This window comes from Glycomyces tarimensis, from assembly GCF_054776215.1.
In genome coordinates, this window is record NZ_BAAHCB010000001.1 from 380,033 (window position 1) to 436,639 (window position 56,607).

Consider the following 56,607-nt stretch of genomic DNA (forward strand, 5'->3'; position numbering starts at 1 on the left):
CGCGTGTGCAACGACCTGCGAGCTACATGGTCGCGCCCGTGACGCCCATGGACACCGCTCCGGAGATCCACATGATGATCCAGAGCGCGAACCAGCTGCAGACGATGATGCCGAGCACCAGGCCGGTGATGGCCATGCCCTTGCCGCCGGCCTGGCCGGCGTTCGCCTTCTTGAGCCCGATGCCGCCCATGATCGCGGCCAGGATGGCGCAGACGAAGTTCACGAACGGGATGCAGAAGAGCGCTGCTCCGACGATGCCGAGCACCATCGAGGCGATCGCGAGGCCCTTGGGCAGCTGCTGCGGCGGCATGCCGCCGTACTGCGGGGCCATCGCGGGCGCCATGCCGGGCTGAGCGTACGGCTGCTGGGGCTGGCCGTAGCCGGGCTGCTGAGCCGCGTAACCGGGTTGCTGGGGGCTGTAGCCTCCGCTCTGGGGGCCGGGGGGCTGGGATCCGGGCTGGTTGCCGTACGGGTCGTACTGGAAACCGCCCTGGCCGGACTGGTCCGGAGGCGGAGGATATGACATCGCAGCAACACTCTCTGTTCGGGCGGTTGAGATAGGCGTTCACCATATACAACCCCTGCCACACCATTGAGGCAAGGGATGCTCGGGAAGGGGTCGGGTGGCCCCGGTCAGTTCGAATTCATCCATTCGGAGTTGACGTCGGACCAGATGAACACGGCGAGGGTCGCCACGACAATCGCCACGATGCCGAGGATGAGCCCCCACAGCGCCGCGTTCTTGTTGGTGGCCTCGCCCTTGTTGGCGCGTGAGAAGCCCAAGGCGCCGAAGATGACGGCGAGGATGCCGAGGATCCAGCCGATGCAGGGGATGAACAGGCCGCCCACGACACCGATGATGCCGAGGACGAGGCCGGAGGTGCCCATGCCGTTCTTGGGAGGCTGGGCAGGCTGCTGGCCGTGACCGGGAGGCGGGGGCGGCGGCATGTTGCCGGGCGGGTTGTTGGGATCGTTCGGGTTCGGCGGGACGGTCATGTTCTATGAACCTCCAGGAAGTCGGAAGATTGTGCTCGCGTTCACCATATCCGAGAGGTGCGACCTGCCGTGAACCGATTGCCGATCCACCGTCGAATTCACCAGACCGCTCAAGCGCTGCGGGGAATCGGCTTGCCACGCAATGCCATTCGTGCTCGACCCGCAGCTATGGAGTGTCCGGATCGGTCACTCCAGCGTCCAGACGCAGTCCCGCTTCGATTTATCCGACTTCCCACAGCCCGTCGCCGATGCGATAGGGCTCTCCGCTTCTTCGGGCGCTTCCTCCTCTGAGTCGTCGGGATCGTCAACGGCTCCACCCTGCGCGTCCGATCCGGTTTCGGTCGCTGCCACGACAGCCGATTCGGTCGGGACCACCGACGACGCGATTGCGAGACCCGATCCCGCAATTGCCGGCTTCCGGTTGCGGCTTTTCCGCCATTGGCTTTGGAAAGGACGGTCACGCCGAAGACCATCGCCAGAACGCAGGCGATCCAACCGAGGCAGGCGACATACGGAATCCAACTCGTCGCGGCACCGACGATGCCGAGTATCGGGGCGGTGGCACCCGAACCGTTCTGCGGTACGGGAGCGTTCGGCATGCTCCCGTACCGCTGGGGCGGGTATAGGCGATTGCCGAAGCGGTCGAATTCATCCGCAAAGGGGCCCGAAGGAATGCGATCCGACCACTGGCGGCGCCGTCGCGAACTAGCGACTCAGGATGCTGCCGCGCAAGATGATCAGTTCGGGTTCGCGGACGGCGGCGAGGTCGGTGCGCGGGTCGGTGCCGTAGACGACGACGTCGCCGAGGTCGGCGCTCAGGCCGAGCCACTCGCGGGCGGCCCACGAGGCCGCAGCGAGGACCTCGGCGGCGGGCATCCCGGCCTTGGTGTGCAGCAGGTGCATCTCCTCGGCGGCCAGGCCGTGGTCGATGCCGCCGCCCGCGTCGGTGCCGAGATAGACCGGCACGCCGGCCTCCCAGGCGGCGCGCACGACGTCGGCGAAGCCCGCCTTGAGTCGCCGCATGTGGTCGGCGTAGGTCGGGAACTTGGCGTCGGCGCCCGCGGCGATGTCGTCGAAGGTCTCGATGTTGATCATCGTCGGCACCAGGGCGGTGCCTTGAGCCGCCATGCGGTCGAGCAGCTCGGCCGAGAGCCCGGTGCCGTGCTCGATGGAGTCCGCCCCGGCCTCGACGACACAGGCGACGGCCTCCTCGGAGAAGGTGTGCACGGCGACCTTCGCGCCCTCGGCTTGGGCGGCGTGGATGGCGGCGGTCAGAATCTCGGGTTCGAAGCTCGGCGCGAGATCGCCCTTGCCGCGGTCGATCCAGTCGCCGACGAGCTTGACCCAGCCGTCACCGAACTTCGCCTGCCGGGCCAGCTCGGCCACGGCCTCCTCGGGTTCGCATTCGATCCCGATGCCGCGCAGGTAGCGCCTGGAGGCGGCGACGTGGTGCCCGGCGCGGACGAGGCGCGGGAGGTCCTTCTCGCCGACGAGCTCGGGATAGGGGTAGGGCGAGCCGGCGTCGCGGATGGCCAGCACGCCGGCGTCGCGGTCGGTGCGGGCCAGCGAGCGGGCCTCGTCGAGCGATTCGATCGGCGCGGCGCCGCGCCGGATGCCGATGTGGCAGTGGGCGTCGACCAGGCCGGGCAGCGCGTAGCCGCTCGTCGCGACGGTCTCGGCGCCCGCGACCGGTTCGAAGGTGATCTTGTCGCCCTCGACGTAGAGGTCGCGGACGGTGTCGTCGGGCAGCCAGACCACCCGCAGGTGAAGGGCGCCCATGATCACTTCTTCTTTTTCTGCTGCTTCATGAACTGGTCGATGTCGATGTCGGGCAGATCGGCCTGGTTCATCTGCGAGAGGTCCGGCATCTCGCCGGGCGCGCCGGAGGGCAGCTGCGGCATCCCGCCGGGACGGCCGCCGCCGCGGCGCACGACCTTCTTCTTGCCCTTCTTGCCTTTGCGCTTGCCGTAGGGCGACTTGGTGGCCTTGCCGCCGCCGCCCCCGGGCAGGCCCATCGCGCCGGTCATCTGACGCATCATCTTCTGGGCGTCCTTGAAGCGGGTGAGCAGCTGGTTGACCTCGGAGACGGTCACGCCCGAGCCGTTGGCGATGCGCAGGCGGCGCGAGCCGTTGATGACCTTGGAGTTGCGCCGCTCCTCGGGCGTCATCGACCGGATGATCGCGGTGGTGCGGTCGATCTGCTTGTCGTCGATCGACTCGATCTGGTCCTTCATCTGGCCCATGCCCGGCATCATCTTGAGGATGTTGCCGATCGGCCCCATCTTGCGGATGGCCTGCATCTGGTCGAGGAAGTCCTCGAGGGTGAAGTCCTCGCCTTCGAGGAGCTTCTGGGTCATCTCCTCTTTCTGCTCGGTCTCGAACGCGGCCTCGGCCTGTTCGATGAGCGTGAGCATGTCGCCCATGCCGAGGATGCGCGAGGCCATCCGGTCGGGGTGGAAGACGTCGAAGTCCTCGAGCTTCTCGCCGGTGGAGGCGAACAGGATCGGCTGACCGGTGACGTGCCGGACCGAGAGCGCGGCGCCGCCGCGGGCGTCGCCGTCGAGTTTGGAGAGGACCACGCCGGTGATGCCGACGCCGTCGCGGAACGCCTCGGCGGTGGTGACGGCGTCCTGGCCGATCATGGCGTCGATGACGAAGACGACCTCGTCGGGCTTCGTGGCGTCGCGGATGTCGCGGGCCTGCGCCATCATCTCCTCGTCGATGCCGAGGCGGCCGGCGGTGTCGATGATCACCACGTCGCGGCCGGCCTTCTTGGCCTCGTCGATGGAGTCGGCGGCGACCTTGATCGGGTCGCCGACGCCCGAGCCGGGCTCGGGCGCGTAGACCGCGACGCCGGCGCGCTCGGCGATGATCTCCAGCTGGCCGACGGCGTTGGGCCGCTGGAGGTCGGCGGCGACGAGCAGCGGCGAGTGGCCCTCGCCCTTGAGGTGCTTGGCGAGCTTCCCGGCGAGGGTCGTCTTACCGGCGCCCTGGAGGCCGGCGAGCATGATGACGGTGGGGGGCTGCTTGGCGTAGTTCAGCCGGCGCGTCTCGCCGCCGAGGATGCCCACGAGCTCCTCGTTGACGATCTTGATGATCTGCTGCGTGGGGTTGAGGGCCTTGGAGACCTCGCTCCCCTTGCACCGCTCCTTGACCTGAGCGATGAAGGTCCTGACCACAGGGAGGGCGACGTCGGCCTCGAGCAGCGCCAGGCGGATCTCGCGGGCGGTGGCGTCGATGTCGGCTTCGGTCAGACGGCCTTTGCCGCGGATGGACTCGAAGATTCCCGACAAACGTTCTGACAAGGCGTCGAACACGGGCGAACCTCTCGGTGGTGTTTGAGCAGGGTACTCATACGAGCTTAACGGTCATACCCGGAAAGGCGAAAAGGGCGGCCGCTCAGCCGTGAAGCCGAGCGGCCGCCCGCAGGAGAGACGATGCGGGTCCCTAGGCCTCGATCTTCTCGGGCGTGTCCGCCTCGGAGATCGGAGCGGTGGTGATGGCCTCGCCGTTGACGGGCAGGTCGTAGCCGGCCTCGCCGTGCTGGGCCGCGTCGATGCCCGCGAGCTCCTCGTCCTCGCTGATCCGAACGCCCATGGTGGCCTTCAGGATCAGGCCGATGACGAGCGCCACGACGAACGAGTAGGCGACCACGGCCATGACCGCGAGGGTCTGGTTGGCCAGGAAGCCGAAGTCGCCGCCGTAGAAGACGCCGCTGGTGCCGTCGGTGATGTCGCCGAAGGCGAACAGGCCGACCGCGATGGAGCCCCAGATGCCGGCGACCATGTGCAGGCCGACCACGTCGAGCGAGTCGTCGTAGCCGAGCTTGTGCTTCAGGCCGATGGCCAGCGGGCAGATGAGGCCGGCGACGGCGCCGACGGCGATCGCGCCGAGCGGCGTGACCAGGCCCGCGGCCGGGGTGATGGCGACCAGGCCGGCGATGACGCCGGAGCAGGCGCCGAGCACCGACGGCTTGATGCCCCGGATGCGGTCGACGACGAGCCAGGCGAGAATCGCGGCGGCGGTGGCGACCTGCGTGTTCAGCAGGGCGATGCCGGCGATCGCGTCGGAGACGAAGGCCGAGCCGGCGTTGAAGCCGAACCAGCCGAACCACAGCAGGGCGGTGCCGATCACGACCAGGGGCAGGTTGTGCGGCGCGAAGTTGCCGTCCTTCCAGCCGACGCGGCGGCCGACGACCAGGGCCAGGGCCAGGGCGGCGGCACCGGCGTTCGCGTGGACCGCGGTGCCTCCGGCGAAGTCGAGCACACCGAGCTCGCCGATCCAGCCGTCGCCCCACACCCAGTAGGCGACGGGGGCGTAGACCAGGACCACCCAAACGGTGGCGAAGACGACCCAAGCGGAGAACTTCATGCGGTCGGCGACCGCGCCGGCGATGAGCGCCACGGTGATGATGGCGAACATCATGCCGAACGCCGACATGGCACCGGTCGAGACGCCGGCGTCGTCGACGCCGAGCTCGGTGACGTAGCGCAGACCGAACGCGGAGCTGACGTCCATGCTGAAGAACTGGTTGCCGGAGCCGTCGCCCAGAGCGATCGACTCACCGACCAGGACCCACACGATGCTGGTGGTGCCGATCGCGACCAGGCACTTCATCATCATGTTGATGACGCTCTTGGCCCGCGTCAGGCCGCCGTAGAACAGGGCAAGGCCGGGCGTCATGAGCAGAACAAGGGCGGCTGAGATCAGGATCCAGGCGTTATTGCCGGTATCGAGCTCGGGCATGGCCGCCTCCTCTCTCCAGAGATTGGGTATGTTGCGGGCTTCAGGTCTTCCGGCGTTTCGAGGGGAGCGGCGCTGCTCGGGGGTAGGTGTCACGCGCCGACCGAAGGGCCGTCATGGCCCGGCGAGCCTCCTCGAAGCGAGGCGGCGAGCGGCCGGCGCGTGATGCTCCTACCTACCGGAGTCATGTCAGCTTCACCGTGACGTGTTACGCGACCCGAGCCTCCGTGTTAAGAAGTTGTCGCGAAAGATTTCCAACGTGTGAACTCCTGCTCACGGCGGTTGCGGAGGCCGCTACGGCAGGCGCGGCAGTGGCGAACGGGGCTTGAGTGACGGTTTCCCGGCTCGCCCCTTGCGCGCCGGACGGCGGGCGATCCACTTCCGCGCCATGACCTCGTCGTTACCGAATCGTGTCCCTGGAGAGACGCTGTGCGGGCACCGTTACCCACGTTGCTGACGATGCCAACTACGCTGGCACAAGTGCATCGGGCGCGTCCGGCCCCGGGTCGCAGCCGAGCGCCACGGCGGCGGCCTCCCCCACATCCCGGTGCGGCGTGGCGAACAACCGCAGACTAGAAGGTGACCGACCGCAATGAGCGCTGAGCCGAAGAAGGCAGCCAGCATATGGGATGTGGCCAAACTGGCCGGCGTCTCGCATCAGACCGTCTCACGGGTCGTCAACGGCTCGCCCCGGGTCGCCGCCGACACCCGCGACCGGGTGCTGGCCGCGATCACCGAACTGGGCTACCGGCCGAACCGCCTGGCTCGGACCCTCGCCGGAGGCGCCGCCCAGTCGCTGACCGTCCTCACCGCGGACACCTCCCTGTACGGCAGCGAGGCGTCCCTGAGGGGCATCGAGAAGGCCGCCCGCGCCGCGGGCTGGAGCGTCTCCATCTCGGTGCTCGACCCCGCCGAAACCCACTCCGACGCCGACATCGTCGCCCGTCTACCCAGGGCCGGCGAGCCGACGATCGTCATCGCGCACGACGAGCCGGGCATGCGTGCCCGCCGCACGCTGCTGGCCGCGCAACCGCAGGCGATGGTCGCCGTCGGCGAGTACACCGGCAAGGAGTTCGACGAGCCGTGGCTCATCGGCCTCGACGACGGCTCGGTCGCCGGCGAGGCCACCCGGTATTTGCTCGAACTCGGACACGAGACCGTCCACCACCTCGCGATCCCCACGGCGGTCGGGACCGAGGCCGACCGCAAGTCGCACCGGGCCGAGGGCTGGGAGGACGCCCTCCGGCAGGCCGACAGGCGCGTCCCGCCGATGGTGGTGTCGGGATGGACGATCCCGGAGGCCTTCGAGGCGGTGCGGCCGCTGGTGGCCGACGAGTCGGTCACCGCGATCCTGTGCGGCAACGACGACCTCGCCCTCGCCGCGCTCCGCGCCGCGCACCTGCACGGGCGCAGCGTCCCGGGCGACCTCAGCATCATCGGCTTCGACAACGCGCCGTTCGCGGCGTACACCACGCCGGCGCTCACGACCGTGAACCAGGACTTCGAGACCGTCGGCAAGGGCGCGTTCGAGCTGCTGCGGCACCGCCTCGACAGCTCGATTCCCAAACCCGCGCCGGCGTGGCAGGCCCCGGAGCTCATCATTCGCGAGACCTCGGGGCCGCCGCCGCGTTAGGGGCGCTCCCCGGTCGGTCGAATGGCCCGACACCGGCCCGCACGGCCGGTGTTCCCGGGCGCCCGGATGCGAGACTCTGGTCATGATCCAAGGATTCAAAGAGTTCCTGATGCGTGGCAACGTGGTCGAGCTGGCGGTCGCGGTGGTGATGGGCGTGGCCATGACCGACCTGGTCGCCTCGTTCGGCGATGCGTTCCTGCACCCGCTCATCGCGCTGGTCACCGGCGGCGCGGAGATCGGCGGCGGCTTCACGGTCAACGACGTCGTGTTCCCCTACGGCGCCTTCCTCAACGGGCTGTTCGTGTTCTTCCTGACGGCCTTGGCGGTGTACTTCGTGATCGTGCTGCCGTTCAACAAGCTCCGCGAACGGATCATGACGCGTGAAGAAGAGGCGAAAGTGGAGCGCGAGGAGCAGATCGTGCTCCTGGAGCAGATCCGCGACGCGCTGCGAACGGATCGAAGCGCATAGCCGCGACGCGCTGCGAGCGGCTTGGGACGCACGGCCGCGACGGTCTGACCGAACCGCGCCGTCGGTGGAATCGGGGCCGGTTCTCGGTGGCGCGGACCGGCGATCGGGTAACTGTGGACTGACGCTCTTGCGGCGGTCGCACCCGCGTGGGAACGTGAGCTGCAGTTGCATCACCGACCGCAGAGGAGCGGTGCACATGCCGATCTCGATTCCCCTCGGAGCGCCCATATGGGTCGACTCGAACACCCCTGATATGGCCTCCGAACTCGCCTTCTACACGAGATTGTTCGGTTGGACGACGTTCGACAGCGGCGAGGAGTACGGGCACTACACCGAGTTCTGCCTGGGCACCAGCGTCGCCAACGCCCGCGCCGTGGCGGGTATGGCCCCGAACCAGTCCGACCAGCGGGACAAGCCCGCGAGCTGGGGCGTCGCGTTCCGCGTCCAGGACTGCGTCACGACCGCCGTGGAGGCCGAGAAGCTCGGCGCGAACGCGATCACGCGCCCGATGCGCGTCGGCGACGATCTGGTGTACGCCAGCATGCGCGACCCCGACGGCGGCGTGTTCGGCCTGTTCGAACCGCTGAACGACGTCGCGGGCTTCATGGCGTACGGGGAGCCGGGCGCCGTGGCGTGGTGCGAATACGTCTTCGACGGCGTTCCCGCCGAGGCGATGCAGTTCTACGCCGAGCTGCTGGACTGGTCGCTGGTCGTTCCCACCGAGCCGATCGGCGGCTTCCAAGCTTCGCCGCGAGCGGAAGACCCGGACGATCCGGCGCCCTATGTCGATCTGCGGGTCCGCGGGGCGGGGAGCGGCTTCGGCGGCTGCCATGCCGCGTCGGGCCCCGAGACCGAGTTGCCGCCGCAGTGGGTGGTGTGCTTCGGCGTCGAGTCGGTCGACCGCGCCACGGCCCGTGCGGTGGACCTGGGAGCCTCGGTGGTGCTGCCGCCGGGCGATGACGCCGACCGGCGCAGCGCGACGCTGACCTCACCGACCGGCGCGCTGTTCGGCATGATCTCGGAGGTCTGAGGGCCGGGTCGCCGGCCCGGCCGCCTACCGCTTTCGAAGGCGTGAACGGAATCCGCCCTGTTCCGCCGAAACCGGTGGAAGCCCTGCGAACGTCGTACCCGCATGCCACGGTGGCGTTGTCCAGCGAACCATAACCGCGAAGGAGTGGTGCACATGCCGACATCGATCGCGCTCGGAGCCCCGATCTGGGCCGACGCCATGACCTCCGAGCTCGAAAAGGACGTCGAGTTCTACAAACGGCTCTTCGGATGGGAGGCCCGCGACTTCGGCGAAGAATCCTTCAACTACCACGATTTCCGCAAGGACGGCCGCGAAGTGATGGGTCTGTGGCCCGCCCCGCCCGACCAGAGCCCGAGCCGGACGCTGACGCTCTACTTTCACGTCGCCGACTGCGACAGGTCGACCGCGCGCGCCGCGGAACTGGGCGGCGCCGTGATCACCGAGCCCTCCGACGTGGCCGGCTCGCTCCGGTACTCCGAGATCGACGACCCCCGCGGAGCCCGGTTCGGTCTGATACAGCCGTACGAGGACGACACGGGCTTCAAGGCCTTCGGCGAGGACAACGCCGTCGCCTGGGTCGAGTACGGCTACGACGGCGTCCCGGCCGACGCCATGCGGTTCTACGAAGACCTGCTGGGCTGGACGGTGACCACCCCGCCGTGGGAGAGCCCGGACAATCCGCGTCCGTACGCGGCCCTGCGCCCCGCCGGCGGCGAGAGCGAGTTCGGCGGCTGTCACGGCGACGAGGTCGATCCGGAACGGCCGGCCGAGTGGCACCCGCTGATCAGGGTGTCCGACATCGACCTGGTCTGGACTGCCGCGGCCTCGCTGGGCGGCTCGACGATCGGGCGGCCGATGGAGGCTCCTGGTTCGCGGATCGGGGCCATCACCGCGCCTTCGGGCACGATCCTCTCGATCGTGCAGTACATGGACTTCAGCGTCTAGTAAGCGGCAAGGAGACCGCCGCCATGACGGCCAGCGTCATGGCGACCATCGCCGCGGCCGGGGCGAGCGTCGCGAAGGGCGCGCGTTCGAGATAGGGCATCGATCGCGCCAGGCTCGCGCCCCACTCCGGTGAGTCGGCCCCGGCGCCGAGCCCGAGGAAACCGAGCGAGGCGATCCCGAGCGCCATGCCGGGCAACCGCAGACCCGCGTGCGCCGCCAGCGGGCCGACCGTCAGCGGCAGCACGTGCTTCCTCAGCATCCACAGCGGGCCGGCACCGAGCGCCCGCCGCGCCTCCACGTGCCCGGCCGCGCGGGCCTGCGCCACGAGCTCGGCCGCGTGCGCCGCGAGCGGGGGCCAGGAGACGGCGGTGACCGCCAGGACCGCCCCGAACTGGCCGCGCCCGAGCGCCACCACCACGAGGATGCCCGCGATGGCGATCGGGAACGAGTTCACCGCCTCGGCGAGCGGGTGGGCCAGGCGCGGAGTGAAGCCGAGCGCGAGCGCGACGAGATAGGCGAGCGCGCACGCCGCGAGCGCCGCCCCCACGGTCCACAGTGTCCCGTGTCCGAGCCTGGCGAGGACGTCGCGCCCGAGCGAGTCGGTTCCGAGCGGCTGCGACCACGAGGGCCCGGCGAGGCGTTCGGCGGTGGCGACGCCGTCGGCCGCGCGGGCGAGCCCGAAGGCCACGGCGACGAGGAGCGGCCCGGCGGTGGCGGCGATCCAGGCGAGCCCGCGGCCCCGGCTGCCCGTGGCGGGCGGGGCGAGCGGTGCGGCCTCGGCCTTCGCGGGTGCGCCGAGGCGTCGCGACGCGATATGGGCGAGGACGCCGCCGGTGAAGCCGAGTCCGATGAGGATCGCCATGCAGGCCTGGAGGGTCGGCAGGTCTTGCGCGTCGGCGGCGGCCAGCGCGGCTCGTCCGAGCCCGGGGATCGCGAAGATCGTCTCCACGGCTACGGCGCTGCCGGTGGTGCTGACGGCGACGATGGCGATCTGCGGGAGCAGCGGCGGAACGGCGCGTTTGAGCAGGCCGCGGACGATGCGCGAGCGGCGGTAGCCCGAGGCACGCCACTGGCGCACCCAGTCCTCTCCGGCGGTGGCGCCGATGGCGTCGCGGCCGAGCCGCGCCAGGACGGCGCCGCCGGGCAGCCCCATTGCGAGCGCGGGCAGCACCAGGTGGGCGGGCGTGTCGAAGCCGTAGACGGGCAGCAGGCCGGCCCAGGCGGCGAGGACGGCGATGCCGAGGGTCGCGATGAGGAAGTCGGGCAGGGCGACGAGCGCGGCGACGGCGACGCCGCGGGCGCGGCCGGGGCGGCCGTCCGCGGCGCGGCGCAGCGCCGGAGCGCAGGCGCTCGCGACGACGGCGAAGGCGACGATGAGTGCCGCGCCCATGACGGTCAGGGAGACTCCGAGCGCCGGGACGACGGTCTCGGCGACGGGCCGTCCGTCGACCCATGACGTGCCGAGGTCGCCGCGGGCGAGGCCGGTGAGCCAGTCGCGCAGCAGTGGCCACGGGCCGGCGTCGAGGCCGAGGTCGGCGCGGACGGCGGCGAGGACCTCGGGAGTGGATTCGCGTCCGGGGTAGCGGGCGCGCAGGACGGTCAGGGCGGGGTCGCGTTCGGCGATCCAGGGGAGGAAGCCGATCGCGGTGACGACGGCGAGGAGCGCGGCCGCCCGCGCCGCGACCGCTTTGAGGTGCACGCTAGTCGACGGTGGTCGCCGCGGTGATGATCGCGAGTTCGCGCGGGTCGGCGGCGACGTTGGCGACGCGGTCGGAGACGCCGATGACGAGGCGCTCGTGGGCGACGGGGACGACGGCGGCGGTGGCCAGGACGGCGGCCTCGGCGTCGAGCACCGCGCCTTGGCGGTCGGCCGCCGTGGCGATCGCCGCGACCGCCTCGTCCACGGCCGGGTCCTGGAGTCGGGAGACGTTGAAGCCGCCGCCGCTGGTGAAGTCGCTCTCCAGGTAGGTGTAGGCGTCGCCGGAGTCCTGGACGACCGAGCGGGACATGAGGAACGCGTCGAAGGCGCCGGCGAGCATGTCGGGCTCGATGTCGTTGTAGTCGCGCACCTCGGTCTCGACGGCGAAGCCGGCCGCTTCGAGCTGGGCGGCGATGACGGTGAGCGTCTCGGGCAGTTCGGCCCGGTTGGCGTAGGTGGCGAGGGTCAGCGTCTCGCCGGCGGGTTCGGTCGCCTCGGGCAGGGTGTGCTCGCGGTGGTCGGCGGCCCAGGCGAGGGCGGGCCCGAACAGGCCCTCGGGGGCGTCGGCGCGGCCTTCGTAGATGTCGTCGACGATCGGGGCGGGGTCGATCGCGGCGGCGACGGCGGCACGCAGGCCGGGGTCGGCGAGCGGGCCGTCGGCGGTGTTGAGGTAGCAGCTGACGGTCCTGGCGGTGGGGGCGTCTTGGAGCCGCTCGGGGTCGAGGGTCTCGATCTGGGCGTAGGGGACGGCCTCGATGACGTCGGCTTCGCCGGAGCGGAGAGCGGCGACGCGGGTGGCGGCGTCGGGAACGTAGTCGGCGGCGAAGCCGTCCATGGCGGCCCGCTCGCCCCAGTAGTCGTCGTGGCGTTCCATGACGGCGCCGGTGGCGGTGGCCTCGGCGATGGTGAACGGGCCGGTGGCGTGGCCGATGGGGTCGACGGCGTCGCCGGCGAAGGCGGCGGGGGCGAGGATGGCGAGCTGGGGGCTGGAGAGGCGTTGGGGCAGTAGGGGATCGGCTTCGGCGGTGGTGACGTGAACGGTGAGGTCGCCGGCGGTCTCGGCGGCGAGGCCGAGGCCGTCGATGACGCGCGGGACGGCGGCGGCTTCGGCCGCGGCGTTGAGGGACCGGGCGGCGGCTTCGGCGTCGAGGACGGTGCCGTCGTGGAAGACGACGTCGTCGCGGAGCGTGAACTCCCAAGTGGTGTCGTCGATCCGGGTCCATGCGGCGGCGAGGCGCGGTCCGGGGGTGCCGTCGGCGTCGAGGCCGACGAGGGTCTCGGTGACGGCCCAGCGGGTGAGGAGGAAGGCGTCGTCGGAGTGGGGCGAGAGGCCGGCGGCCGGGGCGAGGGCCATGGCGATGGTGAGGCGTTCGGAGGCGGCCGAGTCCGGGGAGAAGCAGCCCGCGCCGGCGAGGAGGCCGCCGAGCGCGAGGGGCGCGGTGGTGCCGAGGAGGGTGCGGCGATTCAAGGGCATGGAGTGACCTTCATCTCTTATCGCATATTCTTTCTTATTGCAAACTGCATGCAATAATGGCACGCATGTCGAGTACCGCAAGCCTGCGTGGCAATAGAGGTGTGAACGGTTACGTTGTCCGCCAGGCACAGCCCGAGGATCTCGCGCAGGCGCGATCGGTCATGCTCGACACCGTGTACCGCGACTTCGGGCACGGCTACCTGCCGCAATGGCACTCCGACATCATCGACATGGAGTCGTTCTACCTGGCGCCCGAGGACAATGTGCTGTTCGTGGCCGAGCGGGACGGCGCGGTCATGGCGACCGCCGGCGTACGGGGCCAGACGCCGACCTCCCCGCCGCACCCGATCGAGGTCGCCTCGCGCTTCGAGGTCGGGCACACGGCGAGCCTGTACCGCGTCTACGTGCGGCCCGAGCACCGCAGGCGCGGCCTGGCGGGCGCACTCGTGGACGCCTGCCTGGACTTCGCGGCCTCGCGCGATCGGTACACGGCCGTCTACCTGCACACCGACGCGCGCACGCCCGGAGCGGTGGAGTTCTGGCAGACGCGGGGGAAGATCGTCTACGACGAGCGCGCCGCCGACGAGGACGCGCGGCACGATGAGCGCGCGGTCGCGTTCGAGACCGTGCATTTCGAGCTGGTCTTGGACCGCTAAGGACGCAGGCGCCGTCCGATCCGCAGGCGGTTCCCGTCGGGATCGCGCAGTTCCACTTCGCGCGTCCCCCATGCGGTGTCCTCGGCGGCGGCGCCGAACTCGGCGGCGACGGCGTCCACGTCCCGCACGAAGAGATACACCGACCCCTCCCTAGGGGCGTCGCCCTCGTGCTCGGAGAGGAAGAGCCGCATCTGGCCGCGGGCGATCTCCATGAACGCCGGGAACCCCGGCTCGAAGCGGTGGACCCACTGCTCGGTGAAGCCCATGCGCTCGTACCACGGCAGCGCGGCCGCGGCGTCCTTGACCTTGAGGAGGGGGACGATCTGTTCGTTCATCCGCTCATGATCGCAGCGGGGACCGACACCGGCGCCCGTGATCGGGCATCCTCCGAGCGCACACGGCCGAGGGGCCGTCCCGGCGGCTGGGGCGGCCCCTCGGCGCTCAATCGAGTCCTGGGCTGGAGACGGTCCTTATTCGCGTGCGGCGATCGCCTTGTCCGGGTGGTCGCTGAAGACCGCGTCGACGCCGAGCTCGTAGAACAGCTCGTACTCGGCCTTGTAGCGACCCCACTTGCCGGCCTTGTGGCCCTTGCGCAGGTCCGCGGGCAGGAAGGTGTTCTCGCTGCGGAACGTCCACACGTGCACCTGGAGGCCGCGGTCGTGGGCGCGGTCGACGACGTCGGTCGGCTCGAGCAGGTAGCCCTCGGCGTCGCGCGGGATGATCCGGTCCTTGTTCAGGCTGATCGTGTCCAGCGTGTCGGCGTACAGGTCCAGGTCGGCGTCGGAGATCTCGCCGGAGCCGCCGATGTTGAGCCCGACCGGGTTGTCGATGCGCTCGTCGATCTCGACCAGGCTCGGGTACTCGAAGGACTGCACCCACACCGGCGAGTCCTCCTCGTCGAGTCCGCGCTCCTCGAGCAGATCGGCCAGGGCGTCCTCGATGCTCAGCCCCATCGCCTTGTAGTAGCCGGGGTGCTTCATCTCGGGGTAGGTCACGACCTCGCGGTCGAGGGTCGCGACGTAGTCGAGGACCTCGTCGTAGGTGACGAGCTGGAACTTCCCGTCCCACTTGGCGCTGCGCGGGCGCAGCTCCGGGATGCGCTCTTCGGCGCGGAGGGTCTTGAGTTCGGCGAGGGTGAAGTCGTCGGCGAACCAGTCGGTGACGGGCCGGCCGTCGATCGTCTTGGTGGTCTTGCGGTCGGCGAACTCGGGGTGTTCGGCCACGTCGGTCGTGCCGCTGAGCATCGGCTCGTGGCGGGCCAGCAGTTCGCCGTCGGCGGTGAGGACCAGGTCGGGCTCGATGACGTCGACCCCGAGGTCGACGGCGAGCTCGTACGCCTCCAGCGTGTGCTCGGGGAGGTAGCCGCTGGCGCCGCGGTGGGCGATGACGATCGGCTCGTCGGACGGCTCGTGGCGGGGCTTGGCGGCGGCGGGAGCGGAGGCCGCCGCGATCACCGCGGCGGCGGCGGTGATCGCGGTGAAACCGCGAAGGAGTGCGCCCTTTCGGGACATTCGCTGCATCCTCTTCGGTCGGGGACTGGGGATCACCAGTACACCGGCCGAGGCGGTCGGGCAGCCTTCCCGGCTGTGAACGTCGACTGAACGCTCGTGGAAATCGGCCCGTCAGTCCCCCGCTTCGTCGAGGCGGTCGTGCCAGGCGCTCATTTGGCGGTGAGCAGTTGCGAGGCGGCCAGGTCGCGGTAGAGCTCGTCGTGCTCGACGAGTTCGGCGTGCGAGCCGACCGCGCGCACCCGCCCGGCGTCGAGCACGACGATCTGGTCGGCGCTGGTGACGGTCGAGAGCCGGTGCGCGACGACGAGCACGTTGGTGCGCTCGGCGGCGTCGAGCATGACCTGTTTGAGCGCCGCCTCGTTGGTGGCGTCGAGCTGCGAGGTGGCCTCGTCGAGCAGCAGCAGCCTCGGCTTGCGCAGCAGCGCCCGCGCGATGGCCACGCGCTGCCGCTCGCCGCCGGAGATCGTCATGCCCCGGTAGCCGATCGGCGAATCGAGCCCGTCGGGGAGGCGCCCGACGAGGTCGGTGAGGCGGGCGAGCTTGACGACGTCTTCGATCTCGTGCTCGGTGGCGTCGGGCGCGGCCATGACGAGGTTCTCGCGCAGCGTCCCGTGCAGGACCGGCGCGTCCTGCTCGACGTAGCCGATCATGCGGCGCAGGGTCGCCAGCGGCCATTCGGAGACCTCGCGGCCGTCGACCGTGACCAAGCCGCTGGTGGCCGGGTAGAAGCGTTCGATGAGCGAGAACACCGTCGTCTTCCCCGCGCCGGAGGGGCCGACGAGCGCGGTCAGGCCCGTGCCGCTCGAGGCGAAGGTGACGCCGTGGTGGACGTACGGCAGATCGTCGGCGTAGCGGAAGGTGACGTCCTGGAACGCCACCCGAGCCGGGCCGGAGCCGGTCTCGATCACGGTGCCGTTCGTCGGCGCCTCGGCGTCGAGCTCGGCGACGTCCTCGATGCGCTTGACGGCGGCCAGGCCGGTCTGGAGCTGCGAGAGCGAGGCGACCAGGCCGTTGACCGGTCCCATGAGGTAGAACAGCAGCAGCAGGAAACCGATGAGCGTGCCGACGTCCATCGCTCCCGAGGCGACGCGGGCGCCGCCGACGCCGAGGACCATGAGGAAGGCGATGTTGATCGGCAGCCATGCGGCGACGCCGGCCAGCCCTTCCCACAGGGACGCGCGGACGCCCTTGTCGCGGGCGCTCGTGGCGGCCTGTTCGAGGCGCGCGATCTCGTACTCCTCGGCGCTGGACGCCTTGACGGTGCGGAAGGCGCTGAAGATGCGCTCCAGCAGCGAGCCCATGTCACCCAGGGCCTTCTGTGAGTCCACTGTGGCGCTCTGGATGCGCGGCATGATGAACATCATCGTGACGGTCACGAGTACCACCATGGCCATGGTGGTGCCGAACAGGATCAGGTCGAGCCAGGCCATGAGGGCGATGCCGCCGATGAGCATGAACGAGTCGGTGACGCCGCCGATGACGGTGGTGCTGGCGACGGTGCGCAGGAGGTTGGTGTCGGAGGTGAGTCGCGAGACCAGGTCGCCGGGGCGCAGTCGGTCGACCTCGGAGACCTGGAGTCGGACCAGCGTGCCGATGAGGCGCTTGCGCACGCTCAGGACGACATCCTGGCCGGCGATCTGCATGAGGTAGGGGCCGAAGGCGCTGAGGACGCCGCCGACGATGACGACGCCGGCCAGGAGCAGCAGCGGATCGCGCAGGGACGTGTCGTCCGAGAGCGCCTCGATGATGTCCATGGCGATGAGGGGCTGGATCAGGCCGGTGATCCCGCCCAGGAATGAGAGCGCGCCGCCGATGAGGAGCAGGCGCAGGTGCTGGCGGGCGTAGGTCCACAATCGCGAGATCGGGGCCTTCACCGGAGCGTCGGCGGCCGCGGTGGCGTCGGCCGCCGGTGCGGTCGCGGCCATGGTGCCGGTTTCAGACATGGGTGTTCCTCCGCTGGGTGTGGGCGGTTGCCATTGACGCTACCCGCGCCGTGCGACTCTCGCGTCCCACCAAGGTCGTAGAACGGCGTCCGCCTGGGGGCGTAAGACCGGGCGGGCCGGCTCGCCCGCTCTGGGGCTCGGTCCTGCCAGGGGGCCGCCATGACGAAGAGCCCGAAGGAGTCGTTGTCGAAAGGTGACTCCACCGATCACATCCGTGCGGTCAGGGAGCGCCCGCGGTCGGCACGGGCACGCCAGGCGATCATCCTGAAAGGAACGGCGTCGATGCCGCGCGGCGGAACGCGGATCATCGCCGTGCAGGGGCGGGTCACGTCGACCGCGCCCGATACTAGGCGAGTCGGATCGCCAGGCGGCTGTGCCGCTTGGGCACCACGAACCGGCCCTCGGCGCCGGGCCCCGCGTCGGACCGGTATGCCTCGATCTGAAGACGGCGTCCGCTGCGGGCCTCGCGGTCCCATGCGACGACCTGCCGCGCTATGCGCTGCGCCAGCTCCAAGCCGCCGGTCCCGTGCCCGCACACGCCGACCTCGATACCGCTCACATCGACGGCGCGCCGGCACGCCAGGTACGCGAACGCTCGGCCGTGGACGACCGCCGGATTGGCCCAGCGCAGGATGAGCCGGAGCTTCCCGTGATCCCCGAACGGCGCGCTCATGCGCCCGTAGCCGCTGAACGCGCAGGCCAGCCACAGCGACAACTGGGCCGTGTCCTCGCCCGGTGCGATGCGGACGCCCGTCCAGACGGTGGCGCCGCGCTGGTCGAGCACGCCGCGCGCCGCTTCGGCCTCGACCTCCGGATCGGCGTGGAAGGTGATGATGCGGCCCTCGGAGAGCTCGACGACCTGGCTCTCGTGCCGGCCGAGACCGCGCATGGGCATGAACCCGCAGGTGATGATGGACCGGCTGTGCATGACGCCTCCGGAGAGCTCGAAGGCGATCGAGTGCTCTGAGCTGCGAATCTGGAGCGGCGCGACGAGCCTGCCGCCCTGGGAGAGCTGGTCCCACCAGGCTAGCGGCAGGTCCCAGGTGGCGACGGTGACGATGACGCGGTCGTACGGCGCGCCGTCGGCCCAGCCGAGTTCACCGTCGCCGCGGACGACGCGGACTCGCTCGCACCCGACGGCCTCCAAGGCCGCGCGCGCCCGCTTGACGGTGTCGTCGTCGAGGTCGACGGTCGTCACCGAGCCACCCGGTCCGACAAGGGAGTCGAGCAGTGCCGCGTTGTACCCGGTGCCGGCCCCGATCTCGAGGACGCGGTGGCCCGGACGCACATCGAGCTGCTCGAGCATCTCGGCCACGATGGCGGGCTGCGAGGCGGAGCTGACGGGGTCGCCCTCGTGGTTGCGCTTGGTGACGAACACATCGTCGGAGTAGGCGGCCCGCAGCGGGGCCTCGGGCACGAACAGGTGCCTGGGCACGTCGAGCATCGCCTCACGCACCGGCGCGGAGCGGAGCGATCCGCGCTCGTGGAGCCGCTCGACGAGGCGGGCGCGACGCCGGCGCGCCTCCTCACCTGCGGTGTCCGTGCGATGACTCACGCTCTCAAGCGTACGTCCACCTTGGCGTGAACGCCTCCTCCAGATCGGTTCCCGGCGTGGCAGCGGCGTTCGTCGAGCATGGAGTGAGGGACCTGCCGCGGGGCACGCGGACGGCCCTCAGCGAAGGCCGGGCGGCCGGCTTTCGAGGAGCTTGCGGATCGGGCCGAGCACGACGCCGAGCGGGAGGTATTTGGCGGCGTTGTCGCGCAGCACCGCCGCGAAGCCGACGTTGTTGAACATCAGCGGCGCGAGCTGGCGGGAGTTGTCCTGTGCGGCCTCGACGCGGGGGCGCTGGGCCCGCTCGTAGCCGGCGAGGGCGTCGGCGACTCCGCCCGGTTCGCAGCGGGCGAGTCGGACGGCCAGGACCCACGCGGACTCCATGGCCATGCCGGCGCCGATGCCGGCGGTGGGCAGGAAGCCGGCGGCGGCGTCCCCGAGCAGACCGACGCGACCCGAGGACCATGTGGCGCAGCGGCAGTCGGTGAGCGGCCAGTAGTAGGACTCGCGCCCGTCGACGGCCTCGGCGAGGACGCGCGACATGCGCTCGCCCGCTTCGGGGATCTCGGTGCGCAGCCACGCGACGAACGCGTCGAGGCCGGTGCCCGAGTCGTCCCGCGAACCGCAGATGATGGTGCCGATCCGGTCCTTGACGGGATAGGTGCCGACGAGGGAGCCGACGCCCCAGAGCTCCTCGCCGAGGTCGGTGTCCTCGTCGGGGCCGGTCCAGACGACCCATCCGCCCCAGCCGGTGTCGTAGGCCTTGACCTGCTCGGGGGCGAGCACGAGGTCGCGGGTGCCGGAGTGCAGGCCGTCGGTGGCGATGACGGCGTCGAACTCGACCGTTTCGGCCTCGTCCTCGTCGCCGATCGAGGCGATGACCGCCTCGTCGCGCTCCTCGATGCCGGTGACGGTGAGCCGGTGGCTGACGGTCCCGCCGGGCGAGGCGAGGACCGCCATGAGTTCGCCGCGGCTGATGCCGCGGTAGTCGCCGTAGGTCTTGAGCAACTCGCCCATCGTGTACTCGCGCATGACCGAGCCGCGCCGGTCGCGGATCCGGTAGCGGTCCATGGACACGCTGCGGGCGACGTACTCGTCGGTGACCTCGAGCGCGGCGAGGACGGGATCGACGAGCGGCATGAGCGCGAGCATGTAGCCGCTGGGCGCGTCGGGACCGGCCCGTTCGATGAGGACGGGGTTGAGCCCTTGGCGGCGCAGCAGCTGGGCGAGCGTCAGTCCGGCGATGCCCGCGCCGACGATGAGCACTCGCAGGCGGTCGGCTCGCGAGGCCTCGACCTGCTCTTGTAGCGGAACCTGGCGCAGCACGGCTTCTCCCATTCCTTGGACCACTCGGTCCACTCGAATCTACCACGGTAGTGGACCGGCCGGTCCAAGGCATTGTTATCCTTGGCCGCATGGCGACACGTGGGACGGGCGTGCTGCCGCCCGAGCGGCGGCGGGCGCTGCTGGAGACGGCCGCGGCGGAGTTCGCCGAGGCCGGCTATGAGCGCGCCTCACTGAACCGCATCATCCGCGCCAGGGGCATGAGCAAGAGCTCGTTCTACCACTACTTCGACTCGAAGGAGGACCTGTTCACCGCCGTGGTCGCCGACATCGGAGCGGCACTGGTCGAGGCGCTCGGTCTGCCCGCCCCCGGCGACCTCGCCGAGGGCGACTTCTGGGCCCGCGTCGAGGAGCTCACCGCCCGGCTCGCCGGCGCGGCGAGAGAACGGCCGGGCTTCGCGACGCTGCCGAAACTGTTCTACCTCCCCGACGCCCCGCCCTCGCTCGCGAAGACCAGGGCCCTCATCGACGCCTGGATCGACGAGGCGCTCGAAGTCGGCCGCTCGGCGGGGGCGGTCGGCGGCGACCTCCCCGTCTCGTTGCAGCGCAGTATGGTCAGAGCGATGCTGTGGACGATGGACGAATGGTCGGTCGCCAATATGGACCTATTGAGCGGGGACGAACTCGAACGCCTCGCCGAGGCGGCATTCGCGGCGGTCAAGCGTCTGCTGTCCCCGAGCGGCTGATTCGCACGGCCAGAACCCTTAGACTCCAAAGGTATGGCGATTCGATGGACAGCGGCGTTCTTTGATTTTCCGCCCGAGGCCTTCGAGTCCGGTGTCGAGTTCTGGCTCAGGATCACCGACGCGACCCTCTCCCCCTTCGGCGGCCCTGAAGGCGAGTTCGCGATGATGATCCCGACCAGCGGCGACCCGTGCCTCGGAGTGCAGCGTCTCCAGTCGGGCGCGGTCGGCAACCACCTCGACCTCTACGTCGACGACATACGCGCCGAGGCCGAGCGGGCGTCGGCGCTCGGCGCGACGGTCAAGTCCGAAAAGGACGACATCGTGGTGCTCCTCTCCCCCGGCGGCTTGCCGTTCTGCATGCTCGACCACCACGGCCAATCCCAAGTCCCCGGGCCCGTCGAATGGCCCGGCGGGCAGCGGAGCATCGCGGACCAGATCTGCGTCGACGTGCCGGCGGCCCGCTTCGACCGCGAACACGACTTCTGGTCGACCCTCACCGGCCGGCCCCTCCTGCCGACGAAGCGCTCGGAGTTCAGGCGCCTCCAACGGCCCGAGGGCGCGCCGCTGGAGATCCTCGTCCAGAGCGTGGACGAGGGCGATCCGGACGCGTCGACACGAGCCCACATCGATCTGGCCTGCTCCGACATGGACGCCGAGACCGTGCGCCACGTCGAAAGCGGCGCCGTGCGGCTGGATCGCTTCGAGCACTGGCAGGTCATGCGCGACCCGACCGGCCTCGTGTACTGCATCACGGACCGAAAGCCGCGCTGACGCCCCGCGCGGCGAGGGGGAACCGCACCTCCGAGTCGTTCCGCGCGTCAGGCCTTGGTGGCGGCATAGACGGTGTTCGAGGCCCTGCCGTTGGTGAAGGGATTGTCGAACCAGACCCGCTTCGCGGTCACGTCGGTGAAGACCTGATCGAGCGTGGCGGTGAACTCGTCCTCGGGCGGGTCGTCCGACCAGATGGCGAAGGTGCCGCCGGGACGGAGGTGCGCGGACATGGCCCGCAGGCCATCGGGAGTGTAGAAGGCGGCGTGCGGGGAGTGCAGGACGCGCCGGGGCGAGTGGTCGATGTCGAGCAGGACCGCGTCGTAGGCGCGCCCGGGGTCGGCCGGGTCGAAGCCTTTGGCGCTCATCGCGGTCGCGAAGAAGTCGGCCTCGACCAGCTCCACGCGGTCGTCGTCGGCCAGGCCCTCGGTGTCGGGGAGCAGGTCCCTCCGATGCCAGTCGATGACCGCGTCGGAGTACTCGATGACGGTGAGCGTCTCGACGCGCGGGTCCTCAAGGGCCGCCAGGGCGGTGTAGCCCAACCCGAGGCCGCCCACGACCACGTCGAGGCGCTCGCCCGGGGTCCGCGCGAGGCCGATGTGCGCCAGCTCCATCTCGGCGACGGTGAACAGACTCGACATGAGGAACTCCTCGCCGAGCTTCACCTCGTACACCTCGGTCTCCACGGCCGGGTCGTACCTGCGGCGCAGGCTGATCTCGCCCATGGGAGTCTCCCGCCAGCCGAGCTCCTCGATTCGCGTCATCATCGCCCCATCGAACCATCCGCGCGGCGCCCGGCGTCGGCGGACTCACTCCGGAACGGTCGCTGCCGTCAACAGGTGGTTGCTCGCGCCGAGCAGTGACGGCTCGGCTTCGATGACGCGAAGGCCCTCGAGGAGGCGTTCACGGATCTCGGCGTGGTCGATGATCGCCTCGAGCTGCGGAATGTAGCCCGGGAAGCCCTGCACCGCGTACTGGTCCGGAACGCCCAGGCCCGCGTCGGCGAACTCGCCCGCGACCTCCCCGGGATGGTGCAGGTAGGCCGTGGTGAAGATGCCGTCGTCGAAATAGCGCAGGTCGCCTTCTTCGAGGACGCGCAGGCTCTCCTCGGCCGGGAGGCTGCGGGCCGTGCCGTCGGCGTTCCACAGCAGCCAGTCGCACCAGCCCGCGGTGCGGTTGATCGTCACCGCTGCCACCAGGCCGCCGCGGCGCGCCACGCGGCGCGCCTCGCGCAGGGCCGTGACGCGATGCTCCCGGTCGGTCAGGTGGTACAGCGGGCCCATGAGCAAGACCGCGTCGAAGGAGTCGCTCTCGCAGGGCAGCTCACGGGCGTCGCCGACCTTCGCCGCGACACCGGGCAGCCGGGCGGCCACGGCGACCTGGCTGGCGACGGGGTCGACCAGGGTCACCTTGTGGCCGTCGGCGGCCAGCCACTCCGAGTGGACGCCGGTGGCACCGCCGACGTCGAGGACGTCGAGGTTCGGTCCGGGAAGCAGGCGCCGCAGCAACTGCTGCATGCGCGTGAACTCGAGCCGGCCGCGCGCGTTCGCACGCAAACGCTCGCGCTCGCCGCCACGGTCGTAGTACGCCTCGATCTCCCGCTCGATCTCCCACCGGCTCATGGGGACGATCGTCCCTCACCGGCGGAGCGAGCGCCATCGGTTTTCCCCTAGGTAGCGGCCACGCGCACGCCGAGGGCGACCAGAACGGCGCCGGTGACCCCGTTGATCCACGCCCGGACCACAGGGCGCGTCAGGAATCGGCGCAGCAGCCCCACGAGGTTGGCGAGTACGACGAACCACACGGCGGTCAACGCCGTCCCGACCGCCGCCAGCTCCCCCACGTGGGACCAGTGCGCGCCGCCGCCGATGAACTGCGGCAGCAGCGCCGTGAAGAACACGAGGGCCTTGGGATTGAGCAGATTGCACAGCAGCCCCGAGCGGAACGCCTCCCAGCGGCTCATCCGCTGGTCCAGCTCGATCTTGCCCACCGGCCGCGAGCGGTCCCTGAACGCCGCGGCGATCGACTTGACGCCCAGATAGGCGAGATAAAGCGCGCCGGCGATCTTGACGACGGTGAACGCGAACACCGATGCCGCCAGCAGCGCCGCCAAGCCCGCGGCGGTCGCCACGACCCAGACGCCGACGCCGAGCGCGACGCCCAGCGCCGTCCACACCCCGCTCGCGCGGCCACTGAGCATGGCGTTGCGGGTGACCATCGCGAAGTCCGGCCCTGGCACGATCACGGCCACCAGGATCGCTGTGGCGAACACCATGATCGCGGTCATCGACGGCTCCTCTCAGCACGCGAGCCCCATTCTTCCACCGCGGCCCGGCGCCGTCACACTGGCGTTCCACACCGTGAGAGCCGTATGATCCCTCTCATGCGTTCGGTATCCCCGCCCGCCGCCTAAGGCGGGCCTCAGCCATCTCCGACGCGTCGGGCCGCGGCCCGACGCGCACGGCGGTCATGCCCGCAGACGAGATCATTCGTTCCGAATCTCTCTGCTGGAGAACGCATCGTGTCCCATTCCACCGAAGCCGCCGCGCGTCCGCGCGTGGACCCGAGTGCCGCTCGACGCGGCCTCGTCTTCCTGACCATCACCGCCCTGACGTGGGGCACCACCGGCACCGCGGCCGACCTCGTCTACCGCTCGAGCGAGCTGGGCCCTGTGGCCGTGTCGTTCTGGCGCCACCTCGGCGGGCTCGTCCTCCTGCTCGCCGTCACGGGATTGCCGCGCACCGGCCGCGCACCGCGCCGGGCCGCTCGCCCGCTGCGCGGGCGCCTCGCCCTGTTGATCGGCGTCGGCGTCTCGATGGCGCTCTTCCAGACCGCGTATTTCGCGTCGGTCGAGATCACCGGGGTCGCCGTGGCCACCGTCGTCACACTCGGGTCCTGCCCGATCGTCACCGCGGTCGGCGGGAGGGTCTTCCTCGGCGAGCGCATCGGTCGCGGCGGCATTGCCGCCGTCGCCGGGGCCGGGGCCGGGCTCGTCGTCCTCGTCGGCGGCAACGCCGAGGGCGTCGTCGATCCGTTCGGGGTCGCGCTCGGACTGCTGTCGGCCGTCGGATACGCGGGCGTCACGCTGTTGGGGCGGCTCACCGGCCGAACTGGCGACGGCGAGGACCCTTTCACGCTCACCATGTGGTCCTTCGGGATCGGCGCGGCCGTCCTGCTGCCGCTGGCATGGTTCGAGGGCCTCGTCCCCCACGGCGGGGACGTGTGGCGGGTCGCGGCGCTCATGGCCTACCTCGCGGCGTTCACGACCGCGCTGGCCTACCCGTGCTATTTCGCGGGGGCCGCGCGGGTGCGGGCGGCGACGGCGTCGGTGATGATGCTGATCGAGCCGGTCACGGCCGCGCTGCTCGCGGTGTTCCTGCTCGGTGAGCCGATGACGGCGGCGACCCTGACCGGGACGCTGGTCCTGCTCGCCTCGATCGGCGGCCTCGCGGCGGCCGAGTCGCGCCGACCCGCCCCGATCTAACGGGAGCGCGGTCCGACGAGCAGCACGACCGGGATCAGGAGCACGGCTCCGATCCACAGGACACTGCTCGGGGCGACCGCGTCGACGGCCAGTCCCCCGGCGAAGGAGCCGAGCGCGATCGACAGGTTGAACATCATGGTGTTCAGGCTGGTGGCGACCTCGGTCTCGCCGGGGGCGGCCTTCATGTACCAGGTCTGCACGGCCGGGGAGACCATCCCGTAGCCGATGCCCCACAGCACCAGGACGGCCGCGGCCGAGAGCGCGCCGCCGACGGTGAGGGCCAGCAGCGCCATTGCCAGCGACATCGCGGCGGCGAGCGTGATCAGGGTCGCGCGCAGGTGCCTGCCGATCAGGGCCCCGGAGGCGAAGGTCGCGGCGAGCGCGGCGAAGCCGTAGACCATGAGCAGGCCGCTGACGCGGTTCTCGGCGACGCCGTGCTCGGTCAGGATCGGGCTGATGTAGGTGTAGGCGACGAAGTGGCCCGAGACGATGAGGAACGTCAGCGCCATGCCGCGCCGGACGCGGGCGTTGGCGCGCAGCATGCGCGGCAGGGCCGCGAAGCGGATCCGCGCGTTCGACGGCAGGCTCGGCACCAGGAGCGCGATCGCGGCCATCGAGACGAGGGCGAGGACGCCGAAGGCGGCCAGCGCGGCCCGCCAGCCGAGCCGGTCGCCGAGGAAGGTCCCGGCCGGGACGCCGAGGACGGTGGCGGCGCCGATGCCGCCGTAGATCGCGGCGGTGGCGCGCGGCACGGCCGCGGCGGGCACAAGCCGGACGGCGATGCCGCCGGCGATGGCCCAGAACGCGCCGATGGTGACGCCGACGAGGACCCGGGCGGCGAGCATGAGGGCGAAGCCGCCGGCGATCGCGGCGACGAAGTCGGCGACGGCGACGAGCACGGCCAGGCCGAGCAGCACGAGGCGGCGGTCGAGGCGGCCGGCGAGGACGACGCTGAGCGGCGCGGTGGCGGCGGCCACGAGCCCGGGGACGGTGACCATGAGCCCGGCGGTGCCGGGGCTGACGTCCAGGTCCGCGCCGACCGAGGTGAGCAGGCCGACGGGCAGCAATTCGGAGGAGATGACGACGAAGACGCCGAAGGCGACCGCGGCCACCGACAGCCATTGTCGGCGTGTCGGCCGCGTCGCGGCGGGGGACGGGGCGGAGTGCTCCCGTTCGAGGGTGGTCACGGCACGGCCTTTCAGCGCTCGGTTCTCGGCACGACCCGGCTGGGTCTTCATATGCCGGAACCGGTCCACCACTCGGTCCGTGCGGCGGCGACGCGGATGGGGTCTGCGCAGGGGCCGCAGGTGCCTCGATCGAGGCGTTCGGCCGGGGCAAGGGTCGCTTACCCCTCGGCGGTGCGCAGTGCCGTCACCCGGTCCGGACGCCGAGGCGCCCGGGGCGTGGCCACCGGCCCAAGGTTAGCACCGCGCCGAGGCGCGGGACATGTCGCGAACGTCTCACCGCCGGCGAGGAAGTGGGACGCCGCCGAGTCGGTCCCCGCAGCTTGCACCGCCGTGGCAGACTCGGTCTGCGCTCGGCGCACACCCCCGACGGAAGGAAAGAGCGAGCACATGTCGACAGAAGGCGGTACCAAGGCGATCCTCGCGGCCCTGGGCGCGAACACCGGCATCGCGATCAGCAAGTTCATCGCGGCGGGGATCACCGGCTCCGCGTCGATGCTGGCCGAGGGCGTCCACTCGGTGGCAGACGCGTCCAATCAGGTGCTGCTGCTGGTCGGCGGCAGGCGGGCCCGCAGGGAGGCGAGCCCGGCGCACCCGTTCGGGTACGGGCGCGAGCGCTACATCTACGCGTTCATCGTCTCGATCGTGCTGTTCAGCATCGGCGGGCTCTACGCCCTGTACGAGGGCTACCACAAGCTCTCCGACCCGCACGAACTCACCTCGCCGATGGTCGCGATCGGCGTGCTCGTGGTGGCGATCGTCCTGGAGTGGTTCTCGCTGCGCACGGCCATCAGGGAGTCGAACGCCGTCCGCGGCGAGCAGTCGTGGGTGAGGTTCGTGCGGGGCGCCAAGTCCCCCGAGCTGCCGGTGATCCTGCTGGAGGACATCGGCGCGCTCGTCGGGCTCATCGCGGCCCTGCTCGGCGTCGGCCTCGCCGTCATCACCGGCGAGCCGATCTTCGACGCCCTCGGCACCATGGTCATCGGCGTCCTGCTCGTAGTCATCGCGGTCGTGCTCGCCATCGAGACCAAGAGCCTGCTCATCGGCGAGTCCGCGACGCGGGCGAACATCGGCGCGATCGAGGCGGCGATCCTCGACGGCGGCCACATCACCGACATCATCCACCTCAAGACCCTCCACGTCGGCCCCGACGAGCTGCTCGTGGCCGCCAAGATCGGCATCGAGGACTCAGAGACCGGCGAGGAGATCGCCGCCGAGATCAACGCCGCGGAGGAGCGCGTCCGCGCGGCCGTGCCGATCGCCGCCGCCATCTACCTGGAGCCGGACCTGCGCCGGGCGCCGGTCGCGTAAACAGGGGGAACCGCCATGGCGAAGCTGGTATTGGACCTGCACGACATCTACAACCGAGGCTCCGAGATCGACCGCGCGCTGCGGGAGGTCATCGACGAGGCGATCGCCAAGAAGATCGACACCGTCGAGATCATCCCCGGCAAGGGCTCGGGCCAGCTCAAGAAGAAGGTGCTGCGCTTCCTCGACCAGAAGGAGATCAAGGCGCTGTACCACCGTGTCGACAAGGACTCCAAGAACTTCGGGCGCCTGTTCGTCTACTTCAGACACGGCTCCCGCAAGAAGAAGTGACGCGCCGTTCGGTGCCGCTCCCCGCGGCGGCACCGAACGCGGCCTCGCTCAGACGCGCTCGTCGGCGTCCGCCCCGAGCAACTCGAGCAGCCGCAGCACCGGCACCCGGTAACTGTGGCCGATCCTCAAGACCTCCACCGGGAAGCGCCCCTCCTTCGCCAAGCGGTAAGCCACCGTCCTGCCGATACCCAAGACCTGCGCGGCCGTCTCCACGTTCGTCATCACCCCGAGCGCCTTGACGCGCTCGACGGTCCAGACCTCGTCGATGCCGACACTCGAAGGCTCCACCTTCACATTCGGTGCCATGCTGTTCCTTTCCTTCGGCGAACCGCCGTCAGGGACCAGTCGACCCGAACCGTCACGGGATGTCCATAGCGAGCGCTCGTATTCACCCGCTCGCGTGTCATCCCCGCCCCCGCCCCGGTCGACCCGCCCCGAAAGATAGGCTAGCCTTACCTTCATGTCTGAAGATGCCGGGCTCAGCGGACGCGCCCTAGAACTCGCCTACTACGGCGAGACCGTCGTGCACGGAGCCGACATCGAGCTGCGCGGCGGCCAGGTCACCGCCCTCCTCGGCCCCAACGGCAGCGGCAAGTCCACCCTGCTGCGCGCCCTCGCCCGACTCCACCACCCCCAGGCCGGCGAGGTCGCCTTCCCCGACGGCACCACCGCCGCCCACCTCCACCCCAAGGAATTCGCCCGGCGCGTCTCCCTGCTCGCCCAGTCCAGGCCGATCCCCGGCGGCATCCGCGTCGTCGACGTCGTCGGCTACGGCCGCCACCCCTACCGCGGCCGCTGGCGATCCGGCGACGAGAACGGCCCCGCGGCAGTCAAGCGCGCCATGGACATCTGCGGCGTCGCCCACATGGCCCACCGCGGCGTCGAGGCCCTCTCCGGCGGCGAACGCCAGCGCGTCTGGCTCGCCTCCTGCCTCGCCCAGGACACCGGCGTGCTCCTGCTCGACGAGCCCACCACCTATCTCGACCTGCGCTACCAGGTCGAGATCCTCGACCTCATCCGCGACCTCGCCGACGAGCACGGCACCGCCGTCGGCGTCGTCCTCCACGACCTCGACCAGGCCGCCGCCGTCGCCGACCGCGCCGTCCTGCTCCAGGACGGCCGCGTCAAGGCCTCCGGCACCCCCGCCGAAGTCCTCACCGCCGAGAACCTCACCCCCGCCTACGGCATCGACATCGAAGTCGACACCGATCCCGCAACCGGCCTGCTCACCACCCGACCCATCGGCAAACACAGCCGACGGTTCGCGGGCAGCGCCGCCGAATAACGAAGGAACCCGATGCGACTCTCCCGAACCGTGCGCGCCGCCGTGCCCGCAACACTGGCCGCCGCCCTCCTCACCACCACCGCCTGCGGCACCACCGAGGCCTCCGGCGCCTCCGACGAGGCCTCCGCCGAAACCGGCCCCGTCTCGACCGTCGACTTCAGGGGCGAGACCGTCGAACTCGACGCCCCCGCCGAACGCGTCGTCGTCCTCGAATGGGCCGAAGTCGAGATCACCGCCGACCTCGGCGTCATGCCCGTCGGCGTCGCCGACATCGACGGCTACGACACCTGGGCCGGCGCCGCCGTGCCCCTCGACGACTCCGTCACCGACGTCGGCCTGCGCCACGAGCCCTCCGTCGACGCCATCGCCGGGCTCCAGCCCGACCTGGTCATCGCCGAGATCGACTCCGAGGCGATCATCCCGCAGCTCGAAGAGTTCACGACCGTGCTCGTCACCGAGGGCTCGAACGAGACCGACAACATCGCCCGCATGAAGAGCGACGTCAACATGATCGCCGAGCTGCTCGGCAAGAACGACGAGGCCGAGGCGATCCTCGCCGACTTCGACGCCAAGGTCGCCGACGTCGCCGCCGCCATCGAAGCCGCCGGCACCGGCGACATCCCCTACCTGTTCGCCGACGGCTGGGACGACGGCTCCACCGTCTCCATCCGGCCCTTCGGTACCCCCTCCCTCCCCGGTGCGCTCGCCGAGGCCGTCGGCCTGACCAACGCCTGGACCGGCGAGACCGACGGCGCCTGGGGCCTGGGCAGCACCGACGTCGAAGGCATGGCCGAGTTCACCGACACCGAGCTCAGGTTCGTCTACAACAACTCCCTGGGCGACGACATCTTCACCGAGACCCTCGTGGGCAACCCCATCTGGGACGACCTCAAGTTCGTCGAGGACGGCTCGATGTACCAGCTGCCCGAGGGCGCCTGGACCTTCGGCGGCCCCGCCTCCAGCGAGATCCTCCTCGACTTCTACGCCGAGGTCTACACCAGTTGAGCCGCACCCTGACCCCGCCGGCGCGACCGGGAGCCCCGGCCGCGAGCACCACCCGCCTCCTTCCCACGGCGACGACGTTCACCGTCACCACCGGGGCACTGGTCGCGCTGGCGGTTCTCCACCTCACCCAGGGCACCTCCGGAGTCGACACCGGCGACCTGCTCGACCTCGTCGTCGGCACCGCCGATCCGGGCGTGTGGAACGTCCTGTCCGGAGCCAGGCTGCCGCGCCTGGCCGCCGCGGTCCTCGTCGGCATCGCCCTGGGCGCCTCCGGGAGCCTCCTCCAGTCGGTCGCGCGCAACCCCCTCGCCAGCCCCGACACGCTCGCGGTCAACGCCGGAGCCTACCTCGCCGTCACCGCCTTCGCCGCGTTCGGCATCAGCATGCCGCTCCTGTCCGACATCGGCGTCGCCTTCGCCGGCGCCGTCGCCACCGCCGGCCTCGTCCTCGCGCTCGCCTCCGGCGGCGCGGCATCCACCACCCGGCTCATCCTCGCCGGATCCGCCACCGCGATGGCCGCCAACTCGCTCGTCACCCTCATGCTGCTGCTGTTCGAGCAGGAGACGATGGGCCTGTTCGCCTGGGGCGCCGGCAGCCTCAATCTGACCGACTTCGCGCCGATCCTCCAGGCCGCGCCGCTGGTGCTGCTCGCCATCGCCGCCGCGATCGCGATCGGGTCCCGCCTGGACCTGCTGCGCCTCGGCGACGACACCGCCGCCGGTCTCGGCGTGCACGTGCGCCGCACGCGCCTCACCGCGATCGTCTGCTCCCTGCTCCTGGCCGCCTGCGCCGTCGCCGTCGCCGGCCCGATCGGCTTCGTCGGCCTCGCCGCGCCCGTCGCCGCCCGGCTCATCGCCCAGCGCGTGCCTGACCTGCTCCCCCACCGCGTCCTGGTGCCGTTCAGCGCCCTGTGCGGCGCCATCGTCATCGTCGGCGCCGACCTCGGCGTGCGGGCGCTCCTCGGTGCCGAACGCAGCCTCGTCATCCCCGTCGGCGTCACCACCACCGTCCTCGGCGCGACCGTCATGATCTGGCTGGCCCGCCGGGCCGTCAGCGGCGGCGACGACCGGCCCGCCGTCCTCCACGGGGCCGCGAACCGCGGCCGGCTCGCCTTCGGTCTCATCGTCGCCGGCCTCGCCACCGCCGTCGCGGCGGCGATCTTCACCGGGATGCTCGCCGGGGACACCATGCTCCTCGGCGGCGACATCTGGAACTGGATCACCGGCACGACCGGCTCGACGTACACCTGGATCATCGAGCAGCGTTATCCGCGCGTGCTCGCCGCCGTCCTCGGCGGTGCCGCGCTCGCCGCGGCCGGCGCCGTCACGCAAGGCGTGTGCCGCAACCCGCTGGCCGAGCCCGGCATCCTCGGCGTCACCGCCGGGGCCGGCGTCGGCGCCGTCGCGCTCATCACGCTCGTGCCCGCGGCCGGCCCCTGGGCGGTCACCGGCATCGCGGCCGTCGGCGGCCTCGTCGCCTTCGGGATCGTCTACGCGCTCGCCTGGCGCGGCGGGCTCGACACCGGCAGGCTCGTGCTCATCGGCATCGCCACGTGGTCGCTCGGCATGGCCGTGATCACGCTCATCATCCTGTCCTCCGACCCGTGGAACACCCCGAAGGCGCTCACGTGGCTGTCGGGCACCACCTACGGTCGCACCGCGGACCGGCTGTGGCCGCTCGTCGCGGCGCTCGCGCTGTTCCTGCCGCTCATCGCGGCGCACCGCCGGGAGATCGACCTGCTGGCCCTCGACGACGACACCCCGCGGGTGCTCGGCGTCAGGCTCGAACGCACCCGTCTGCTGCTGCTCGCCGCGGCGGCGGTGCTGACGGCGGCGGCCGTCGCCGTCGTCGGCGTCATCGGCTTCGTCGGCCTGGTCGCGCCGCACCTGGCGCGCGGCCTGGTCGGATCGCGGCACACCAGAGCGGTGCCGGTCGCGATCCTGCTCGGGACGCTGCTGGTGAGCATCGCCGACACGGTGGGGCGCACGGTGATCGCACCGGCGCAGATCCCAGCCGGGCTCATGTGCGCGCTCATCGGGACGCCGTACTTCATCTGGCTGCTGTGGCGCGGAAGGGCACGCCCGGTCGCCTGACCACCACGCGCCGCAAGGAGACGGAAGCGGCGAATGTGCACTCGCGTTTTATCATGGACCCGGACTTGCCCCTCCTTGTCATTTGGAGCCGATCGATGGCCTATTCCCAACCGCCCCATTACAGCTTCGGCGATTCCGGAGATCACCAGAGCCAGCAGCCGCCCCAGCAGTCGAGCGTGCCCCCGTACTCGCCGCAGCAGGCTCCGCCGTCCCAGCAGTTCCCGACGCAGCCTCCGCCGCCGCCGACGCAACCGATGGGGGTGCCACCGCTGCCCGGCCCTCCGCCGCGCAAGTCAGCCGCCATGCCGGCCCTGATCATCGCGGTCACGGTGTTCTTCGTGGGCTCGGGGTTGTTCCTGTTGCTGTGGCTCCAGGCGAAGGGCGACGCCGAGGACGCACAGGCGCTCGCCGACGACCGGGCCGACGCCGCCGACGAGGTGGAGGCCGATCTGGCCGCCGCCGAGGAGCGGATCACCGAACTCGAAGGCCAGGTGGAGACGCTGGAAGCGGAAGCGGGCGATGTCGAGGCCATGCAGGCGTGCGTCGACGCCATGGAGGCGTTCTACGACACCGAGCCGGAATCCGCGGAGGAGGAAGAGGCGATCGCGGTGCTCAACGACGCCTGCTCCGAGTGGATTTACTGAGCCGACACGAAAGAAGCCCCGGCCTTTTGGCCGGGGCTTCTTTCGATTGGCAGCGGGAGGCGGATGTGAACCGCCGACCTCCAGCGCCGACGAACGCTATCGCTGGCGGCGGCGGTTCGACCGCGACCTGCACTTGACGCGATGGAAGATCCGCCTGGCTCGTCACCCGAACCTGATCGTTCCAGCAGCGGAGCGACATCAACTCGGCGACTCGTTCCACAAGGAATAGTTTCCGAGTCGGATGCGCACCACACCCGGCAAGCCTAAGCACAAGTCCAAGAACTCGTTTCAGGCGTCGGGCAGTGGCGTAAATGGGTCGCGGCGAGGGTGGTTGCGGTATCGACTGATGCGGGAATGGTGTACCCATAGGGCATGGTTCTTCCTGCTGAAGTGGTCGCGCCCGTGATGGTCGAAGTCGGCCAGGGGCATCGCCTGGCGGTGCGCCGCCGCGGGCACGGCGGTGTGCCGCTGCTGCTCGTCCACGGATTCCCGTGCACCAGCAGGATCTGGTCGCACAATCTGATTCCCTTGGCCGAAGCGGGATTCGACGTGGTCGCAGCGGACCTCCGCGGCTACGGCGACTCCGATTTCGCGCCCGACGAGTGCTACGACTTCAACGCGTTCAACACCGACCTGACCGGGCTGTTCGACGCACTCGGATGGGAGCGGGCCGTAGTGGCCGGGCACGACCTGGGCGCGATGATCGCCATCGACATGGCGACCCGCCACCCCGGCCTGGTCGACCGCCTGGTCATCCTCGACGACTCCATGCCCGAGCTCGACGACGCGTTCACCGCCGCCGGCATCCCGGTCGGACGGCCCAAGCCCGCCGTGTACGACTACCAACGCCGCCAAGGGCTCCACGCCGATGCCCTGGTCGCCGAACTGGACACGCCCGAGCGGCGCCGACGGTACATCGCCGAGTTCTTCGGCCACCGCATGTGGTGCCCGCCCGACGCGTTCGGCGAGGACGACCTGGCATACCTGACCGAGCCCTACGGGAACGCCGACCGGTTGCGCGCGGCCTTCGCCGACTACGAGGTCGTCATGGGCACCAGGAAGCTCTCCGCTCCGGAGATGACCGACCGCCCGGTCCCCCACCGAACCCTGATCCTCGTCGGCGCCGAGCAGGTGACCCTCGGCGACCACCTCGAAGAGAAGTGCGCCATCGCCTTCCCGGCAGCGGTCGGGCCGTTCTGGATCAAGGGCGCCGGACACTTCATGCCCTGGGAACGGCCCGAAATCGTCAACCGCGCCGTGATCTCCTTCTGCGGCGACCTCCTGGCCGCCTGAGCCGACCCCGCGCCACGACGCCGCTCACGCCTCGGTGAGCCGCCGGCAGATGATGCGGTAGCGAGTTCGACGATCCCTCGGTGCTGCTGATGCGAAGACCCACGACCTTCCCCGGCCGAGTTCGAGGAAGCCGTCGTCATCAATCGGCGGAGCCACGTCGACGGGAGGAATGTGGCGCGGTACGAACACGGTCGATCATGAGCTCGCGAGTATGCCCTTCACGCGGGGTGCCGGGGATTCATGGTTCGTCCGAGCAACGAACGAGCAACAGGTATGGAAAAACCCGGCCCCCTCTTTCGAGGAAACCGGGTTTCTACCTGGTGTTTCGTAGTAGCGGGAGGCGGATTTGAACCACCGACCTCCAGGTTATGAGCCTGGCGAGCTACCGAGCTGCTCTATCCCGCGTCGATGAATTAAGCGTACATCATGCCGGAATGGGGCTGCAAGGGAGGGTTCGGTGAGTGGGGTCACTACGCATGTGTGCGCGCCCGTGCGCAAACCGTGCGCACGCGTGGACCAGACGCCGCACGCGAGTGCGAAACGCCGCTCCGAGGCCTCAGAACCCGAGCCGTTCGAGCATCTTCGGGTCCCGCTGCCAGTCCTTGGCGACCCGCACGTGCAGGTCGAGGTAGACGCGGCTGTCGATGAGCTGGGCGATGCCCTTGCGGGCCTTGGTGCCGACGCGCTTGAGGCGATCGCCGCCCTTGCCGATGATGATGCCCTTCTGGCTGGCGCGCTCGACGTAGATCTCGGCCCAGATCTTCTTGCGCGGCCCGCCCTCGGACTCCTCGTCCTCGATGTCCTCGATGACGACGGCGATGGAGTGGGGCAGCTCGTCGCGGACGCCTTCGAGGGCGGCCTCGCGGATGAGCTCGGCGATCATGACCCGCTCGGGCTCCTCGGTGAGCATCCCGTCCGGGTACAGCTGCGGCGAAGTGGGCAGGTGCCCGGAGAGCACCTTGACGAGCTCGTCGAGGTTCTCGCCGGTCTTGGCCGAGACGGGTACGACGTCGGCGAAGTCGGCCAGTTCGGCGACGTTCGTCAGGTGCCGCACGAGCGCGTCCTTGCTCACCAGGTCGATCTTGGTGACCACGGCGACGACCTTGGCCCGCAGGGCCTTGATCTCGCCGGCGATGTACCGGTCGCCGGGGCCGGGCTTCTCGTTGGCCGGCAGGCACAGTCCGATGACGTCGACTTCGGACCAGGTCTGGCGCACCAGGTCGTTGAGCCGCTCGCCGAGGAGGGTGCGCGGCCGGTGGAGACCAGGGGTGTCGACGAGGATGAGCTGGGATTCGGGCCGGTGCAGGATGGCGCGCACGACGTGGCGCGTGGTCTGCGGGCGGTTCGAGGTGATCGCGATCTTCTGTCCCATGATCGCGTTCGTGAGCGTCGACTTGCCCGCGTTGGGACGGCCGATGAAGCAGGCGAATCCGGCGTGGAAGTTGTCGTCAGACAAGGCGGGTCACCTCTTTGCGGATGACCGAGTAGACGACCACGCCCTCGGCGAGGTCGCGGGCGGCCCGGAGGCCCTCCTCGTCGGACTCGGCGCCGAAGACCACCGCCGCTTCGAGGGTGTCGGCCCCGGCGGCGAACGCCTGGGCCACGGCCGCTTGGAGCGCGCTCAGGCGCAGCGACGGGAGCTCGACGGCCGCCGAGGCGTAGGTGCGGCCGATGCCGTCTCGGACAGCGGCGCCGGAGGGCTGCTGGACTCGTCCTGCCGCCCCCCGGGCGAGCGTGACGAGCTTCGCGTCCTCGGCGTCGAGTGCTTCGACGGTCAGGTCAGACATTGATCTTGTGCCTCTCATCGTTCGTGGATGCCGCTCCGGGCTCGGCGGTGTCGTCGGCCTCGGGCAGGCGGGAGACGCGCACCGTCTCGATGCGGTTGCGGCGGCCAACGGTACCCTCCGCGGTGAGTTCCAGCCCGGCCAGGACGGCCCGGTCACCGGCGAGCGGCACCTTCCCCAGCTCGTGGGCGAGCAGTCCGGCGACGGTGTCGACGTCGACCTCGATCGCGTCGATGTCGAACAGCTCGGCGAGGTCGTCCACGGACAGCCGGGCGGTGACGCGCGCGGAGCGGTCGTCGAGCCAGGCGACGGGCGGCAGTTCGTTGTCGTACTCGTCGGTGATCTCGCCGACGATCTCCTCGAGGATGTCCTCGATGGTGACCAGGCCGGCGGTGCCGCCGTACTCGTCGACGACCATGGCGATGTGGATGCGTGCGGTCTGCATCTCCCGCAGCAGGTCGTCGACCGGCTTGGAGTCGGGCACGAACGAGACCGAGCGCATCACCTCGGCCACGGGCGGGTTGACGCCTTCGAGGCGGGCGAGGTCCTTGAGGTAGGCGACGCCGCGGACGTCGTCGAGGTCCTCGCCGACGACGGGGATGCGCGAGAAGCCCGAGCGCAGGGCGACCTGCTTGGCCTCCTCTGCCGAGACGTCGGCCGGCACCCACACCATCGCGGTGCGCGGCACCATGACCTCGCGGGCGACGGTGTCGCCGAGCGCGAAGACCGACTCGATCATGTCGCGCTCGTCGTGGTCGACCGTGCCGGAGGCTTCGGCGGCGTCGACCATCTCGCGGATCTCGACCTGCGAGGTGGCGAACGGGCCCTCGCGGAAGCCCTTCCCCGGCGTGACCGCGTTGGCCACCAGGATGAGCAGCCGGGCGAGCGGCCCGAGCGCGGTGCCGAGGAGGTAGACCGGGCCGGCGCAGGCCAGCGCGATCGGGTAGGCGTGCTGGCGGCCGAGGGTGCGCGGCCCGACTCCCATGGCGACGAACGAGACGATCGTCATGATCGCGGCGGCGACGCCGACGGCGAACCACGAGGAGTCCCAGTTGTTGAACGCGAACACCGCCACGAGCGCTATCGCGGTGGCCTCCGAGGCGACGCGCAGCAGGATGAGCAGGTTCAGGTGTCTGGGGAGGTCCTCGGTGATGCGCACGAGGGCCGCGGCGCCACGCCGGTGCTGCTCGGCGAGTTCGGCCGAGCGGGCCGGCGAGACGGTGGTGAGCGCCGCGTCGAGCATGGCGGCGAGGCCGGCGACGAAGACGAGTGCGATCGCTGTGGCCAGCAGCGTGTAGGCGAAGCCCATCGGGTCCTAACTCTCCGCGCTCTGCGCCGCTCGTCGTTTGACGCGCCAGGCTTCGAGCAACCGGTTCTGCAGGCCGAACATCTCCTTGGCCTGCTCGGGTTCGGCGTGGTCGTAGCCGAGGATGTGGAGCACCCCGTGGACGGTGAGCATGTGCAGCTCGTCCCGGGTGGAGTGCCCGGCCTCCTCGGCCTGGGACTCGGCGACGTCGGGCGAGAGCACGAGGTCGCCGAGGATCGGGGTGGTCGGCTCGGTGGAGTCGGGCCGGCTGGGCATGGCGTCGTCCATCGGGAAGGAGAGGACGTCGGTGGGCCCGGTGCCGCCCATCCAGCGCCGATTGAGCTCGGTCATGTGCTCGAGGTCGACGATGAGGACCGAGAGCTCGGCGAGCGGGTTGACGCCCATCTCGGTGAGCGCGAAGGCGGCGACGGCGGTGATGCCCGCCTCGTCGACCTCGCTGCCGGACTCATTGATGATCTCGATGCCCACTGTTTCCCCGATGCCTGTTGTCCCTGGGGTCGCCCTTCTTGGCGTCCCACTTCTCGTAGGCGGTCACGATATCGCTGACCAGCTGGTGCCTGACGACGTCCTTGGCCGAGAGCTGGGCGAAGTACACGTCTTCGACGCCTTCGAGGATCTCGCGCACGACCCGCAGGCCCGAAGTGGTCGAGCCGGGCAGGTCGACCTGGGTGACGTCGCCGGTGACGACGATCTGGGAGCCGAAGCCGAGCCGCGTGAGGAACATCTTCATCTGCTCGGGCGTGGTGTTCTGCGCCTCATCGAGAATGATAAATGCATCATTAAGTGTACGACCCCTCATGTACGCCAGGGGCGCGACCTCGATGGTGCCGGACTCCATGAGCTTGGGGATGGAGCCGGGGTCGAGCATGTCGTGCAGCGCGTCGTAGAGCGGGCGCAGGTACGGGTCGATCTTCTCGCCGAGGGTGCCGGGCAGGAAGCCGAGCTTCTCGCCGGCCTCGACGGCGGGCCTGGTCAGGATGATCCGGTTGACCTCCTTGGCCTGGAGGGCCTGGACGGCCTTGGCCATGGCCAGGTAGGTCTTGCCGGTGCCGGCCGGGCCGATCCCGAAGACGATGGTGTGCTCGTCGATGGCCTCGACGTAGCGCTTCTGGCCGAGCGTCTTGGGCCGGATCGTCTTGCCGCGGCGGGAGACGATGTTGTGCGTCAGCACGTCCACCGGCCGCTCGGACGGGGCGGCCTCGATCATGTTCTCGGTGCGCCTGATGATGTCGGGATCGACGCTCTCGCCGTTCTCGATCAACGCGAGGAGCTCCTTCACGAGTCGTTCGGCGGCGTGTGCCTTGCCGTTGACGCCGGTGATGGTGATGGTGTCGCCGCGGACGTGCAGATCAACGCCCGGATTCAGGCGCTCGATGTAGCGGAGGTTCTCGTCCGCGTTGCCGAGCAGGGCCATGAGCGCCCGCTGGTCGGCGACGGTGATCGTCGAGGTGATCTGGCCGGTTTGCGTGGAGCGGTCGGTCATAGGCTTCGCCCTTCCGGGCTGTTCGCCACCTGCTTCCCATACTTGGCGATGCTGTCGAGCCGAGTCTCGGCTCTGGAGTTGAACGGCGGCCGTGCACCGGCCGCGTGGTGGTCCCTCAATGGTAGATCCAGCTCGGGACAAAGGACAACGAGTAATCCATTACCCGGGGTGATTTCAATCGGAGAGCATCGGCCCGAGCGGTTTGCCGCCGAACACGTGGAGATGCACGTGGAAGACCTCTTGGCCCGAGTTCGGCCCGGAGTTGACGAGCAGGCGCCAGCCGGAGTCGGCGACGCCCTCCTCGTCGGCGACGTCGGCGGCGACGGCGAGGACCTCGGCGGCCAGTTCGGGGTCGGCGCGGACCATGTCGGCGACGGTGGCGTGATGGTCGAGGGGGATGACCAGGACGTGTGTCGGGGCCTTGGGGTTGATGTCGCGGAAGGCGAGGACCCGCTCGGTCCGGCGGACCTGCTTGGCGGGGATGTCGCCCGCGACGATCTTGCAGAACAGGCAGTCGTTGTCGCTCATACCGCCGATCCTAGTGGCCGCCGAAGGCGGACCGGTCATTCGAACCGGACATCGGCCCAGGAGGTGCTGGCGGTGTTCTCTGCGACCTGGTCGGTCAGTTCGGTGTCGAGGATGGTGACCTGGAAGCGCACTGATCGTATCGAACCCGCAGTGGACCGGCAGTCCGCCGAACGGGTGGCTACCAGCGGCCGAGGCGTGCCTGGAGGACCGCGAGCGCGGCGGGTCCGGCGGTGGAGGTGCGCAGGACGGTCCGGCCCAAGCGGATCGGCTCGCCGAACTCGGCGAGCGCGGCGAGCTCGTCGGGGCTGATGGAGCCCTCGGGGCCGATGACGACCGCGATCTCCCCGTTCTCGGCGAGCTCCGCCTTCGAGAGCGGGAGCGTCGCCTCCTCGTGCAGGACGAGGACTTGCGTCGCCGCTCTCAGGCGGGCGAGGAGCTGCTTGGTGGTGTGGAGTTCGGCCACGCGCGCGAGGTGGGCGCGGCGGGCCTGCTTGGTGGCCTCGCGGGCGGTGGCGACCCATTTGCCGCGGGCCTTGTCGCCGCGCGGGCCCTTCCACTGGGTGATCGAGCGGGAGGCGGCCCAGGGGACGATCTCGTCGACGCCGATCTCGGTGAGCATCTGGACGGCCCGCTCGCCGCGGTCGCCTTTGGGCAGGGCCTGGACGACGGTGAGTCTCGGCTCGGGGTCGGGGACGGTGTGCCGCTCGAGGATCTCCAGGGCGAGGCTGCCGCGTTCGGCACCGGCGACGCGGGCGCGGGCCAGGTGGCCGGCGCCGTCGGAGAGCGTCAGCGTCTCACCGGGCCGGATGCGCTGGACGTCGGCGGCGTGGTGTCCTTCGGGGCCGTCGAGGACGAGGCCGGCGCCCTCGGGGAGGGCGTCGACGAGGAAGACCGAATCCACTGCGGGAGTCTATGCGTGACCGTTGAACGCGTCACGCATTCGGGAGAAAAAACCCGACCCTGATTTAACCTCCCTGATCTCCTCGTCGCGGAGCGTGGCGAGCTTCTTGAGCAGTTCTTCCTGCTCGGTGTCGATCTTGGTGGGCGTGCGCACGTCGAGTTCGACGTACAGGTCGCCGCGGGCGCCGCCGCCGCGGAGTCTCGGGACGCCCTGGCCGCGCACCTTCTTCACGGTGCCCGGCTGGGTGCCCGGGACGACCTCGACCTCGACCTGGTCGTCGAGGGTGTGGACGTTGAGCTTGGTGCCGAGGGCCGCCTGCGTCATCGGGACGCGGACGCGGCAGTGCAGGTCGGAGCCTTCGCGGGTGAAGACCTCGTGGGGCTTCTCGTGGACCTCGACGTAGAGGTCGCCGGCGGGGCCGCCGCCGGGGCCGACCTCGCCTTCGCCGGAGAGGCGGATGCGCATGCCGTCTTCGACGCCGGCGGGCACCTTGACGGTGATGCGGCGCCGGGAGCGGACGCGGCCTTCGCCGCCGCACTTGCGGCACGGGTCGGTGATGATGGTGCCGTAGCCGGAGCACGCCGAGCAGGGGCGGGCGGTGCGGACCTGGCCGAGGATCGTGCGCTGCACGACCTGGACCTCGCCGGTGCCGCCGCAGGTGGTGCACGTCTGGGGTTCGGCGGTGCCCTCGGTGCAGCTGCCGTCGCACTCGTCGCACAGGATCGCGGTGTCGACGGTCAGGGTGGACTCGGTGCCGAAGGCGACCTCTTCGAGGTCGAGGTCGAGGCGCAGGAGCGCGTCGTTGCCGGGGCGGGTGCGCGAGCGGGGCCCGCGGCGCCCGAAGCCGCCCATGGAGCCGCCGAAGAAGGCGTCCATGATGTCCTCGAAGCCCATGAACGGCGCGCCCTGCCCGCCGCCGGCCATCCGGTCGTACGGGTCGCCGCCGGCGTCGACGATGGCGCGCTTCTGCGGGTCCATGAGGACCTCGAACGCGGCGTTGATCTCTTGGAGCCGCTCGCCGGCGTCCGGTTCCTCGCTGACGTCGGGGTGGTACTTGCGCGCCAGTTTCCGGTACGCCTTCTTGAGGTCGTCCTCGGAGGCGTTCTTGTCGACACCGAGGATGCCGTAGTAGTCCTTAGCCACGTGCGCTCTCATAGTCCCTTGTCAGCGGTTCTGTTCCAAAATCTCTGATACGTAGCGTGCCACGGCCCGCACGGCCGCGATCGTGCCCGGGTAGTCCATGCGGGTGGGGCCCAGGACGCCCATGTGGCCGACGACGGCTCCTGGACCGTACCCGGCGGTGACCACTGCGGTCTCGCGGAAGTCGTCGATCTCGTTCTCGTCGCCGATGCGCACGGTCAGCAGCGGACCGGAGTCGGCCCGGCCGAGCAGCTGCATGAGGACCACTTCCTCTTCCAGCGCTTCGAGGATGGATCGCAGCGAGCCGGCGAAGTAGGCCGTGTGGCGGGTGAGGTTCGCCGCGCCGGCGACCGCGATGCGCTCGTCGGTGCGGGAGACGACGGTGTCCAGCAGCACGCGCGCCAGGGAGGAGGCCGAGCTCTTGAGTTCGGGCCTGGCCAGTTCGGACAGGTCGGCGATGATCCTCGGGGCGTCGGTGAGCGGTTTGCCTTGCAGCTGTTCGTTGATGAGCCGGCGCAGCTCGAGCACGTCGTCTTCGGCGAGTTCGGTGGGCAGTTCCAGTTGGCGCTGCTCGACCCGCCCGGTGTCGGTGATCATGACGAGCATGACCCGCTGGGGGGCGAGTGCGACGAGCTCGAGGTGGCGGACCGTGGACCGGTTCAGGCTCGGGTACTGGACCACGGCGACCTGGTGGGTCAGCTGCGACAGCAGCCGCACCGTTCGAGTGACGACGTCGTCGAGGTCGATGGCCTCGGCGAGGAAGCGGTGCACGGCGCGCCGCTCGGCGGCCGAGAGCGGCTTGATCTTGCCGAGCCGGTCGACGAACAGGCGGTAGCCCTTGTCGGTGGGGATCCTGCCGGCGGAGGTGTGCGGCTGGTGGATGTACCCGGCCTCCTCGAGGAAGGCCATGTCGTTGCGGATGGTGGCGGCCGAGACGCCGAGCGCGTGGCGCTGGGCCACGGTCTTCGACCCGACCGGCTCCTGCGTGGCGACATAGTCCTCGACGATGGCACGCAGCACTTCGAGTTTGCGATCGTCCATCGCTGCCACGTCCCTTCGTTCTCGCGTCATGCCTGTATCCGACTGGACTCAAGTTTGGCACTCCCGGCTTCAGAGTGCCAGTCTACGTGTGGCCTCAGGCACCCGGGAGGACGAGAGCGCCGTCGTCGCCGATCGTCACCGCCGCGTCGCCGAAGTCGCCGGCGAGGTCGTTGATCGTGCCGATCGCCTCGCCGTTCGGGTCGAGCCGCGGGTAGCCGTTGCCGTCGTCCAGGAGGGTGGGCACGATCGAGCCGCCTTCGAGGACGCCCCCCTCGCTCAGGGTGACCTTGAGGATCGCGGAGACGCCGAGCGGACCGTCGGTGGAGAACAGCATCTGCCCGCCGCCGAAGTTGCCCAGCGAGTAGGCGATGAGTTTGCCGTTGTAGAGCTCCATGCCGCGCAGCACGTGCGGGCCGTGGCCGACGACGAGGTCGGCGCCGGCGTCGACGCAGGTGCGGGCGAACGCCCGGGTGTCGCCGCGGTCCTCGCCGTAGTAGGTCTCGGTGCCTTCGGGGGTGTGGAGCTGGTCCGAGCCCTCGGCGCCGAGGTGGGCGGTGGCGACGACGAGGTCGGCCTGCGACTTGGCCTCGGAGACCAGCGCGGCGACCGCGTCGAGGTCGCGCACGTCGGTGTAGAAGGAGTAGGGCGCGAAGCCGACGATGCCGACGGTGAGCCCGTTCTCGGCCTCGAAGTAGGCGACCTCGTCCTTGATGCCGGTGATCTCCATGCCGGCGTCGCGCACGGCGTTCTGGGTCTCGACCGCGCCGTCGGGGCCGGCGTCCCAGCCGTGGTTGTTGGCCTGGTTGAGCACGTCGATGCCGGCGTCGGCGAACACCTGGGCGTACTCCGGGGGCAGGCGGAAGTAGATGCAGGTGCCGCCGCCGCACTTGTCGAACTCGAGCGTGGACAGCGCGCCTTCGAGGTTGGCGATGACCAGGTCGCCGGTGAGTTCTTCGCGGACCCCGTCGAAGAAGCTCGCGCCCTCGTCGGCCGCCATCTGGTTCGGGTAGGAGCCGGGCATGGTGTCGCCGACGTGGGTGATGTCGATCGAGCGGGGCGGCTCGGGCGAGGGCGATGCGGAGGGCGTCTCCTCCGCCGCGCCTGCGCCACCGCCGTCGTCGACCGGTTCGGGCTCCTCTTCGGAGCAGGCGGCGGTGGCGGCGACGCCGGCGGCGCCGATGAGCAGGCCGCGGCGGGCGAGGGTGTGGCGCTTGTGGAACACGGTGTTCATGTATTTCAGGCTCCGGCTTTTCGGGGGCTTTCGGGCTATAGCCGTCAGGTAGTGAGCTGCCTCACAACTGCGTCGGCGAGCAGGCGGCCTTGGAGGGTGAGGAGCAGGCGGCCGCCCTCGATGACGGCGAGGCCGTCGGCGACGACCTGCAGTGCGGCCGCCGCGCCATTAGTACGCAGCAACGATACCGGCAGCCCGCCGCTGAGACGAGTCCGGAGCATCACTCTCTCCAGGTAGCGGTCATCCTCTGAGAGGGTTTCATGCCCGGCGAGCGGTATGCCCGCCGCGAGAGCACTCGCGTATGTGGAGGGGTGCTTGTGGTTCCACCAGCGCAGGCCCGGCAGGTGCGAGTGGGCGCCGGGCCCCGCGCCCCACCAGTGCCCGCCCTCCCAGTACAGGAGGTTGTGGCGGCAGCGGGCCTCGGGCGTCTTGGCCCAGTTGGAGACCTCGTACCAGGAGAATCCCGCGTCGCTCAGCGCCGCCTCAGCGTCGAGGTAGCGGTCGGCGGCCACGTCGTCGGACGGCTGGGGCACCAGGCCCCGGCGGATGCGGCGCGCCAGCTGGGTGCCGTCCTCGACGATGAGCGAATAGGCCGAGACGTGGTCGACCCCGGAGTCGACGGCGGCCTTGAGACTGGCGGCGAAGTCGGCCTTGGTCTCGCCTGGCGTGCCGTAGATCAGGTCGAGGCTCACGTGTTCGAACCCGGCCGCGCGGGCGTGCTCCACGGCGGCGAGGGCCTTCGCCGGGGAGTGCTCGCGGTCGAGCACCTTGAGCACGTGCGGGGCGATCGACTGCATGCCGACCGACAGCCGGTTGAAGCCGCCGTCGAACAGCTCGGCCAGGTAGCCGGCGTCGACCGACTCGGGGTTGGCCTCGGTCGTGACCTCCGCGTCCGGAGCCAGTCCGAAGCGGCCGTCGATCTCCGCCAGGATCGCGGCCAGGTCCGAGGCCGGCAGCAGGGTCGGGGTGCCGCCCCCGAAGAAGACCGTGTCGACCTTCGGCGGGGCGTCGAACCGCTTCGCGGCGGCCCGGATCTCCTCCCGCACGATCGCGGCGTACGTCTCCCGCGAAACGCCGGCCCCGAGTTCGGCGGCCGTATAGGTGTTGAAGTCGCAGTAGCCGCACCGCGAGACGCAGAACGGGACGTGCACGTAGAACCCGAAGCCCTCGCGGGCGGCTTCGGGCGCGTTCGCGGCGTCGGCGATCACCGCTGCGGGCGCGGCAGCGGCACGGTGCTTCCGGGTCGCCGCTGACGCGGCTCCGGCTTCGGCTTCGGAGGACACGCCGACTACGGTACTGGCGTGAGACCCGACGACGCACTGATCGACTACCGCGCCGACCGCGCGGTGGCGACGATTACCCTCGACGACCCGGACCGCCGCAACGCGCTCTCGACCGCGCTCATCGGGCGGTTCCGCGCGTCGCTGTCCCGAGCCGTGGCGGACGACGACATCCGCCTGGTCGTGATCGACCACGCCGGCCCCGTGTTCTGCGCCGGAGCCGACCTCGGCGAATCGGCCCGCGCCGAGCGGACGGAGGACCTGCCCGCGGCCCATCTGGCCGAGGCCCTCGCCGACATCGTCGAGGCGCCCAAGCCGGTCGTCGCGATCGCGCGCGGCGCGGTGCGCGGCGGGGGCATGGGCCTGCTCGCCGCCGCCGACATCGCCATCGCCGGCACCGGCGTGCGCCTGGCGTTCAGCGAAGTGCTCCTCGGGGTCGTGCCCGCCGTCATCGCGCCGGTCGTGGCACGCAAGCTCACCGACGGCAAGATGCGCGAGCTGTTCCTCACCGGCGAGGCCTTCGGCGCCGAAGAGGCCCGCTGCTGGGGGCTCACCGCCTACGCGAGCGACGAGCCCGACGCCGTCCTGGAAGGCGTGGTCGAGCGGCTCAAGGCCGGAGGACCGGCCGCCCAGGCCGGGATCAAGCAGCTCACCGGCGACGCCGCCCTCCGCGCCGACCTGCGTGCGGCGGCCGACCTGACGGCCGAGTACTTCTTCTCCGAACAGGGCCGAGAAGGGGTCCGTTCGTTCATTGAGAAGGCCTCGCCCTCCTGGGTACATTAGGGGGCACTGACCAGATCGGAGGCACGTTGCGACCGCTCCCCGCGCTAGTTTCGCTCGCCTTGGTCGTCGGCGCCGCCGGCTGCGGCGACTCCGTCGACGACCTGCTCTCCCCCAGGCCGACCGGCTGCTACATCGGCCACGCCGAAGAGCCGCTGAACCTGAGCGCCGAGCAGACCTTCAACGCCGCCACCATCGCCGCCGTCGGCCTGCGCGACGGCATGGACGAGCACGCCGTGACGGTCGCGATCGCCACCGCCTTCCAGGAGTCCACGCTGTCCAACGTCGACTACGGCGACCACGACTCGCTCGGACTGTTCCAGCAGCGGCCCAGCGCCGGCTGGGGCACTGAGGAGGAGATCCTCGACCCCGTGTACGCGTCGTTCAAGTTCTACGAGAAGCTGCGGCGCACCGACGGCTGGCGCGAGATGGAGATCGGCGACGCCGCCCAGGCCGTTCAGATCAGCGCCTACCCCGACCTCTACGCCCAGTGGGTGGACGAGGCGACGGTCGCCGCCGCCGCGTTCGCCGGCGGCGAGGAGGCCGGCGTGTCGTGCATCGCCCCGGAGCATCGGGAGACCTCCACCGACGCCGCCGCGCTCGCCGAGGCGTACGCCTACCAGTGGGGCGCCGAGGTGTCCGGCGTCGACGGACAGACGGTCACCATCAACGCCGACGACGAAGCCGCCGGATGGAACCGTGCCTCATGGGCGGTCGCGAAGTCATACGAGTTCGCGATCGTCTCGATCGACTACGCCGGGATGCGCTGGCAGCCGGGCGAGGACGGCTGGGTCGTGCCCGAGGGCGAAGTGGCCGAGGCCGCCGCCGCGGATGCATCCACCGTTCGGGTGGTTCTGGCCGAGCCGGCCTGATCGACGACGCCAATTGCGTTATCCCGCACCGAATTGTCGAAAAAGTCCGCCCCTCGCCGCGGGAGGGAAACCGCTAGAGTGTGAGCAGTCCGTTTCCTGCCCATGCCCATCAGGAGCATTACCATGACCTATCCCCCTCCGCCCTCCGGGGCGCACGGCGCCGGCCCCTCCCCGTCACCGGGCGCCGCCGACCCCCTCGCCGAATGGGGCGTCAAGCCGAGTCCGGATCGCCCGCAGAAGGTCAACTGGCTCACCCAGGCCCTGTGGGCCTACATGGCCGCCTCGGTCCTCATGCTGCTGCTCGCCATCATCGCCGTGGCGAGCGCGCCGTGGTGGATGGCCACCGGCTTCATCGTCACCACCGGGATCGTCGGCCTGGTCTTCCACGGCGTGTCGATCGTGATGGTGTGGTTCATCGTCAAGGAGCGACTCGGGGTGTTCGGCGCCGCCGACCCCCGCGTGGGCCTGTACATCGGCCTGGGCATCCTCGGGTTCTTCTCGCTCTTCGGGTTCTTCGGCGGGTGGGGCATCGGCTGGTACGGCGCGCTCAGCGCGCTGCTCGGCCTCGCCAAGCTCGGCGCTGTCGGCGCCGGGTTCTTCCTGGTCTTCCAGCCCGAAGTGGAGCAATGGCTGCGCTCGCGGCCCGGCAATCGGCCCAAGCAGCAGCCCGTGCCGCACCAGGGACAGCCGCCCCAGGGCTACGGGCCGCAGGGCCACCCGCAGCAGCCGCCGGCGCCCGGCCCGGGCCCGCAGCCGCCCGCCGGCTAGCGCCGCGATGCGTCCAATGTGCAATTGACACCGAATGCGGCGCGGTAACCGATGCGGGAGCTTTCGATCCGGTTACCGGCGCCGCATTCGCCTTGTCACTATTCGACCCCGGTTCACCGCTGCGCTATCCGAGCGTGGTGACCGATGCAACCGCGCCTGCTGGGGTGAGTGAGTCCACCCGCTCACTCCCCCAAGCGAGGTCACCATGCACGTCTCCCGCCGCATCCTGCTCGCCTCCTCGGCGGCCGCCGCTGCCGCCACCGCCGCCGCCCCCTCCGCCGCCTGGGCCGAGGAGCGCCGCCACGCCACCCTCAAACGCGACCCGTTCAATCTCGGCATCGCCTCAGGCGACCCCGCCCCCGACGGGTTCGTCCTGTGGACCCGCCTGGCCGTCGACCCGCTCGCCGAAGACGGCATGGGCGGCATGCCCGACGCCGCCTTCGACGTCAAGTGGGAGGTCGCCCGGGACGAGCGCTTCCGCCGCCGCGTCGCCTCCGGCACCGAATCGGCCCGTCCCGAATGGGGCCACAGCGTCCACGTCGAACTGACGGGCCTGGAGCCGGGCCGCGAGTACTACTACCGGTTCAAGGCCGGCAGGTGGCGCTCCCCCATCGGCCGCACCCTCACCGCCCCGGCCGCCGGCTCGATGCCCGAGCGGCTGCGGATGTCGTTCGTCTCCTGCTCGCAGTACGAGCACGGCTACTTCACCGCCTACCGCCACCTCGCCGAGTCGCGTCCGGACCTGGTGCTGCACCTGGGCGACTACCAGTACGAGTACAAGAAGGACGTGTACAACTCGCCCGACGGGAACGTCCGCGACCACGACGGCCCCGAGACGGTGAGCCTCGCGAACTACCGCCAGCGCCACGCCCAGTACAAGACCGACGCGGACCTCCAGGCCGCGCACGCCGCCGCGCCGTGGCTGGTCGTCTGGGACGACCACGAGATCGAGAACAACTGGGCCGACGAGGTGCCCGAGTCCGGCTCCGAGACCCCGGTCCCGGAGGACTTCCTGGAGCGCCGGGCCGCGGCCTTCCAGGCGTACTGGGAGAACATGCCGCTGCGGCGCTCCTCGGTGCCGGAGGGCATCGACATGCAGCTGTACCGCCGCGTCGAGTGGGGCGAGCTGGTGCGCTTCCACATGCTCGACACCCGTCAGTACCGCGACGACCAGGCCTGCGGCGACGGCTGGAACAACGACTGCGCCGAGGCGTGGGACGAGAAGCGCTCGATCACCGGCGACGCCCAGGAAGACTGGCTCGTCGAGGGCTTCCAGTCGTCGCGGGCCCGCTGGGACGTCATCGGCCAGCAGGTCTTCTTCGCCCAGCGCGACGCCGACGCCGGCCCGATCAAGCGCACCAGCATGGACGGTTGGGACGGCTACACCGCCTCCAGGGAGCGGATCATCCAGGGCTGGAGGGACGCCGACGTGCGCAACCCGGTGGTCCTCACCGGGGACGTGCACACGCACTGGGCCTCCGAGCTGCTCGCCGACTTCGACGACCCGGACTCGCAGCGGGTCGGCGTGGAGCTCGTGACCACGTCGATCACCTCCGGCGGCAACGGGGTCGACTCGGTGCCGGAGGACAACGACGCCCTCGTGATCAACCCGCACATCAAGTTCCGCAACGCCCAGCGCGGGTTCGTCCAGACGACGATCACGCCCGAGCAGATGGACGTCGACTTCCAGGTCGTCCCGATCGTGACCGAGCCTGACGGACCGGTGTACACGCGGCGGTCCTACACCGTCGCCGACGGGGACCGGACCCTGCACCAGACCTACGACCGGCCGGTGGAGCCGACGATGTCGACCAAGTCGGACGACCCGTTCGCCGGCTCCGACGAGAACGCCGACGACCGCCTCTGAGGCCGCGAGAAGCAAGCCGCGCGAAGCGATAGGCGGCCCCGGGATCTCCCCGGGGCCGCCTCGCTGACGTCGCGGTTCAGTTCTCGTCGGTGCGGAGCGCGGCGATGAAGGCGTCCTGGGGGACCTCGACGCGGCCGACGGTCTTCATGCGCTTCTTGCCCTCCTTCTGCTTCTCCAGCAGCTTGCGCTTGCGCGAGATGTCGCCGCCGTAGCACTTGGCGAGGACGTCCTTGCGCAGCGCGCGGATGTTCTCGCGGGCGATGATGCGCGAGCCGATCGCGGCCTGGATCGGCACCTCGAACTGCTGGCGCGGGATGAGCTTCTTGAGCCGCTCGGCGAGCCGGACGCCGTAGGCGTACGCCTGGTCCTTGTGGACGATCGCGGCGAAGGCGTCGACGCGCTCGCCCTGGAGGAGTATGTCGACCTTGACCAGGTCGGCCTCCAGGGAGCCCTCGATCTCGTAGTCGAGGGAGGCGTAGCCCTTGGTACGCGACTTGAGCTGGTCGAAGAAGTCGAAGACGATCTCGGCGAGCGGCAGCGTGTAGCGGATCTCGACGCGGTCGGTCGACAGGTAGTCCATGCCCTCCTGGACGCCGCGCCGCGACTGGCACAGCTCCATGACCGGGCCGATGTACTCGGTCGGGGTCAACACGGTGGCCTTGACGATCGGCTCGGTGATGCGCGAGATCTTCCCTTCGGGGAACTCCGAGGGGTTGGTGACCTCGACCTGCTCGCCGTCCTCCATGGTCACCTGGTAGACGACGTTGGGAGCCGTGGAGATCAGATCGAGGTTGAACTCGCGTTCGAGGCGCTCGCGGATGATCTCCAGGTGCAGCAGGCCGAGGAAGCCGACGCGGAAACCGAAGCCGAGCGCCGCGGAGGTCTCGGGCTCGAACTGGAGCGCGGCGTCGTTGAGCTGGAGCTTGTCGAGCGCTTCGCGCAGGTTCCCGTAGTCGGAGCCGTCGATCGGGTAGAGCCCGGAGAACACCATCGGCTTGGCCTCGGTGTAGCCGGGCAGCGCCTTGGCGGCGGGCTTGCGCTCGTCGGTGACGGTGTCGCCGACCTTCGACTGGCGCACGTCCTTGACGCCGGTGATGAGGTAGCCGACCTCGCCGACGCCGAGCGCCTTGCTGGGTACCGGCTCGGGGCTGATGACGCCGATCTCGAGGAGTTCGTGGTCGGCCCTGGTCGACATCATGCGGATGCGGTCGCGGGCCTTGAGCCTGCCGTCGATGACGCGGATGTAGGTGATCACGCCGCGGTAGATGTCGTAGACCGAGTCGAAGATGAGCGCGCGCGGCGGCGCGTCGGCGTCGCCCTTCGGGGCCGGCACCTGCTCGACGATCGAGTCCAGCAGCTCGGCGACGCCCTCGCCGGTCTTGCCGGAGACGCGGAAGACGTCCTCGGGCTCGCAGCCGATGAGGTGGGCGAGCTCCTCGGCGTAGCGGTCCGGGTCCGCCGAGGGCAGGTCGATCTTGTTGAGCACCGGGATGATCGTCAGGTCGTTGCCCATCGCCAGGTACAGGTTGGCGAGGGTCTGCGCCTCGATGCCCTGCGCGGCGTCGACGAGCAGGATCGCGCCCTCGCAGGCCGCGAGCGATCGCGAGACCTCGTAGGTGAAGTCGACGTGGCCGGGCGTGTCGATCATGTTGAGCACGAACTCGGCGCCCTCGTGCTCACCGGAGCGGGACGTCCACGGCATGCGGACGGCCTGCGACTTGACGGTGATGCCGCGCTCGCGCTCGATGTCCATCCGGTCGAGGTACTGCGCGCGCATCTGGCGCGCGTCGACGACCTCGGTGATCTGCAGCATGCGGTCGGCCAACGTCGACTTGCCATGGTCGATGTGCGCGATGATGCAGAAGTTCCGGAGCGAATCCGGAGCGGTCGAACCTGGCGCGTTCGTCACGGTGGCCTTCCTTCTCGGCGATGCTTGCGAGCCGTGATCGGCACTGCTCGTGTGGGGCGATCCAATTCTGCCTTACGAAGACGGCCTGCTCCGAACGCCCGACGAAGAAGGCCGTTCCCGCCACTCTGCCCGGGTCGCGGCACCGCGAGCGGCGCCGTGCGTGGGAGGAACGGCCGTATCGGGGCCTCGCGGATCAGACCTTGGCGCCGCCCGGTTCGGCGACCGGTTCGGCGCGGGCGGCCCCGGCGAGGAAGAGCACCAGGCCGCCGAGTTCGGCGGCGTTGAGCCGCTCGGCGACCTGGGCGACGGCCTGCGGCGGTCCGACGGCGGCGATAGGGAGCTCGTTGGGCGCCGTGTTTCGAGCGCGCGGTCGCGAGCGGTGAGATCTCCGAGGAGCAGGTCGCCGCGCGGCCGCGGACGGTGCCGTTGGACCTGGGCCGCACGGAGTTCACCACCACCGGGGACCTGCCGGACGCATCGATCGAGGAGATCGTCGACATGGTCGTCCTTCCGGCGCTCGCGGCGCGGCGGCACCGCGCCGAAGGCCTGGAAGCGTTACCCAGGCGACATCGGGGGGCCTGGCCGCCGGCGGCACGCCCGACCTGGTGTAATCTGGCTCGCGGTCAGACTCCCAGGACGTGTGCCTTCCCCGGCTCCTGGTAACGTTGACAGTCGCGCGGAGCGCGCCCTGCGCCCGACGCGGTTTGTAAGGAACCAAGTAATCACGAACTGAGGCTTCACGCGTGGCGAACATTAAGTCCAAGGAAAAGCGCAACCGGCAGAACGAGAAGCGCCGGATGCGCAATAAGGCCGTGAAGTCGTCGCTGAAGACCGCCATCCGGAAGTTCCGTGAGTCGGCGGCCACCGGCGACGTCGCCGCCGCCGAAACGCACCTGAAGGCCGCCAGCCGCGAGCTGGACAAGGCCTATTCGAAGGGTGTCATCCACAAGAACCAGGCCGCCCAGCGCAAGTCGAAGATGGCTGCGGCATACAACAAGCTGGTCGAGGCCGCCTAACTCGGGCCTGCCAAAGCACAAGCTTTGCAAGAGGCCTCGACGGGCCGTGCCTGTCGGGGTCTTCGGCATTTCCGGAATCGGTCTCGGCTCCGTTCACTCCTTCGGCGGTAACCGCCCCAGCCGATAGGCACGCGATGCCCCCACTACGCCCCGGTGCGCGCAGCCGAGCGAACACGGGAACGCCGGTCCGCCTTCACCGTCCCCGGTCCACGGCTCCGGCGATCACGTCGTTGAGTTTCACCATCGCCGCCACCGACAGCGGCAGCACCAGCACCACCCACCAGGAGACGAGCTCGGTGAGTGCCATGAGCAGCCCGAGCGCGATCGCCCCCTCGAAGAACACCACGCACCACGCGTGGGAGAGGTAGACGTGCCGCAAGCGCAGCGCCCGTGAGTACCAGGGCCGGCGCGGACGCTTCACTCGTCCGTGACGGTACTCAGACACGCCCGCCCGCCCCGCTCAGTCGCGTGATTTCCAGGATCGCGTGCTCCAGCGCCCACGCCCGGTCGTCGGCGCCGCCCTTGACCTCGCCGTTGAGCTTGGCGCACACCCGCATCGCCTCGGCCAGGCCGTCGGCGGTCCAGTTGCGCGCCAGACGCCGGGCCTTGTCGACCTGCCAGGGCGCCATGCCGAGCTGCCCGGCGAGCTGGTTCGCGCCGCCCCGTTCGGACGCGACGCGCGAGAGGTTCCGCACGGACATCGCCAGCGCGTCGGCGATCGGCACCGGGTCGACGCCGACCTGGATCGCCCACCGCAGCGCCCCGAGCGCCTCGCCGGCGTTGCCGGCCACGGCCGCGTCGGCGACGCTGAAGCCGGTGACCTCGGCGCGCCCCGAGTAGTAGCGGGCGACGCTGTCGACGGTGATGTTGCCCTCGGTGTCGGACACGAGCTGCGCGCACGCCGAGGCGAGCTCGCGCAGATCCGAGCCGACGGCCTGGATGATGGTGTCGGCGATCTCGGCGGAGGCCGAGCGCGGGGAGGCGCCCGCGGCGCGCAGTTCGCCGCGCACGAACGCCACCCGGTCGGGATGCCGTTTGATCTTGGTAGCGCGCACGAGGTCCACGTCGAGCTTCTTGAGGCCCTCGGTCAGCGCCTTGCCCTTGTTGCCGCCGTTGTGGCACACGGCCATGTAGATGTCGGGCGCCGGGCGCTTGACGTAGTGGAGGATCGCGGCGATGGTGTCCTTGTCGGCGTCGTGCGCGGACTCGATGATCGCGACGACGGCCCCGCCGAACAGGGTGGGGCTGGTCAGCTCGGCGAGGGACCCGGCGGTGAGGTCGGCGGCCGAGACTCGGTTGACCACCGCCTCGGGGTCTGAGGACGGCAGTTCGGCCCGCACCGCCGTGACGTACTCGGCGGCGGCCCGCTCGGCGAGGAATTCGTCGTCGCCCATGATGAGGCGTATTCGATGGAGTGCAGCCACACCTCCATCCTTCCATGTTTCCGTTGCCGGGCACAGATTCCCTCTCATGGGCGCCCTGGCGGACATGCCCGTGTGCTGGGGGAACCGTGTGCGAGCGGGCGAAGATCCACCCCCGGGTATCACCCGAACGGCATCGCCCGTTCCCGCAGTCGAGTGAGGCCGCTGCACCCGGGCCCGTGCGGAGCGGCGCCTCACCCCTCGGTCGTCACGCGAAAGGCGTCCCCTTCCCTCACCACCGTGATCGTCCCGGCCAGGTCGGTGCGGAAGACCAGGCTTCCCGACTCCTCGAGCAGTGCCAGCGGTCCGGGGTCGGGGTGCCCGTATTCGTTGTCGGCCCCGACGCCCACCAGGGACACCGCCGGGTCGGCCGCCTCCAGAAACTCCGGCACTTGGAACGAGGATCCGTGGTGGGGGACCTTCAGGACGTCGACGTCGCGCCCCCGTCCCGCGTCGAGGAGCATCCGCTGGGCCTCCAGCTCCACGTCGCCGGTCAGCAGGACGCTCGTGCCCGACACGTCGACACGCACGGCCACCGAGTTGTTGTTCGGGTCTGAGCGCGTCCCGGACAGGAGCTTCTCGGGCGGCGACAGCACCTCCAGTCTGGTCGCTCCGAACTCGAAGATCTGCCCCGGCACGGGAGGCAGCACCGGGACGTCGCCGGCGTGCTCGGCCACCATGTCGAAGCCGTAGCGCGCCTCGCCGGGAGGCGGCGCGAGGATGGCCTCCACCTGCCTGCCGTTCATCACCCCGCCGATCCCGGCGGCGTGGTCGATGTGGAAGTGGGAGAGGACGAGCAGCGCGACCCGGTCGACGCCGAGGCCGTCCAGGCAGGCGTCCACGGCCGTCGCGTCGGGCCCGGCGTCGACCACGACGACCGCGTCCCCGGCGGGCAGCACCAGCGCGTCGCCTTGGCCCACGTCGCACATCGTCACGACCCATCCCGAGGGCGGGCCGCCGGTGAGCAGGCAGGCCGGGACGGCCCCGAGCGCTGCCGCGGCGAGGAGCGCCAGGAGCGGTCTTCGAAGGCGCCTCATATGCAGCAGCCCGAACAGGACCGCCAGTATGAGACCGGCGAGAAGGCCCCACCAGACGCCCTTGGGCCACGGCAGCACTCCACCGGGGACGTCGGCGCCGGTCTCGGCCAACCACACCAGCCACCTCGCGGGGATCGCGGCGAGCCGCGCGCACCACTCGCCGGCCGGCAGCCAGAGCGCCGCGGCGACCGCGGCGAGGACCGACAGCACCACCACCGGCGCTGCCACCAGGGTCGCCAGCAGGTTCACCGGGATGGACACGAGGCTGATCCCGCCCGCCCACATCGCCAGGAGCGGGGTCACCGCCACCTGGGTGGCGGCCGGGATGGTCACCGCCAGCGCGACCGCCTGCGGCCATCCTCGGTGCTCCAGGGGCCTCGCCCACCGGAACGCCAGCAGCACCAGGCCCGCGCAGGCGGCCACCGAGAGCGCGAACCCGGGTTGGGCGGCCATGTCCGGGTCGGCCAGGACGAGCACGAGGACCGCCGTCGCCAGCGCGGGCATCACGGCCTTCGGCCGGCCGGCGGCGAGCGCCAGGAGCGTCATGCCGGCCATGACGGCCGCCCGCATGACGCTCGGCTGGGGACCGGCCACGAGGACGATGCCCGCCACTGCGATCGCGCCGGCGGTCACCCGGACCCGGGGGCCGGCGCGCAGGGCCACGGCGAGGCCGAGGACCGCGCCGACGACGAGACTGAGGTGGTATCCGGAGACGACCACGAGGTGGACGAGCCCGGTCGTGCGGAAGTCCTGCGCGAGTCCGGGGTCCATGCGGGACGTGTCGCCCACCGCGAGCGCCGGGATCAGTCCCGACTCGGGATCGGGCGCGGCCGAGGCCGCTTCGGCGAGGCGGTCGCGGACGTGCGCCGCGAAGCGGTGCGGGACCGACGGCCGTCCCTGGGCCTCGGGCGGTCCACGCGCGCTGACCACGGCTGCCGTCAGTCTGCCTGGGTCGGCCTCGCGGACCACCGCTTCGGCGCTGAGCCGCTGGCCCGGGATCACCGCGGCCCATTCGTCGCCGCTGGCGACGAGCAGGATCCGCCAGTTGCCGCGCAGGGCGCGCGTTTCAGTGGAGAACGACCGCAGCCTGGCGTTCGCGGTGTGGACGCCGGAGCTGCGCGCCGACGCTTTGGGGGCCGTGTCGATCACCAGCTCGGCCTCGCCAACGGCTTCGGCGGCGACGAGGCGGCCGAGTCGGTCGTCGTCGCGGACCGTGACGTGCACGGTGGTGGCGGCGGAGGCGAGCAGCGCGCCGAACGCGATCGTGGCGAGCGCCGCCCACAGTTCACCGTGCCGTCTGAGCGCCACGACGACCAGGGCGGCGCAGCCGAGGGCGGTGAGGACGCCGGTGACGGTGCCGCCGTGGAGGCAGCCGAGGGCCGCGCCCCAGGCGCCTCCGGCCGCCAACGGGAGCCGCCAGTCCCGGCGGACCACGTCGGAGGATTCGAGGTGCCGTGCGGCGCTCACAGTGTCACCTGCTCGCGCAGCCGCTCGAGCATGTTCGGGCCGACGCCTTGGACTTCGGCGAGTTCGTCGATCGACTGGAAGCTGCCGTTGGCCTCGCGGTGGGCGATGATCCGCTCCGCCAGGACCGGCCCGATGCCGGTGAGCGTGGTCAGCTCGCCGACATCGGCCACGTTGATATTGACGAGGCCGCCGCCTCCTGTGTCGCCGCCGGAGGGCGCGGCCGCGCCCGCTTCCGCTGTGGCGTCGGGGACCGCGACGAGGTCGCCGTCGGCGACGACGCGCGCGAGGTTGAGGAAACCCGGGTCGGCGCCTTCGGCCAGGCCGCCGGCGGCCTCGATCGCGTCGGCCACGCGCGATCCTTCCTCGAGCTCGACGATGCCGGGTTCCTCGACGGCCCCGGCGACCGAGACGACGATCGTCGCCGGTGGCGCCGGTTCGGCGGCGGTCGGTTCGGCGGCCGCCGTCGCGACCGGTTCGGATCGAGGCCAGGCGAGGATAGTGAGGAACAGCCCGGCGGCCGCGACGACGACCGCGACGGCCGTCAGCACCTTGCGGTTGAGATGCGAGAGGCCGAGCCGCGCCTGTATCTGCTCGGCGCGGTCGGCGAGCGTCGGACGTTCCGGCGGTTCGGCGGCCTCGCCGTCGGCGACGTCGACGGTCTCGGTGCAGACGCGCCGCGCCTCATCGATGTCATCGAGCTTGAGTCGGAGCCTCGCGGC

At 70.6% G+C, this 56,607-nt stretch carries 52 protein-coding genes, 1 tRNA gene and 1 pseudogene (1 of these 54 running past the window's edge); 20 read left to right on the forward strand and 34 right to left on the reverse strand.

The window, feature by feature from the left end; genetic code table 11:
- Window positions 1-22 precede the first annotated feature (22 nt).
- The 5 genes from ACYVK3_RS01825 to ACYVK3_RS01845 form a co-directional block, all read right to left on the reverse strand.
- Window positions 23-526, reverse strand: a complete 504-nt coding sequence (locus ACYVK3_RS01825) for a DUF4190 domain-containing protein (RefSeq protein WP_460495527.1) — start codon at window positions 524-526, stop codon at window positions 23-25.
- 107 nt (window positions 527-633) lie between these two features.
- Window positions 634-996, reverse strand: coding sequence for a DUF4190 domain-containing protein (locus tag ACYVK3_RS01830; protein ID WP_460495528.1), 363 nt, complete (start codon window positions 994-996; stop codon window positions 634-636).
- 705 nt (window positions 997-1,701) lie between these two features.
- Window positions 1,702-2,775 carry an amidohydrolase family protein gene (locus ACYVK3_RS01835; RefSeq protein WP_460495529.1) on the reverse strand — a complete coding sequence of 358 codons (1,074 nt, stop codon included), beginning with the start codon at window positions 2,773-2,775 and terminating at the stop codon, window positions 1,702-1,704.
- A 2-nt stretch (window positions 2,776-2,777) separates the two neighbouring features.
- Complete coding sequence (gene ffh, locus ACYVK3_RS01840; protein WP_460495530.1) at window positions 2,778-4,313, reverse strand: signal recognition particle protein; 1,536 nt, start codon at window positions 4,311-4,313, stop codon at window positions 2,778-2,780.
- A gap of 130 nt (window positions 4,314-4,443) precedes the next feature.
- On the reverse strand, window positions 4,444-5,742 hold the full coding sequence (locus ACYVK3_RS01845) for an ammonium transporter (RefSeq protein WP_460495531.1): 1,299 nt from the start codon (window positions 5,740-5,742) through the stop codon (window positions 4,444-4,446).
- 589 nt (window positions 5,743-6,331) lie between these two features.
- On the opposite strand from ACYVK3_RS01845, the gene ACYVK3_RS01850 reads away from it, so the two are divergent.
- From ACYVK3_RS01850 to ACYVK3_RS01865, 4 genes are all read left to right on the forward strand, one after another.
- Window positions 6,332-7,372 (forward strand): LacI family DNA-binding transcriptional regulator, encoded by a 1,041-nt coding sequence (locus tag ACYVK3_RS01850; protein ID WP_460495532.1) that lies wholly within the window; start codon window positions 6,332-6,334, stop codon window positions 7,370-7,372.
- Between the two features lie 82 nt (window positions 7,373-7,454).
- On the forward strand, window positions 7,455-7,841 hold the full coding sequence (gene mscL / locus ACYVK3_RS01855) for a large conductance mechanosensitive channel protein MscL (protein ID WP_460495533.1): 387 nt from the start codon (window positions 7,455-7,457) through the stop codon (window positions 7,839-7,841).
- Window positions 7,842-8,037: 196 nt separating this feature from the next.
- Complete coding sequence (locus tag ACYVK3_RS01860) at window positions 8,038-8,871, forward strand: VOC family protein (RefSeq protein WP_460495534.1); 834 nt, start codon at window positions 8,038-8,040, stop codon at window positions 8,869-8,871.
- 153 nt (window positions 8,872-9,024) lie between these two features.
- Window positions 9,025-9,816, forward strand: a complete 792-nt coding sequence (locus ACYVK3_RS01865; RefSeq protein WP_460495535.1) for a VOC family protein — start codon at window positions 9,025-9,027, stop codon at window positions 9,814-9,816.
- On the opposite strand, the gene ACYVK3_RS01870 is transcribed toward ACYVK3_RS01865, so the two are convergent.
- The gene (locus ACYVK3_RS01870) at window positions 9,806-11,515 is read right to left on the reverse strand and encodes an ABC transporter permease subunit (RefSeq protein ID WP_460495536.1); all 1,710 of its coding nucleotides are present in this window, start codon (window positions 11,513-11,515) and stop codon (window positions 9,806-9,808) included. The genes ACYVK3_RS01865 and ACYVK3_RS01870 overlap by 11 nt on opposite strands.
- A 1-nt stretch (window position 11,516) precedes the next feature.
- Entirely contained in the window at window positions 11,517-12,989 is a 1,473-nt protein-coding gene (locus ACYVK3_RS01875) for a periplasmic substrate-binding domain-containing protein (protein ID WP_460495538.1), read from the reverse strand.
- 101 nt (window positions 12,990-13,090) lie between these two features.
- Between ACYVK3_RS01875 and ACYVK3_RS01880 the strand changes: the two genes are divergently transcribed.
- Window positions 13,091-13,645: a GNAT family N-acetyltransferase gene (locus ACYVK3_RS01880; RefSeq protein ID WP_460495539.1), complete on the forward strand. Its 555-nt coding sequence runs from the start codon at window positions 13,091-13,093 to the stop codon at window positions 13,643-13,645.
- Here ACYVK3_RS01880 and ACYVK3_RS01885 read toward each other — a convergent pair.
- The 5 genes from ACYVK3_RS01885 to ACYVK3_RS01905 all read right to left on the reverse strand — a co-directional run bounded on the left by ACYVK3_RS01885 (window position 13,642) and on the right by ACYVK3_RS01905 (window position 19,977).
- Complete coding sequence (locus ACYVK3_RS01885) at window positions 13,642-13,980, reverse strand: VOC family protein (protein ID WP_460495540.1); 339 nt, start codon at window positions 13,978-13,980, stop codon at window positions 13,642-13,644. The two genes, ACYVK3_RS01880 and ACYVK3_RS01885, sit on opposite strands and share 4 nt — an antisense overlap.
- A 135-nt stretch (window positions 13,981-14,115) precedes the next feature.
- Window positions 14,116-15,156 (reverse strand): PI-PLC domain-containing protein, encoded by a 1,041-nt coding sequence (locus ACYVK3_RS01890; RefSeq protein WP_460495541.1) that lies wholly within the window; start codon window positions 15,154-15,156, stop codon window positions 14,116-14,118.
- A gap of 149 nt (window positions 15,157-15,305) precedes the next feature.
- A complete protein-coding gene (locus ACYVK3_RS01895; protein WP_460495542.1) occupies window positions 15,306-17,099 on the reverse strand; it encodes an ABC transporter ATP-binding protein in 1,794 nt (597 codons plus the stop codon).
- Between the two features lie 346 nt (window positions 17,100-17,445).
- Window positions 17,446-18,654, reverse strand: a complete 1,209-nt coding sequence (gene fxlM / locus ACYVK3_RS01900; RefSeq protein ID WP_460495543.1) for a class I SAM-dependent methyltransferase — start codon at window positions 18,652-18,654, stop codon at window positions 17,446-17,448.
- Window positions 18,655-18,771: 117 nt separating this feature from the next.
- A complete protein-coding gene (locus ACYVK3_RS01905; RefSeq protein WP_460495544.1) occupies window positions 18,772-19,977 on the reverse strand; it encodes an FAD-dependent oxidoreductase in 1,206 nt (401 codons plus the stop codon).
- 89 nt (window positions 19,978-20,066) lie between these two features.
- Between ACYVK3_RS01905 and ACYVK3_RS01910 the strand changes: the two genes are divergently transcribed.
- Both ACYVK3_RS01910 and ACYVK3_RS01915 read left to right on the forward strand, forming a co-directional pair.
- Entirely contained in the window at window positions 20,067-20,681 is a 615-nt protein-coding gene (locus tag ACYVK3_RS01910; protein WP_460495545.1) for a TetR/AcrR family transcriptional regulator, read from the forward strand.
- A gap of 33 nt (window positions 20,682-20,714) precedes the next feature.
- Entirely contained in the window at window positions 20,715-21,452 is a 738-nt protein-coding gene (locus tag ACYVK3_RS01915) for a VOC family protein (RefSeq protein ID WP_460495546.1), read from the forward strand.
- A 47-nt stretch (window positions 21,453-21,499) separates the two neighbouring features.
- Here the strand turns inward: ACYVK3_RS01915 and ACYVK3_RS01920 are convergent, their stop codons facing one another.
- Genes ACYVK3_RS01920 through ACYVK3_RS01930 form a run of 3 tightly spaced genes read right to left on the reverse strand, consistent with a single transcriptional unit; the run spans window position 21,500 to window position 23,736 of the window.
- Window positions 21,500-22,216, reverse strand: a complete 717-nt coding sequence (locus ACYVK3_RS01920; protein WP_460495547.1) for a spermidine synthase — start codon at window positions 22,214-22,216, stop codon at window positions 21,500-21,502.
- 42 nt (window positions 22,217-22,258) lie between these two features.
- Complete coding sequence (locus ACYVK3_RS01925; protein ID WP_460495548.1) at window positions 22,259-23,071, reverse strand: class I SAM-dependent methyltransferase; 813 nt, start codon at window positions 23,069-23,071, stop codon at window positions 22,259-22,261.
- Window positions 23,072-23,118: 47 nt separating this feature from the next.
- Complete coding sequence (locus ACYVK3_RS01930) at window positions 23,119-23,736, reverse strand: LysE family translocator (RefSeq protein ID WP_460495549.1); 618 nt, start codon at window positions 23,734-23,736, stop codon at window positions 23,119-23,121.
- A gap of 234 nt (window positions 23,737-23,970) precedes the next feature.
- Here ACYVK3_RS01930 and ACYVK3_RS01935 point away from each other — a divergent pair, with 234 nt between their 5' ends.
- Window positions 23,971-24,933 carry a DMT family transporter gene (locus tag ACYVK3_RS01935; protein ID WP_460495550.1) on the forward strand — a complete coding sequence of 321 codons (963 nt, stop codon included), beginning with the start codon at window positions 23,971-23,973 and terminating at the stop codon, window positions 24,931-24,933.
- Here ACYVK3_RS01935 and ACYVK3_RS01940 read toward each other — a convergent pair.
- Window positions 24,930-26,120: an MFS transporter gene (locus ACYVK3_RS01940; protein ID WP_460495551.1), complete on the reverse strand. Its 1,191-nt coding sequence runs from the start codon at window positions 26,118-26,120 to the stop codon at window positions 24,930-24,932. The genes ACYVK3_RS01935 and ACYVK3_RS01940 overlap by 4 nt on opposite strands.
- A gap of 387 nt (window positions 26,121-26,507) precedes the next feature.
- Between ACYVK3_RS01940 and ACYVK3_RS01945 the strand changes: the two genes are divergently transcribed.
- On the forward strand, window positions 26,508-27,428 hold the full coding sequence (locus ACYVK3_RS01945) for a cation diffusion facilitator family transporter (protein ID WP_460495552.1): 921 nt from the start codon (window positions 26,508-26,510) through the stop codon (window positions 27,426-27,428).
- A gap of 15 nt (window positions 27,429-27,443) precedes the next feature.
- Complete coding sequence (locus tag ACYVK3_RS01950) at window positions 27,444-27,716, forward strand: Smr/MutS family protein (protein ID WP_460495553.1); 273 nt, start codon at window positions 27,444-27,446, stop codon at window positions 27,714-27,716.
- Between the two features lie 48 nt (window positions 27,717-27,764).
- On the opposite strand, the gene ACYVK3_RS01955 is transcribed toward ACYVK3_RS01950, so the two are convergent.
- Entirely contained in the window at window positions 27,765-28,022 is a 258-nt protein-coding gene (locus ACYVK3_RS01955; RefSeq protein ID WP_460495554.1) for a helix-turn-helix domain-containing protein, read from the reverse strand.
- A gap of 154 nt (window positions 28,023-28,176) precedes the next feature.
- On the opposite strand from ACYVK3_RS01955, the gene ACYVK3_RS01960 reads away from it, so the two are divergent.
- The 5 genes from ACYVK3_RS01960 to ACYVK3_RS01980 all read left to right on the forward strand — a co-directional run bounded on the left by ACYVK3_RS01960 (window position 28,177) and on the right by ACYVK3_RS01980 (window position 34,036).
- Window positions 28,177-29,001, forward strand: a complete 825-nt coding sequence (locus tag ACYVK3_RS01960) for an ABC transporter ATP-binding protein (RefSeq protein ID WP_460495555.1) — start codon at window positions 28,177-28,179, stop codon at window positions 28,999-29,001.
- 12 nt (window positions 29,002-29,013) lie between these two features.
- Window positions 29,014-30,006 (forward strand): ABC transporter substrate-binding protein, encoded by a 993-nt coding sequence (locus ACYVK3_RS01965; protein WP_460495556.1) that lies wholly within the window; start codon window positions 29,014-29,016, stop codon window positions 30,004-30,006.
- Window positions 30,003-32,099: an iron ABC transporter permease gene (locus tag ACYVK3_RS01970; protein ID WP_460495557.1), complete on the forward strand. Its 2,097-nt coding sequence runs from the start codon at window positions 30,003-30,005 to the stop codon at window positions 32,097-32,099. Before ACYVK3_RS01965 ends, ACYVK3_RS01970 begins: the two co-directional genes overlap by 4 nt.
- 95 nt (window positions 32,100-32,194) lie before the next feature.
- Window positions 32,195-32,743, forward strand: coding sequence for a hypothetical protein (locus ACYVK3_RS01975; RefSeq protein ID WP_460495558.1), 549 nt, complete (start codon window positions 32,195-32,197; stop codon window positions 32,741-32,743).
- 372 nt (window positions 32,744-33,115) lie between these two features.
- The gene (locus ACYVK3_RS01980; RefSeq protein ID WP_460495559.1) at window positions 33,116-34,036 is read left to right on the forward strand and encodes an alpha/beta fold hydrolase; all 921 of its coding nucleotides are present in this window, start codon (window positions 33,116-33,118) and stop codon (window positions 34,034-34,036) included.
- A 331-nt stretch (window positions 34,037-34,367) separates the two neighbouring features.
- Here the strand turns inward: ACYVK3_RS01980 and ACYVK3_RS01985 are convergent.
- The 12 genes from ACYVK3_RS01985 to hemW form a co-directional block, all read right to left on the reverse strand.
- A tRNA-Met gene (locus tag ACYVK3_RS01985) sits at window positions 34,368-34,441 on the reverse strand.
- A 151-nt stretch (window positions 34,442-34,592) separates the two neighbouring features.
- On the reverse strand, window positions 34,593-35,492 hold the full coding sequence (gene era, locus ACYVK3_RS01990) for a GTPase Era (protein WP_460495560.1): 900 nt from the start codon (window positions 35,490-35,492) through the stop codon (window positions 34,593-34,595).
- Window positions 35,485-35,823, reverse strand: coding sequence for a cytidine deaminase (locus ACYVK3_RS01995; RefSeq protein ID WP_460495561.1), 339 nt, complete (start codon window positions 35,821-35,823; stop codon window positions 35,485-35,487). The genes era and ACYVK3_RS01995 overlap by 8 nt, the downstream gene beginning before the upstream one ends.
- A complete protein-coding gene (locus ACYVK3_RS02000) occupies window positions 35,816-37,129 on the reverse strand; it encodes a hemolysin family protein (protein WP_460495562.1) in 1,314 nt (437 codons plus the stop codon). Before ACYVK3_RS02000 ends, ACYVK3_RS01995 begins: the two co-directional genes overlap by 8 nt.
- A gap of 6 nt (window positions 37,130-37,135) precedes the next feature.
- The gene (gene ybeY, locus ACYVK3_RS02005; RefSeq protein ID WP_460495563.1) at window positions 37,136-37,615 is read right to left on the reverse strand and encodes an rRNA maturation RNAse YbeY; all 480 of its coding nucleotides are present in this window, start codon (window positions 37,613-37,615) and stop codon (window positions 37,136-37,138) included.
- On the reverse strand, window positions 37,593-38,630 hold the full coding sequence (locus tag ACYVK3_RS02010) for a PhoH family protein (RefSeq protein ID WP_460495564.1): 1,038 nt from the start codon (window positions 38,628-38,630) through the stop codon (window positions 37,593-37,595). The genes ybeY and ACYVK3_RS02010 overlap by 23 nt, the downstream gene beginning before the upstream one ends.
- A gap of 174 nt (window positions 38,631-38,804) precedes the next feature.
- Window positions 38,805-39,158, reverse strand: a complete 354-nt coding sequence (locus tag ACYVK3_RS02015; RefSeq protein WP_460495565.1) for an HIT family protein — start codon at window positions 39,156-39,158, stop codon at window positions 38,805-38,807.
- Between the two features lie 178 nt (window positions 39,159-39,336).
- Complete coding sequence (locus tag ACYVK3_RS02020) at window positions 39,337-40,059, reverse strand: RsmE family RNA methyltransferase (RefSeq protein ID WP_460495566.1); 723 nt, start codon at window positions 40,057-40,059, stop codon at window positions 39,337-39,339.
- 9 nt (window positions 40,060-40,068) lie between these two features.
- Complete coding sequence (gene dnaJ, locus ACYVK3_RS02025; protein ID WP_460495567.1) at window positions 40,069-41,202, reverse strand: molecular chaperone DnaJ; 1,134 nt, start codon at window positions 41,200-41,202, stop codon at window positions 40,069-40,071.
- Between the two features lie 21 nt (window positions 41,203-41,223).
- Window positions 41,224-42,240 carry an HrcA family transcriptional regulator gene (gene hrcA, locus ACYVK3_RS02030; protein WP_460495568.1) on the reverse strand — a complete coding sequence of 339 codons (1,017 nt, stop codon included), beginning with the start codon at window positions 42,238-42,240 and terminating at the stop codon, window positions 41,224-41,226.
- A gap of 94 nt (window positions 42,241-42,334) precedes the next feature.
- On the reverse strand, window positions 42,335-43,471 hold the full coding sequence (locus ACYVK3_RS02035) for a CapA family protein (RefSeq protein WP_460495569.1): 1,137 nt from the start codon (window positions 43,469-43,471) through the stop codon (window positions 42,335-42,337).
- Window positions 43,472-43,515: 44 nt separating this feature from the next.
- Window positions 43,516-44,679: a coproporphyrinogen-III oxidase family protein gene (hemW, locus tag ACYVK3_RS02040; RefSeq protein ID WP_460495608.1), complete on the reverse strand. Its 1,164-nt coding sequence runs from the start codon at window positions 44,677-44,679 to the stop codon at window positions 43,516-43,518.
- 93 nt (window positions 44,680-44,772) lie between these two features.
- Here hemW and ACYVK3_RS02045 point away from each other — a divergent pair, with 93 nt between their 5' ends.
- The 4 genes from ACYVK3_RS02045 (at window position 44,773) to ACYVK3_RS02060 (ending at window position 49,038) form a co-directional block, all read left to right on the forward strand.
- Window positions 44,773-45,534, forward strand: a complete 762-nt coding sequence (locus tag ACYVK3_RS02045; RefSeq protein WP_460495570.1) for a Clp protease/crotonase-like domain-containing protein — start codon at window positions 44,773-44,775, stop codon at window positions 45,532-45,534.
- Between the two features lie 26 nt (window positions 45,535-45,560).
- A complete protein-coding gene (locus tag ACYVK3_RS02050) occupies window positions 45,561-46,403 on the forward strand; it encodes a hypothetical protein (protein WP_460495571.1) in 843 nt (280 codons plus the stop codon).
- A 123-nt stretch (window positions 46,404-46,526) separates the two neighbouring features.
- Window positions 46,527-47,171 carry a hypothetical protein gene (locus tag ACYVK3_RS02055; protein WP_460495572.1) on the forward strand — a complete coding sequence of 215 codons (645 nt, stop codon included), beginning with the start codon at window positions 46,527-46,529 and terminating at the stop codon, window positions 47,169-47,171.
- Between the two features lie 205 nt (window positions 47,172-47,376).
- Window positions 47,377-49,038 carry an alkaline phosphatase D family protein gene (locus ACYVK3_RS02060; protein ID WP_460495573.1) on the forward strand — a complete coding sequence of 554 codons (1,662 nt, stop codon included), beginning with the start codon at window positions 47,377-47,379 and terminating at the stop codon, window positions 49,036-49,038.
- A gap of 76 nt (window positions 49,039-49,114) precedes the next feature.
- On the opposite strand, the gene lepA is transcribed toward ACYVK3_RS02060, so the two are convergent.
- Window positions 49,115-50,947 carry an elongation factor 4 gene (gene lepA, locus ACYVK3_RS02065; protein ID WP_460495574.1) on the reverse strand — a complete coding sequence of 611 codons (1,833 nt, stop codon included), beginning with the start codon at window positions 50,945-50,947 and terminating at the stop codon, window positions 49,115-49,117.
- A 743-nt stretch (window positions 50,948-51,690) separates the two neighbouring features.
- Between lepA and rpsT the strand changes: the two genes are divergently transcribed.
- On the forward strand, window positions 51,691-51,963 hold the full coding sequence (gene rpsT / locus ACYVK3_RS02070; protein ID WP_460495575.1) for a 30S ribosomal protein S20: 273 nt from the start codon (window positions 51,691-51,693) through the stop codon (window positions 51,961-51,963).
- 202 nt (window positions 51,964-52,165) lie between these two features.
- Here rpsT and ACYVK3_RS02075 read toward each other — a convergent pair.
- The 4 genes and pseudogenes from ACYVK3_RS02075 to ACYVK3_RS02090 all read right to left on the reverse strand — a co-directional run.
- Window positions 52,166-52,408 (reverse strand): annotated as a pseudogene (locus tag ACYVK3_RS02075) (hypothetical protein); the annotation flags it as partial.
- A complete protein-coding gene (gene holA, locus ACYVK3_RS02080) occupies window positions 52,401-53,435 on the reverse strand; it encodes a DNA polymerase III subunit delta (RefSeq protein WP_460495576.1) in 1,035 nt (344 codons plus the stop codon). The gene holA and the pseudogene ACYVK3_RS02075, both read right to left, overlap by 8 nt.
- Window positions 53,436-53,578: 143 nt before the next feature.
- A complete protein-coding gene (locus tag ACYVK3_RS02085; RefSeq protein WP_460495577.1) occupies window positions 53,579-55,888 on the reverse strand; it encodes a ComEC/Rec2 family competence protein in 2,310 nt (769 codons plus the stop codon).
- Window positions 55,885-56,607, reverse strand: partial view of a helix-hairpin-helix domain-containing protein gene (locus ACYVK3_RS02090; RefSeq protein WP_460495578.1) — the 3' portion only. The gene runs 36 nt beyond the window's last position; the window shows 723 of its 759 coding nt (coding positions 37-759); its start codon lies beyond the right edge, outside the window; it ends in the stop codon at window positions 55,885-55,887. Before ACYVK3_RS02090 ends, ACYVK3_RS02085 begins: the two co-directional genes overlap by 4 nt.

What these genes read in the sequence shown, in the direction of transcription:
- ACYVK3_RS01850 (WP_460495532.1), top strand. Translation starts at nt 6,332, where the DNA reads ATGAGCGCTGAGCCGAAGAAGGCAGCCAGCATATGGGATGTGGCCAAA.
- ACYVK3_RS01945 (WP_460495552.1), top strand. Translation starts at nt 26,508, where the DNA reads ATGTCGACAGAAGGCGGTACCAAGGCGATCCTCGCGGCCCTGGGCGCG.
- ACYVK3_RS01980 (WP_460495559.1), top strand. Translation starts at nt 33,116, where the DNA reads ATGGTTCTTCCTGCTGAAGTGGTCGCGCCCGTGATGGTCGAAGTCGGC.
- ACYVK3_RS01965 (WP_460495556.1), top strand. Translation starts at nt 29,014, where the DNA reads ATGCGACTCTCCCGAACCGTGCGCGCCGCCGTGCCCGCAACACTGGCC.
- ACYVK3_RS01995 (WP_460495561.1), bottom strand. Translation starts at nt 35,823, where the DNA reads ATGTCTGACCTGACCGTCGAAGCACTCGACGCCGAGGACGCGAAGCTC.
- ACYVK3_RS02060 (WP_460495573.1), top strand. Translation starts at nt 47,377, where the DNA reads ATGCACGTCTCCCGCCGCATCCTGCTCGCCTCCTCGGCGGCCGCCGCT.
- mscL (WP_460495533.1), top strand. Translation starts at nt 7,455, where the DNA reads ATGATCCAAGGATTCAAAGAGTTCCTGATGCGTGGCAACGTGGTCGAG.
- ACYVK3_RS01845 (WP_460495531.1), bottom strand. Translation starts at nt 5,742, where the DNA reads ATGCCCGAGCTCGATACCGGCAATAACGCCTGGATCCTGATCTCAGCC.
- ACYVK3_RS01885 (WP_460495540.1), bottom strand. Translation starts at nt 13,980, where the DNA reads ATGAACGAACAGATCGTCCCCCTCCTCAAGGTCAAGGACGCCGCGGCC.
- ACYVK3_RS02015 (WP_460495565.1), bottom strand. Translation starts at nt 39,158, where the DNA reads ATGAGCGACAACGACTGCCTGTTCTGCAAGATCGTCGCGGGCGACATC.
- ACYVK3_RS02035 (WP_460495569.1), bottom strand. Translation starts at nt 43,471, where the DNA reads ATGAACACCGTGTTCCACAAGCGCCACACCCTCGCCCGCCGCGGCCTG.
- ACYVK3_RS01825 (WP_460495527.1), bottom strand. Translation starts at nt 526, where the DNA reads ATGTCATATCCTCCGCCTCCGGACCAGTCCGGCCAGGGCGGTTTCCAG.
- ACYVK3_RS02010 (WP_460495564.1), bottom strand. Translation starts at nt 38,630, where the DNA reads ATGACCGACCGCTCCACGCAAACCGGCCAGATCACCTCGACGATCACC.
- ACYVK3_RS01865 (WP_460495535.1), top strand. Translation starts at nt 9,025, where the DNA reads ATGCCGACATCGATCGCGCTCGGAGCCCCGATCTGGGCCGACGCCATG.
- ACYVK3_RS01835 (WP_460495529.1), bottom strand. Translation starts at nt 2,775, where the DNA reads ATGGGCGCCCTTCACCTGCGGGTGGTCTGGCTGCCCGACGACACCGTC.
- hrcA (WP_460495568.1), bottom strand. Translation starts at nt 42,240, where the DNA reads ATGGACGATCGCAAACTCGAAGTGCTGCGTGCCATCGTCGAGGACTAT.
- holA (WP_460495576.1), bottom strand. Translation starts at nt 53,435, where the DNA reads ATGAGAGGGAATCTGTGCCCGGCAACGGAAACATGGAAGGATGGAGGT.
- ACYVK3_RS01960 (WP_460495555.1), top strand. Translation starts at nt 28,177, where the DNA reads ATGTCTGAAGATGCCGGGCTCAGCGGACGCGCCCTAGAACTCGCCTAC.
- ACYVK3_RS01830 (WP_460495528.1), bottom strand. Translation starts at nt 996, where the DNA reads ATGACCGTCCCGCCGAACCCGAACGATCCCAACAACCCGCCCGGCAAC.
- ACYVK3_RS01950 (WP_460495553.1), top strand. Translation starts at nt 27,444, where the DNA reads ATGGCGAAGCTGGTATTGGACCTGCACGACATCTACAACCGAGGCTCC.
- ACYVK3_RS01925 (WP_460495548.1), bottom strand. Translation starts at nt 23,071, where the DNA reads ATGAGCCGGTGGGAGATCGAGCGGGAGATCGAGGCGTACTACGACCGT.
- ACYVK3_RS01930 (WP_460495549.1), bottom strand. Translation starts at nt 23,736, where the DNA reads ATGACCGCGATCATGGTGTTCGCCACAGCGATCCTGGTGGCCGTGATC.
- ACYVK3_RS01875 (WP_460495538.1), bottom strand. Translation starts at nt 12,989, where the DNA reads ATGCCCTTGAATCGCCGCACCCTCCTCGGCACCACCGCGCCCCTCGCG.
- ACYVK3_RS01910 (WP_460495545.1), top strand. Translation starts at nt 20,067, where the DNA reads ATGGCGACACGTGGGACGGGCGTGCTGCCGCCCGAGCGGCGGCGGGCG.
- ACYVK3_RS02055 (WP_460495572.1), top strand. Translation starts at nt 46,527, where the DNA reads ATGACCTATCCCCCTCCGCCCTCCGGGGCGCACGGCGCCGGCCCCTCC.
- ACYVK3_RS01890 (WP_460495541.1), bottom strand. Translation starts at nt 15,156, where the DNA reads ATGTCCCGAAAGGGCGCACTCCTTCGCGGTTTCACCGCGATCACCGCC.
- ACYVK3_RS02000 (WP_460495562.1), bottom strand. Translation starts at nt 37,129, where the DNA reads ATGGGCTTCGCCTACACGCTGCTGGCCACAGCGATCGCACTCGTCTTC.
- ACYVK3_RS01920 (WP_460495547.1), bottom strand. Translation starts at nt 22,216, where the DNA reads ATGATGACGCGAATCGAGGAGCTCGGCTGGCGGGAGACTCCCATGGGC.
- ACYVK3_RS01895 (WP_460495542.1), bottom strand. Translation starts at nt 17,099, where the DNA reads ATGTCTGAAACCGGCACCATGGCCGCGACCGCACCGGCGGCCGACGCC.
- ACYVK3_RS01955 (WP_460495554.1), bottom strand. Translation starts at nt 28,022, where the DNA reads ATGGCACCGAATGTGAAGGTGGAGCCTTCGAGTGTCGGCATCGACGAG.
- ACYVK3_RS01915 (WP_460495546.1), top strand. Translation starts at nt 20,715, where the DNA reads ATGGCGATTCGATGGACAGCGGCGTTCTTTGATTTTCCGCCCGAGGCC.
- ACYVK3_RS01860 (WP_460495534.1), top strand. Translation starts at nt 8,038, where the DNA reads ATGCCGATCTCGATTCCCCTCGGAGCGCCCATATGGGTCGACTCGAAC.
- ACYVK3_RS01975 (WP_460495558.1), top strand. Translation starts at nt 32,195, where the DNA reads ATGGCCTATTCCCAACCGCCCCATTACAGCTTCGGCGATTCCGGAGAT.